The sequence below is a fragment of the Nocardia carnea genome (genome assembly GCF_029868855.1).
GTDB classification, from domain to species: domain Bacteria; phylum Actinomycetota; class Actinomycetes; order Mycobacteriales; family Mycobacteriaceae; genus Nocardia; species Nocardia carnea_A.
Genome location: NZ_JARWOV010000085.1, coordinates 1 through 42,719 on the forward strand (window position 1 = coordinate 1; position 42,719 = coordinate 42,719).

Sequence of the window (42,719 nt, forward strand, 5' to 3'; positions counted from 1 at the left end):
GGGGGGGGGGGGGGGGGGGGTGTTTTTTTGCGTGGTCGGTGGGGGGGGGGGTGGGGGGGGGGGGGGGGGGGGGGGCCCCCCCCCCCCCCCCCCCCCCCCCCCCCCGGCCGCGGTGCTTCGCAAGACGGTGATCGCGGGAGATGACCGGCGGCCCACCGCGCCCCTCATCGGTACGGTGGGCCGAGTTTCGCCGTCATGGCGAACCGGGCTCGGAAGCGGCTTATCGAACGGCGTTCAGATAGTTCTTCCACCCCCCGTACTCGGTGATATCGGTTGCGTCACGTGATGATTCGAAGTCGCAGGCGAAGCCCGTGACCCATTCGCCGGAATCCAGTTCCACCTTGCCCAGCGTCATGGGCGACGGCAGGTTGCCCAGGAACGTGCCGAGGGCGGCGGGGGAGAGGCGATACAGTTCGCCGGGCAGACCGCGGCCGCCGGCACCCACTCGGAGCATCCCCGGTTTCGGTGGGGTGGCGGGCAGCGCGACCATGCGATAAGCCGCCGCCGTCGTCACCTCCCCGACGAATCGGGCGCGGGCTTGTTCCAGCTGGTGGTGCAGGGGCAGGCCGCGCAGATGAGCGCCGACGACGAGGAGATCGGTGCCGGTATCGGTGATCAGGGGTGCGGGTTCGCCGAGGAGCCGGGCGGCCAGGTCGATACCGACCTGATCGGCGAAGGCCGGGGTGACGAACATGACGCCGAATGGATCACCGTCGGCGGTGTCCGCACCCGGGACCGCGACCGCGGCCAGGTCGAGGAGATTGCAGAAGTTGGTGAACGTGCCCATCCGGCTGTTGATCGCGATCGGCTCGGCCGCCACCGCTGCGATGGTCGGGTGCTCGGTGGTGGTGGGGAGCAGCAGGGCCGGGTATTCGGTGAACAGGCGGCGGGCGGTAGCTGCGGCGCGCGTGAGGTGGTCGAGGTCGGTGACGTAGGAATGTGCGGCGGGGCGGGCGCCGCCGGTGATGATGGCGGAGACCACCGGGTCGGCGCCTTCGGGTTCACTGCTGAGGAATTCGCCGACGGCGGCGAAACGCTGGGCGACGATGGCACCGTCGTAGAGGAGGGTGGCGGCGTCGAGCAGTTCGGCGATATCGACCGTGGCGATTTCGCCGCCACCGGACCGCCAACGGTCGACGGTGGCGTCGAAGGCGGCACGGTAGGCGGGAGTGAGGGATTTCAGGTTGTCCTCGGTGGGCACGGCGAGGGTGGTGCTCGACGGTGCGCCGAGAGGCGTGTCGGCGGGCCACGGGCGGGAGCGGGGATCGGCCGGGTCGGGACCGATCATGGTGTTCGCGACCTCGGTGGCGAGGGCGAGGTCGCGGGCGAACACCGTGATGGCGTCGTAGTCGGGGCAGGCCGGGACCAACCCGGTGGTGGGGACCAGCCCGAGGGTCGGTTTGATACCGATGATGCCGTTCAGGGCGGCCGGGACCCGGCCCGACCCGGCGGTATCGGTGCCCAGGGCGGCATCGACCATCCCGAGGGCGACCGCGACCGCCGAACCCGAACTGCTGCCACCGGAGACCCGGTCGGGGAAGCGGCTGTTGCGGACCGCACCGTAGGGGCTGCGGGTGCCGACCAGGCCGGTGGCGAACTGGTCGAGGTTGGTTTTCCCGAGCATGATCGCACCCTGTTCGACCAGTCGCGCGACGGCGGGCGCGGTGTGGTCGGGAATGCGGTCGAAGCCCGGGCACGCGCAGGTGGTGGGGGTTCCGGCGATATCGATATTGTCCTTCACGGCGACGAGAACCCCGGCCAGCGGCAGCTTCTCGCCCTGCGCGACCCGGGCGTCGATCGCAGTGGCCTCGGCGAGAACATCGGCTTCTGCGCGCAGCGAGATCCAGATCTCGGGCCGATCCTGTTCGCGGATGGTGCGATACGCGGCTGCAACTCGGTCTGCCGCGCTGGTTGCCTCGCCGGCCGGGCCGGCGGATTCGGTGCCCGCGTCGGCTAGCGGTAGTTTCTCCATGGTCATGCCGCTCCTTCGATTTCGATGGCGACCAGAGGTGCGCCGGTGGTCACTTGGTCGCCTGCGGTGACGGTGATCGCGCGGACGGTTCCCGCGGCTTCGGCCACCACGGGCAGCTCCATTTTCATGGCCTCGAGGACGAGCAGGGTGGCGCCGGCCTCGACGCGCTCTCCCTCGGACACTTCCACCCGCCACACGTTCGCCATCATGGGCGCGGCGACGATCTCGCAGCCTTCGGGGAGGTCGAGGGTATCGGCGGTATCGGGGCCCGGATCCGGTTCGGTTTGGGCACTGAGTTCACCGCTGGCTTCCCAGCGCTGTCGTTCGGCGGTGAACGCGGCCTGCCGGATTTCCTCGGTGGCGGCGATATCGGCGGCGTGCTCGTCCAGGAATTCCAGATGCTCGGACATCGCGAATTCGCCTACGCTGGTGCGCATCTCGAAACGACCCGCGGACATATCCGCTCGGAGATCGAGCAGTTCCTCGGCCGCGACCGGATACCAGCTGATGCGGTCGAAGAACCGGAACAGCCACGGTTTGCCGGTTTCGAACGGTGCGCGTTGCCGGTAGCCCGACCAGATGGGGACGGTGCGGCCGATGAGCTGGTAGCCGCCGGGGGATTCCATCCCGTAGACGCACAGGTATTTGCCGCCGATACCCACGGCGTCGGAAGGGGTCCAGGTGCGGGCGGGGTTGTATTTGGTGGTCACCAGGCGGTGGCGCGGATCGAGCGGGACGGCCAGTGGTGCGCCCAGGTAGACGTCGCCGAGGCCGAGCACCATGTACTGGGCGTCGAAGACGATATCGCGGACCTCGTCGATACTGTCCAGACCGTTGACGCGGCGGATGAACTCGATATTCGACGGCAACCACGGGGCTTGCGAGCGGACACCGTGACCGTAGCGTTCGATCGCCTGCACGATGGTCGGATCGTCGAAGGACAGCGGGAGTTCGATATGGCGGCTCGGGACGCGGAGGTCGGCGGTATCGGGGATATCGTCCTCGAGCTCGCCGAGCAGCCGTACCACGGTGCGCTGATCGATGACATCGGCGTCGAAATGCAGATGCAGGGAGCGCACGCCGGGGGTGATATCGATCAGGCCGGGAATGGAGGCCTGTTCGAGGCGTTCGCTCAGGGCGTGCACGCGCATCCGCAGGCCGAGGTCCAGCTCCATCGGGCCGTATTCGACCAGCACGTTGTCGTCACCGCCGCGCAGGTATTTGACCTCCGGTGTGCCGGTACCGGCGTCGCGGCGGCCCAGAACACCGTTGTCCTCCTCGCGGGCGCCGAGGAGTTCGGGGGTGGAGACGTTACGGCCGCGCAGCGCCGGTGCGGAGCGGAACTCGGCGGTGCGGTCATCGGCGACCGGGACGAAACGCACCTGGTCGCCGGGGCGCATCTGACCCAGTTTCCAGCGGTGCGCGGAAATCACCGTGAGCGGGCAGGCGAAACCGCCCAGGCTGGGGCCGTCGGGGCCGAGCAGGATCGGAGTGTCGCCGGAGAGGTTGAGCGCGCCGACGCTGTAGGCGCAGTCGTGCAGGTTCGACGGGTGCAAGCCGGCGTCGCCACCATCTGTGCGCGACCAGGTCGGTTTCGGGCCGGCCAGCCGCAGGCCGGTGCGGTTGGCGTGGGCCTGCACCTGCCAGGTGGCGTCGTAGAACTGGGCGATATCGGCCGGGGTGAAATAGTCGGGTGCGGGCTGGGGACCCTCGCCGACCCCGACGTACCAGGTGTGGCCGAATTCGGGGCGGTCCTCGGCCGGGATGGGCGCGGGGTCGAGTAGGCCACCGGCATCGGGTTTGATGCCGAGGATATCGCCGGTGGCGACGGCGCGGCCGGTGATACCGCCGAAACCGCCGAGGGTGAAAGTGGCCGCGCTGCCGTGATAGTCGGGGGCGAGGATACCGCCGCGGACGGCGAGGTAGGTGCGCAGACCGGTGTCGTGTGGGGCGCCGATATCGAGAACGGAACCGGCGGGGACGGTGATCGGCTCCCACATGGGCACGGGTTCGCCGTCCACGGTGACCGGGGCGTCGGCGCCGGTAACGCAGACGATCGTGGTGGCGGTGCAGCGCAGGCGCGGGCCGAGCAACGTCGCCTCGAGGCCGTTCTCGCCCAGGGAGTTACCCACGACGTGATTGGCGAGCTGGAAGGACAGATCGTCGAAGGCACCCGACGGCGGGATACCGACGTTCCAGAGTCCCAGGCGGCCGGGATAGTCCTGGATGGTGGTGGAGACGCCGGCGCGCAGGATTTCCAGGCGGGGACGGATCGTGGCCAGGCTGCCCAGCGTCGCGGTGGTGTGCCGGGCGTCGAGCATGGGCGAACTGGTGGCGGCGGCACGCAACTGGGGCAGGTTGGTGGTGATACCGAACATGCGGGTCTCGTCGAGCGCCGCGCGGAGCCGGTGCAGGGCCTCGGTGCGGCTCTCGCCGGAAGTGATGATCTTGGCGATCAGCGGGTCGTAGTAGGGGCTGATCTCGGTACCGGTTTCGACCCAGGTCTCCACCCGGGCGTTCGCGCCGGGAATCTCGACCCCGGTGAGCGTGCCGGCGCCGGGGCGGTAGTCGTTACCGGGATCCTCCGCGTAGACACGGGCCTCCACGGCGAAGCCGGTGAGGGGCGGGCCGGCGTCGGGAACGTCGTCGAGGAACGCGGAATCCCCGCCCGCCAGCCGCAGCATCCACTCGACCAGGTCCACGCCCGTAACAGCCTCGGTGACCGGATGCTCGACCTGAAGACGAGTGTTCACCTCGAGGAACGACGCCTCGCCGCGGTCCACGTCGTAGATGAACTCGACCGTCCCCGCAGACCGATAACCCACCTCACCGAGCAGTTTCCGGCTCGATTCGAGCAGCCGTTCGCTCACGATATAGGGGAGCCCGGGCGCGGGCGCCTCCTCGATGACCTTCTGATTGCGCCGCTGCAGACTGCAGTCGCGAGTGCCCAGAGAGACCGCACGCCCGCGGCCGTCACCGAATATCTGCACCTCCACATGACGGGCCCGGGCGACGAAACGCTCCAGGTACACCGCCGAGGAGCCGAAGTTGTTCTGCGCCAGCCTGATCACGCGCTGATAGGTCTCGGTGAGTTCGGCAGGACCCGCGCAGGCCGCCATTCCGATACCACCACCGCCACCGGCGGCCTTCAGCATCACCGGATAGCCGATCCGCTCGGCCTCCGCCAGCGCCTCGTCGAGGCCGGCGAGCAGCCCGCTCCCGGCCACCAGCGGTACGCCCGCGGCTGCGGCGGCCTGCCGGGCACTGTGCTTATCGCCGAAAAGCCGTAGATGTTCGGCGGCCGGCCCGACGAACGCGATCCCGGCGGCCTCCACCTCCGCCGCGAAATCGGCATTCTCGGAAAGGAACCCGTAACCGGGGTGGATCGCCGTCGCGCCACTGGACAGCGCCGCCTCGATCACGGCTTCGGCGCGCAGATAGGACTCCGCGGCCGGTGCGGGCCCGAGCCGGACCGCTCGATCGGCCATCCGCACATGCCGGGAACCCTCGTCGGCATCGGAGAACACCGCGACCGTATCGATCCCCAGCCGCCGCGCGGTGCGCAGGATCCGGCAGGCGATCTCACCGCGGTTGGCGATCAGCAGACATTCGGGCAGCGGCGTATGCAGCGGTGTATACAGCTGCGGGGCGGTCTCGGTCACGGTCGATCCTCTCGGCGTGGACAGTGCCGGCTACCGGAGTAGCCGGGAAAATCAGGTCTTGGTCGCGCGGGCCAGGCGGGTCAGCTGGAGTACCTGACCGGCTCGATCGGCCACCACGCGGCGGGATTGGTCGATATGGGCCAGAAGCTGCTCACGGGCGTTGTCGAGGTCGCGATCGAGGACGGCCTCACCGATGGCGATATGTTCCTCGATGGTCGCGAGCATGCGGTCGGGAGTCAGATAGTCGAACATCCGGACCGGGCGGATCCGGGCGTTCACGGTGCGCAGGGCCTCGGTGAGGGCGTGATTGCCCGACGATTCCAGCAGTACGGTGTGGAATTGTTCGTCGGCGTCGACGAAACCGGCGTCCGGTTCCGGTGGCGCGGTGCGGAACGCGCGCCACCGGTCGATCTCCGGACCGAGTACGGCACGGTTGTGGCCCAGGTCCGGATCGTCGAGCACACGGGCTATGCCCTGGACTTCCAGAGTGATCCGCAACTCGTAGTAGTCACCCAGGGTGTCCAGGCGCGGCCGGTACGGGAACAGGCCGGCGTCGCGGCGTTCGACGAGACCGTCGGCCTGCAACCGGGCCAGCGCCTCCCGCACAGGGGTCCGGGAGACGCCGTACCGTTCGGCCAGCCGTTCTTCGCCGAGCCGTTCGTCGGGTGCCAGCGCCCCGCCCATGAGTTCGTCGCGCAGCGCCTTGTACACAGTGTCGCTACGGGATTCGCGTTTGCTTCGTGGTTCGGTCACGTCGCGCAGCCTAAAGAGTCATGGCGGCGCGAACGGTGTCGACGGCACCGGCTCCGCCTGCCCCGGACGAGGTGACCCGGCCGCTCTCCAGCACGTAATACCGGCTCGCGGCACGCAGCGCGAAACCGATGTGCTGTTCCACCAGCAGCACCCCGAGCCCGCCGCGGTTCACCAGTTCGGTGATGGTGTTCTCGATCTCGGCGACCACCGACGGCTGGATGCCCTCGGTGGGTTCGTCGAGAATGAGCATGCGCGGTTCGGTGATGAGCGCGCGGGCGATGGCCAGCTGCTGGCGCTGCCCGCCGGACAACAGCCCGGCACGGCGGTCGAGCAGATCCTTCAGCGCGGGAAACAGATCCAGCTGCTCGTCGATCAATGCCGCACCGCGTTTACGGCCGTCGGCCACCACCCGCAGGTTCTCGGCGGTGGTGAGATGACCGAAGCACTGCTGGCCCTGGGGCACATAGGCGATCCCGCGGCGGACCCGCGCGCTCGGGCGCAACGAGGTGATATCGGCACCGTCGAAACGGATCCGTCCGCGAGCGGTTTTCACCAGCCCCACCGCTGCACGCAGCAAGGTGGTTTTACCGGCTCCGTTGTGTCCCATGATCGCGGCGACCCCGTCGGCCGGGACCTCGATCCCGACCCCGTGCACCACCTCCGTGCGGCCGTAACCGGCGTGGACGTCGATGAGTTCCAGCATCGCGGTCAGCCTTCCTGTCGATCGGGCTCGGACGTCGGCCCCGGCTGTTCACGTTGCGCTGCCCGGTCCAGGGCCTGCCCACTCGTGCCGGGTGCGGCCGGTGTGCCGTTACGCTCCGCTACTGCCTCGCTACCGGACGCGTCCCGCCCGCTGTGCTCGGCTCCGGCAGCGGTACCCAGGTACGCCTCCTGCACGGCGGGATCGGCCTGTACCTCGGCCACCGATCCCTCGGCGAGGATCGCGCCACGGGCCAGCACGGTGACCGAGGTGGCGAAGCTGCGCATGAAATCCATATCGTGTTCGACCACCACGACCGTGCGTTCCCCGCCGATGCGGCGCAGCAGATTCCCGGTTTCCTCCCGCTCCTCCTGGCTCATTCCCGCGACGGGTTCGTCCAGCAGCAGTACCGAGGCGTCCTGGACCAGGAGCATGCCGATTTCGAGCCACTGTTTCTGGCCGTGGGCCAGCGTTCCGGCGAGTTGGTTGCGTAGCTTGGTGAGCCCGATGGTCTCCAGTGCCCGCTCGATCGATTCGGAGACCTGGGCCGGGCGGCGGCGCAGCATGGTCCAGATCGACCGGCCCGCTCCGGCGGCGATATCCAAGTTCTGCAGGACCGACAGTTCCTCGAATACGCTCGCGGTCTGGAAGGTGCGGCCCACGCCCAGCCGGGCGATCTGGTGCACCTTCTTGCCCAGCAGTTCGACCCCGGATTTCTGCACCGATCCGGTGGCCGGCACCAGACCGGTGATCGCGTCGATCATGGTGGTCTTGCCGGCGCCGTTGGGGCCGATGAGGAACCGCAGATCGCCTTGGAAGAGCGTCAGGTCGACATTCGATACGGCCTTGAATCCGTCGAATTCGACACTCAGTCCCCGGACTTCGAGGTAATCGCTGTGCATTCCGGCGTTGCCACCGGCCACCGGTGCGGTGGTCGTTTCCTGCGCGGTCATGACACTCCTACCGGGGTAGCGGCGGTGGGTTGTGCTGCCGGTCCGGGTGGTGCCGTGTCCTCGTCCGCGGCCCGTTTCCGCCGCCGCAGCAGGGTGACCAGTCCGGCCAGACCCGCCGGGAAGAACCCGACCACGACGATGAAGAGGATGCCCTGCGCGTACACCCAGCCGGAGGGGAAGTTCTCCGAAAGGCTGGTCTGCGCCCAGGCCACGGCGATCGCGCCCAGCACTGGGCCCAGCAGGGTGGTGCGGCCACCGATCGCGACACCGGTGAGGAACGCGATGGACGGCACGATCCCGATATCGGCGGGGGAGATGATCCCGACGATCGGTACGAACAGCGCCCCGGCGATACCCGCGAACAGGGCGGCCACCGCGTACGCGACAACTTTGACGTTGGCCGGGTCGTAGCCGAGGAAACGTACCCGCTCCTCCTGATCGCGCACCGCGACCAGCAGTTCGCCGTACCGGCTGTACATGAGCTGCCGGGTCAGCGCCACGATCACCAGCAGGGTCGCGGCCGCGATGAAGAACAGCAGCCGCCGGTTGATCGGATCGTTGAGCGCCAGCCCGAAGAAACTGCGGAACCGGTTGAGCCCGTTGCTGCCGCCGGTGGACTGCTGACCCACCAGCAGGATCGCGAAGGCCGCGGCCAGCGCCTGCGACAGGATCGCGAAATAGGCGCCCTTGACCTTGCGTTTGAACACCCCGAGCCCCAGCAGGACCGCCACCAGCGGCGGAACGATCAGGATGCCCAGGATCGTGACCACCGGCGACGAGAACGGAATCCAGTACGCCGGCAGCTCCCGGATCCCGGCGATCTGCATGAAATCGGGTACCTCGTCGCCGCGCAGCGCAGCGTCGGAGATCTTGAGGTGCATGGCCATGATGTAGGCGCCGAGCCCGAAGAACACACCCTGGCCGAGGGTGAGCATGCCGCCCCGGCCCCAGGCCAAACCGATTCCGACCGCGACGATGCCGAAGCACAGGAACTTACCGAGCAGATTGAGCCGGAAATCGGAGAGCACCGCGGGCGCCACCCCGAACAGCAGGACGGCGGCCAGCGCGAACCCCGAACAGACCTTCCAGCGGGTGGTCAGGAATTCCCTCATACCAGACTCCTCGACCGGATCATGAACAGTCCCTGCGGCCGGACCTGCAGGAAGATCACGATGACGACGAATACGATCACCTTCGCCACCGAGGCGGTGGTGCTGTATTCGATGAACGAGTTCAACAGCCCCAGCGCCACCGCGGCGATCACCGCGCCGCGGATCTGGCCGAGACCGCCGATGACGACCACCAGGAAGGCGTCCACCAGATAGGCGGCGCCGGTATTGGAACTGGTGGAACCGATCAACGTCAGCGCCACGCCCGCCACACCGGCGAGTCCGGAGCCGATGAAGAACGTCGTGATATCGGTACCGCGGCTGGAGATCCCGCTCGTTTCGGCGAGATCCCGATGCTGCACCACGGCCCGGATGCGCCGGCCCATCGCGGTGTACTTCATGGTCACCGCGATGGCGGTCACGCACAGCACCGCGAGCAGCATGATGAAGATCCGGGTCTTGGGGACCACGGCCCCCAGGATCTCCACCCCGCCACCGAGCCACTCCGGAGTCACCACGCGGACCGCGGGGGCACCGAAGATATCCCGCGCCGCCTGCTGCAGGATCAAACCCACACCGAAGGTCACCAGCAGGGTGTCCAGCGGCCGGTCGTACATCCGTTTGATCAGCGTCACCTCGAGGACGACACCCATGAGGCCGCCGACCAGGAACCCGATGAGCAGCGACACGATCAGCGAGACCTCGGCGTTTGACACCAGGTACGTCTGCACCGTGTAGGCGGTATAGGACCCCGCCATGATGAACGCGCCGTGGGCCATGTTGATCACGCCCATCTGCCCGAAGGTCAGCGATAACCCGAGGGCCGCCAGCAGCAGGATGGAACCCAGGCTCAGGCCGGTGAACAGCTGCCCGACAAGTGCTTCCATTCCGATCAGCCCCCGAGACCCTCGGCCCAGGAGTAGCCGGCCAGGTACGGGTCGGGTTCGATGGCCTCGCCGGAATCCCACACGCTGTAGATCAGGCCGTCGGGCCGGATCTCACCGATCCGTGCGGTTTTGGTGATGTGGTTGTTCTCGCCGTTGATGGTCACCAGGCCCTCGGGACCCTCGAACGTGACCCCGCCGGCCGCCTTCTGTACATCCGGGACAGTGAAGGACTGGGCTTTCTCGACGGTGTTCTTCCACAGGTGGACCGAGACGTAGGCGGCTTCCATGGGATCCGAGGTCGGTTTGTTCGCGCCGAACTTCGCCTTGTACGCCTTGACGAACTCGCTGTTCTGCGGGTTGTCGACGGTCTGGTAGTAGTTCCAGGCGGTCAGCTGTCCGGCGATGTTCTGGACGCCGATACCGCCCACCTCTTCCTCGGCGATCGACACCGAGACCACCGGCATATCCTGCGCCGTCAGGCCGACGTTCTTGTACTCGCGGAAGAACGCGACATTGGAGTCGCCGTTGAGGGTGTTGAACACCGCGTCCGCATCCGCGGCACGGACCTTGTTGACGATGGTGGAGAAATCGGTGGACCCCAGCGGCGTGTAGTCCTCGCCCTTGATCTCGATGCCGTTGGCCTCCGCGTACGCCTTGATGATGCGGTTCGCGGTCTGTGGGAACACATAGTCGCTACCCACCAGGTACAGCGATTTCACGCCGCGGCCCTTCAGATAGTCGAGCGCCGGCACGATCTGCTGGTTGGTGGTGGCGCCGGTGTAGAAGATGTTCTCCGACGATTCCAGGCCCTCGTACTGCACCGGGTAGTACAGCAGCGCGTTGCGGTCCTCGAAAACCGGCAGCATCGCCTTCCGGCTCGACGAGGTCCAGCCACCGAAAACCGCGGCGACACAATCACTGCTGATCAGTTTCTCGGCCTTCTCCGCGAACACCGTCGGCTCCGAAGCGCCGTCCTCACCGACCAGTTCGATCTGCTTGCCGAGCACCCCACCGGCGGCGTTGATCTCGTCGACCGCGAGCCGGATGGAATCGCGGACGGTGACTTCCGAGATGGCCATGGTGCCCGACAGTGAGTTCAGCGAACCCACCTTGATCGTGGGACCCGATGTGTCGACACAGGATTGGGCATTGGAACCGGCCTGCTCGGAGGCCGAGCTGCCACAGGCGGTAGCGGCCAGCGCGGTGACACAGAGGGCGACCGGCAGCGCGAACAGTCTGCGTTTCCGGCTTCCTCCCCTCCGGCGGATCGCCGCAGCGCTGGTGGGTTCTTCGGTTCTGGCTGCATTCATGACCGTTCGGCCTCCACTCCGGAAAAGTCAGGCCCGCTGACTCGCTATCGGCTCGCTGTATACAGCGGCGTATACGAGGAATTACGCTAAGGACGTTATGTTTCCGTGACGTATCCCAGCGTGAAACCCGGGTATCGATCGCCCGACCGCTCCCGGCCCCGCTGCTGAGAGCAGATCCGCTCACAGCAGCGTGCGGTACCGGTTCCCGCGCAGGTCCGGCACCGTGAAGGCATGGCTCACGACGATAAATCCCCGCTGTTCGGCTGGCGCTCCCGGGAACAACTGCTGTCCCGACGCATCCTCGTTCTCGACGGCCCCCTCGACGACGACAACGGCACCCTGCTGGCCACCCAGCTGCTCACCCTCGCGGCCGAGGACGCCGACGCGGGTATCTCCCTCTGGATCCACTCACCGGGCGGATCGGTCCCGGCCATGCTCGCCATCCGCGACGTCATGCGCCTGGTGCCGTGCTCCGTCTCCACCCTCGCACTGGGCTTGGCCTGTAGCGCGGGGCAGTTCCTTCTCTCCTCCGGAACCCCCGGAAAACGGTTCGCGCTCCCGCACGCCCGCATCCTGATGCACCAGGGGTCGGCCGGAATCGGCGGCACCGCGGTCGACGTCGAGGTCCAGGCCGACGATCTGCGCTACACCGTGGAAACCGTGCTCGGCCTGATCGCCGAGGACACCGGTCAACCCTACGACCAGGTCTACGAAGATTCCCTGCACGACCGCTGGTTCAGCGCCACCCAGGCCAAGGAATACGGGTTCATCGACCATATCGTCGGCGAATTCGGGCAGGTCGTCCCGCAACGCCAGCGCGTGGGGATCTCCGCATGAGCGGGTCGGGCCCGGAGGCGGCAGCAGAGCGGAACCACTCAGGGCCCTCGCACAACCACGTGCGGCGGTTCCGCCTGGCAGCGGCTTGTGCGACCACGGAGGGTGGTTCCTGGCCGCGCGCGGTGGACACGGATGAACAGGTTCCGGCCGAGGACGGCAGCCCGCATAGCCCACGAGCGCGGGTTCGGTTCACCACCGGGCGAGCGGCGTGAGTGAGCCGTGCCCGTCGGCGACAGTCTGCGCAACTCACGAAATGGTTGCCCAGCGAGGAACCCATGAGCAGACCAGCGAGGAACCCATGAGCAGGCTGCGCCCGCAGATCTATCGACCCGGATACGAAGGGGACAACCGATGAGTACCTACACGATTCCGAATGTGATCGCCCAGCATCCGCGCGGCGAGCGCATCACCGATATCTATTCACATCTGCTGGCCGAACGGATCGTCTATCTCGGCACACCCATCGACTCCGGGGTCGCCAACGCGCTCATCGCGCAACTACTGCACCTGGAGTCGGAAAGCCCCGGCCAGCAGATCGAGTTCTACATCAACTGCGAAGGCGGCGATCTGTCGTCGATGCTGGCCGTATACGACACCATCCAGCACATCGGCGCTCCCGTGCACACCACGTGCGTCGGGCAGGCCATCGCGGTCGGCGCGGTCCTGCTGGCCGGCGGTGCCCCGGGGCATCGCGCGATGCTCCCGCACGCCCGGGTGGTCCTGCACCAACCGGCCGCTCGCGGACAGGGCGCCATCCCGGACCTGATCCTGCAGGCCGACGAACTGGTGCGGATGCGCGCCGAAATCGAATCGATCCTGTCCCGGCACACCGGGCAGACGGCCGAACAGCTCCGCCGCGATACCGACCGCGACCGGGTCTTCACCGCCTCGGCCGCCGTCGACTACGGCCTCGCCGACACCGTTCTGGCACCACGGGCGTGACCTCCGGCACCGGTCGGAAAGCTTCCGTGTCGAACCGACATCCGGCCATGACACTGCTCTGACGAAGCGGGAGGTGGTGTGTCAGACAGGTGTCAGGCCGGTGTCAGCCGGTCCGGCGAAGGTACTCACATGAGCAACGCAGCAACTACCACCACCCCGGCGATTTCGGCTTGGAGCGGCATGGTGCCGGTCGACGACACCGCATTGTCGGTGAACGACACCGGCGGCTCCGGCCGGCCGGTCGTCTACCTCAACGGCGCCTACGCCGACCGGTCGCACTGGAAGAAAGTGATCGCCGACCTCGGCCCCGGCTACCGGCACATCACCTTCGACGAGCGGGCCCGCGGCAAATCGAAGCAATCCGCGGACTACTCGTTCGAGGCGTGCCTGCGAGACATCGATGCCGTGCTTGCGGCCAGGGGCGTGGCCGGGCCGATCATCCTGGTGGGCTGGTCCTACGGCGGGGTGCTGGGCTGGCACTGGGCCGACCGCAACCCCGACCGCGTCCTGGGAGTGGTGACCGTGGACGCCTTTCCGTACGGCCTGACCGGCGAGGAGGGCGCCGAGCGAATCCGCAAGCTGTTTCACAAGATGCGGTTCCTGCTGCCGCTGGCGCGGCCGTTCGGTATGGCCGCGCGGATGAGCGCCGCCCAGCATGCGGAGTCCAATATCGAACTCAACGAGATCGCCGCGGCCAGCGTGCCGGTCCTCGAGCGCGCAACCCGCCCGGTGCAGTTCGTGGTGGCCACCGGAGACAGCCTCGGTAGTGAGAAAGGAGAAATGGAAAAGTGCCGGGCCGTGCTCGACCCGGTGATCGCCCACAACCCGAATATCACGATCAGCGCGAAGGTCGCCAGTAATCATTCCACGATCCTGCGCAAGGATTCCCGCGCCGTCGCCGAGGCGGTCCGCCGGACGGTAGCCCGCTAGACCCCACGTTTCTCCTTGCAACAGTGGCGCCGCGGTAGAGGGTGCGCAGGGTGGCGAGCAGACACCACAACGCGAGGGTCGGCACGCATCCACCGGCCGGTGCCGAGCCGGCCCGATTTTTCGTCACCGGCACCGAACGACCGGCTCGTTCTCCTTACCGAGAGTTTCGCGTCCAGCCGGCCGGTGGCGCTGTCGTGATGGTGCTCGCGACGACTGTGCCGCTGTTCACTGGGCTCCGCTGGACGAGATCAGGCGGCGCGCAGCATGGGCACCTGCGCCGCACCCGGGCGCGCGGCGGCGGGGCGACGACGGAGGCGGAGTTCGTGGGCGACCTGTTCGGTGAGCTCGCCGAGGGAGGTGCCGAGAGCGCCGGCCAATGCGGCGATCATCTCGCTCGACGGTTCCTTGCGGCCGCGTTCCACCTCGGAGAGGTACTGCGGCGAGATACCGGCCCGCTGCGCGGTTTCCGCGAGGGTTTCGCGCTGATCGTTACGCAGGGCGCGTAACCGGCCGCCGAGCACCTCACGCCACAGCGGTTCGGGTTCGTCCGCCGGCTGCCGGCGCGGCGGCTCGTCCCGGCCACCGGGGATCGCGATCAATCTGCGCGGCTCGGTCATGGACCGAGCCTAGATTCGCGGCCGGGCCGGTCGACACCGATTACGCTCTGGGCGTAACCGTGGCGCGTGCACACATTCGAAACGACGGTGCCGTGGGAAGCACTGTGCGGCAACCCTCCCCGGGCGTATCCGGGCGATCTGCTGCCGTTTCCCGATGAGGTACCAGGAGAAAGCTCGGGCCCGCATTCTCACCGGAATGCGGGCCCGTGCGCGATCAGCTGCTGCCGAATGCTCCGCGCAGGATATGGCGGAACCAGTCCGCCGGATCGTCCCAGCCGTGGTGGTGGCCGCGGTCCCAGTGGCGGTCGCGATGGTGGTCCCGATCCCAGTGGCGGTCGCGGTCCCGGTCCCAGTCACGGTCGCGATCCCAGTGACGATCGCGGTCGACCTCGGTGAATCCGGGAGCCGGGGCCGCGGGGTCGGCCGCGGCGGGGGCAGCGAGCACCCCGAGGGGGAGTAGGGCAATGGCGCCCGCGATGACGACCCGTCGGGCCGCGAACGCTCGTTTCGTGCGGAACACTTCGTATCCTCTCGAACTCCGGCCGTGGCGCGGCAAGGGAATCCGCGCCGAATCGGCGACAGGGCCTTACCTTCGCGCAAACGGAGTCGGAATGTCACCGATTTTCGCGGAAATCATCCCTTGGAACTACGGGGTATCCCTGGGTTCACCCCGGAGCCGGGGAAATAGCGGAGGCGTGCGCCGCCGTGCCGGTCATATCGTGCCCGATATCACCGCGTTCTGCCTCACAATCAGCGGTTTTCGGGGTGCAGGAACTTCCCGGGACATGGCATCGTTGTCATAGAGATCAGGCGGATCGACCGAGATCCGGCTGGCTCGCAACAGAAAGTATGAAGTAAGTATCATGGCTCAAGGCAGCGTGAAGTGGTTCAACAGCGAGAAGGGCTTCGGCTTCATCGCGCAAGACGGGGGCGGACCTGACGTCTTCGTGCATTACTCGGCAGTCGCCGGTTCCGGCTTCCGGACCCTCGAAGAGGGACAGCGGGTGGAGTTCGAGATCGGGCAGGGCCAGAAGGGTCCGCAGGCTCAGGATGTTCGCGCCATCTGAGTGATGTGACGAAATGACAAGGGCCCCGCACCGCTAGGTGCGGGGCCCCTCGTCGTTTTCGGGCCGTTCTCCTCGGTTCGCCTCGCCGGGCCCGTCTCGGGACTCCCGGCCATCGCTTCGCGCCCGGCCCGCCGGAGACGGACGAACCCGGCCCACTCTGCTTCGCGTCGGCGCCGGATCTTCCCGCGCCGCACCGTCGGGATTCGACACCGGTCGGCGGACTCGGGCCGGTGAACCGGACATCTTCGGTTTCTTTTATTCACCTGTCGTTCTGTGGTGGCGGGTGACTTCGCTATATCAATTGCCGGTCTGTATATGCCACAGGAACGGAGGGGCTTGATCACGCCTTGCCCGGTAAAAGGCTGCGCTGGGCTCGCACGAAGTTTCCGCCCTCAGTCCGTTTCGGTCGAAGAGTGGGCATCGCGGCAGGTAGTGGTCGCGTGGATCGGTTGTCGACTCTGATCTCGAATCTATATGCCCATGGCGTGACCCACTCATTTCCGGAGTTTCGTAATGCGCCCGATCAGGCCGTCGATGTAACGCGTGGCTGTCGGTTCACCGCCGGTTTCCCCGATGAAAGGTCTCCGACTGTGCGGGAGACCGGGGCGCTTCCGCCTCCGGGCACACTCCCCGCGGCGGACGCGGACCCGCCGAGCGTGATTCCGCCCACCCGGCCGAGCGGGTCGGCGCTGGTTGCGCCGGGTCCTTGCCAAGGCGACTCCGAGGGGGCAGAACACCGCCCGATCCGCTGGAACTAAGCTTGGCCGCGTCAACTGGCCGTCCCCCCTGATCCAGGAGAACCCCACCGTGAGCCAAGCAGGCCGTCCTGTAGTTCTGATCGCCGACAAGCTCGCCCAGTCGACCGTCGATGCGCTCGGTGACGGTGTCGAGGTCCGCTGGGTCGACGGCCCGGATCGGCCCGCCCTGCTGGCGGCGGTGCCGGAGGCCGACGCGCTGCTCGTGCGTTCCGCCACCACCGTCGACGCCGAAGTCCTCGAGGCCGGCAAGAACCTGAAGATCGTCGCTCGGGCCGGTGTCGGCCTGGACAATGTCGACGTCCCCGCCGCCACCGAACGCGGTGTCATGGTCGTCAACGCGCCGACCTCCAATATCCACACCGCCGCCGAGCACGCCGTCACGTTGATGCTGAGCGCGGCCCGCCAGATCCCCGCCGCCGATGCCACCCTGCGCGAGCGCACCTGGAAGCGCAGCAGCTTCAACGGTGTGGAGATCTTCGGCAAAACGGTCGGTGTGATCGGCCTCGGCCGGATCGGGCAGCTGTTCGCCGCACGACTCGCGGCCTTCGAAACCAAGGTCGTCGCCTACGACCCCTACGTCTCCCCGGCGCGCGCCGCCCAGCTCGGAATCGAGCTGCTCACCCTGGACGAGGTGCTGGAGCGGGCCGACCTCATCTCCATCCACCTGCCGAAGACACCGGAAACCAAGGGCCTCCTCGGTAAGGACGCGATCGCCAAGACCAAGCCGGGTGTGATCATCGTCAACGCCGCGCGCGGTGGCCTGGTGGACGAGGCCGCGCTGGCAGAGGCCATCAAGTCCGGCCATGTACGCGCCGCGGGTATCGACGTCTACGAAACCGAGCCCTGCACCGACAGCCCGCTGTTCGAACTGCCGCAGGTCGTGGTGACCCCGCATCTGGGCGCCTCCACCAGCGAAGCGCAGGATCGGGCCGGCACCGATGTGGCCAAGTCCGTGCTGCTGGCCCTGGCGGGTGAATTCGTTCCCGGCGCGGTGAACGTCACCGGCGGTGTGGTCGGCGACGAAGTGGCGCCCTGGCTGGACCTGGTCCGCAAACAGGGTGCGCTGCTGGGTGCGCTGGCCGACGAACTGCCGGTGAGCCTCGAGGTGCAGGTCCGCGGCGAGCTGGCCTCGTCCGAGGTCGAGGTGCTGCAACTGGCCGCGCTGCGCGGTGTGTTCTCCGCCCATGTCGACGACCAGGTCACCTTCGTCAACGCGCCCGCGCTCGCGCAGGACCGCGGGATCAGCGCCGAGGTCACCACGGTCACCGAAAGCCCCAGCCACCGCAGCCTGGTGGATCTGCGCGCGGTCTTCGGCGACGGTCGCACCATCAATGTCGCCGGCGCGCTCACCGAACCGGCCCAGGTCGAGAAGATCGTCAACATCAACGGCCGCAACTACGATATGCGCGCCGAAGGTATCAACCTGGCCGTCCTCAACTACGAGGACAAGCCGGGCGCGCTGGGCAAGGTCGGCACCGCTCTGGGCGCCGCCGAGATCGATATCCTCGCCGCCCAGCTCACCCAGGACGCCAACAAAGAAGGCGCCACTGTGATGTTGCGGGTGAACAAGGAGGTGCCCGAATCGGTGCGCGCCGATATCGCGGCCGCCGTGGGCGCCGGCAAGGTCGCGCTGGTCGACCTGTTCTGATGTAGCGGTGCGCCGCCGGCGGACGCGATAGGCGGCGCGCAACCCCGTACGAATCCGCCCGGGTTTTCCGCACCCGGGCGGACCGGCGCAGAATCACTGTCCCAGCGGCGGCCGCACCCGGCCCGCCGGCCGCGACCGCTCGCGGCATGTCGTATCCAGAAAGCGTGGTTGTCATGAAGCTCGCCGTGATCCCCGGTGACGGTATCGGCCCGGAGGTCGTCGCCGAGGCGCTCAAAGTACTCGATGTGGTGCTGCCCGGTGTGGAACGCACCGAATACGATCTCGGCGCCAAGCGCTACCACGCCACCGGCGAGATCCTGCCGGAATCGGTGCTGCCGGAGCTGAAGCAGCACGATGCGATCCTGCTCGGCGCGATCGGCGACCCCTCGGTGCCCAGCGGCATCCTCGAACGCGGTCTGCTGCTGCGTACCCGGTTCGCGCTCGACCACCATGTCAACCTGCGGCCCTCCAAGCTGTACCCGGGCGTCGGCAGCCCACTCGCCGGCAGCCCGGATATCGATTTCGTGGTCGTCCGCGAGGGCACCGAAGGTCCGTACACGGGGACCGGCGGCGCCATCCGCGTCGACACCCCGCACGAGGTCGCCACCGAGGTCAGCACCAACACCCGGTTCGGCGTCGAACGCGTGGTCCGCTACGCCTTCGCCAAGGCACAGACCCGGCGCAAGCACCTCACGCTCGTGCACAAGACCAACGTCCTGGCCTTCGCCGGTTCGCTGTGGCAGCGCACGGTGGACGCGGTGGGCGCCGAGTTCCCCGATGTCGAGGTCGCCTACCAGCACATCGACGCCGCCACCATCCATATGGTCAACGATCCGGCCCGCTTCGACGTGATCGTCACCGACAACCTGTTCGGCGATATCATCACCGATCTCGCCGCCGCGGTGAGCGGCGGTATCGGCCTGGCCGCCAGCGGCAATATCGACGCCACCGGCACCAACCCGAGCATGTTCGAACCGGTCCACGGCAGCGCCCCCGATATCGCCGGCCAGTCCAAGGCCGACCCGACCGCCGCCATCCTCTCGGTCTCCCTGCTGCTCGAGCACAAGGGCGAAACCGCGGCTGCCGCCCGCATCCAGGACGCGGTCGCCGAGGACCTGTCGGGCCGCACCGGCAGCTCCTCCACCACCGAAGTCGGCGATCGGATTGCCACCGCGGTCTGACCTGGAAGTTCCCAACTTTCCGCCAACGAAATCGGGGTACATCTCCGATACCATCGGGGGATACCTGGGCGTATCCCCGATGGACGGCCCGATCGCGCTTGGAGGGCAGCATGACCGCGTGGCATGCCACCTGTGATGCAGGCTTCGGCCCGTACACAGTGCTGGATCTATATGACTTGCCGGAAGACGGCAAGGGATTCGAACTCGAAGACGGGTGGTTGGTCGAGGTGGCAGCGGGCGCACGGCACAACTGGATCGCGCGCAGGCTGTCTCGGATAATCGAGGGTGCGCTCGGTGAAGCTCCTGTGATCGTTTGCGATGGGGGCGAGTGGGAGATCAGCACACCGGCCGGCGTACGGAAGCCGGATATCGCCGTGGTTCCCTACGATATCGCGCGGTCTGTGATCTCGGACGGCTCGCCGAAACTCATACCTGGTATCGATCTCCTGCTGGTGGTCGAGGTGGTGTCGCCCGGGAGCGGTAGTGAGCGCACCGACAGGGTCCGGAAGGTGAGTGAGTATGCGGCGCTGGGCATACCGCAGTACTGGCTGATCGAGCACCAGCCAAAAGTTCGTGTTCACCGCGGAACCCTTGAAGGAAGTACCTACCGGTGGGGCCCCGTCGTTACCGAAGGTAGTGAATTCGCTGCCGATGTCGAGGTGGATTCGACGATCCGCGTGAGTTTCGACCCTGCGGTTCTCAGCGATATTTGAGTGGTTCGTCAGCCGTACCGGGCTCGTCACCTGCGGCCCAGCGGTTCGCGGTATCTCCACCGTGGACGTCCGGCGAAGTGGCGGCACTCCCGCCGAATCAGGATTCGGATATCGGTGTACGCCGGGCCAGGAGTCGGTTTCTGTGATGGATTCGGGCTATGAGCACGGTGTGCAGCGGCTATCGCCGATGCGGTTGCCAGCTTATCGAGCCGACCGCGGTGGCCGGCACTTACCCGGGGGATTCTCCGAATTAAACGGCACCAGTGGAATGGCTACCGCGGCCAGCGCAGCTGCCGCCAAATAGGCCGCCGGGAATCCGGTTGCGGTGATGAGGCCGCCGAAGACCGGCGGTACCGCGGCGATCATCAGGTTCTGTCCGGTGTTCTGGATGCCGAGGCCGCGGCCGCTCCAGTAGGGGCCGGCGAGTTCGGCGATGGCCGTGAAGGCCAGGCCGTTGTCGGATACCGAGACCACCGAGGCGATCACCATCAGCGGGATGGCGGCCCACCACCATTCGGTCCAGGCGGTCAAGGCCAGCAGCGCCATGGTGGTGACCGCGGCGACGGCGATCAGGCGCAGTGGACGCATCCGGCTACCGACGCGGTCGGACCAGGCGCCCGCACCGATCCGGCCCAGCGCGCCGAGCACTTGCGTGCCGGTGACCAGGGCGCCGGCAGCGGCCAGCGACCACCCGATATCGCGATGCAACCACAGCAGTGCGAAGGTCCAGACGGTGCCCTGCGGAATGACCAGCAGGACGGACACTCCGTGGATACGCCAGAGGGTGCCGCCGGCGCGGTACGGGTTGGCGCCGGTGGATTCGGCTCGCGGCGGGCGGGGCGGATCGACGATGCCCAGTAGACAGCCCACCGCCGCCAGACCCGCCAGAACAGCCGGCACGAGCAGCGCAGGAGCGATCCCGGCACTGTCCGCGACCAGCGGAATGGACAATGCGCCGATACCCACCCCGATGGGCTGGCCGGTCTGCCGGATACCCATCGCCAGGCCGCGCCGTTCGGGCGGGAACCAGCCGACGATCACCCGGCCGCTGGCACCGTTCGTGCTGGCGGCGCCCATACCGCCGAGGAACAACAGAACTCCGAGCAGGGGATAGCTCGTCGTGAAGGCGGCCGCGGTGCCGGCGGCGCACATGATCAGCGGTCCGGCGACCAGTGCGATGCGTTCGCCGAACCGGTCCACCAGATAACCCCAGGCGATGAGGGTGCAGCACAGCCCCACGGTCGGCAGCGCGACCAGCAGCCCGGCCGTCGGCAGCGGCATACCGCCCGCGGTGAGCGCGGGCAACAGGAACGGGACACCGTGGACGAAGATCGCACTCGAGGTCTGGGCGAACACCCCGAGGGCGAGCATGAGCCAGCGGCGCGCGGAGGAGACCGGTGCCGGTCGGTTTCCGGGCACGGCGGCTCGGGTGGCCGCCGGTGAACTGGGTGCCATAGTTCCCCATTTCGGAATACAGCAACATCTCAATATATGGGAAGTGCTTCTCAGATCTTGAACTTTTGGTCACCGTACACCGCCGAGCCGCGGTTTTACCAGGCGGTGTCACACTTTTCACCACCCCCGCATGCCGACCGGTCGGGCGCATTCGGGCTGGTGAACCCGGCTGGATAGACTCCGAGCATGCGTCTAGGTCGAGTTGCCAGCCCCGACGGGGTCGCTTTCGTCGCCATCGACGGCGAGACCGCCAAAGAAATCGCCGAACACCCGTTCGGCACGCCGACGTTCACCGGCCGTAGCTGGCCGCTGGCCGATATCCGCCTGCTCGCCCCCATCCTGGCCAGCAAGGTGATCTGCATCGGCAAGAACTACGCGGCGCACGCCGCCGAATTCGGTAGCCAGGCACCGGAGGAGCCGGTGATCTTCATCAAACCGAACACCTCCATCATCGGGCCGAACGTGCCCATCCAGCTGCCGCCCAACTCCGCCCGGGTCGACTTCGAGGGCGAACTGGCCGTTGTGATCGGGCGGCCCTGCAAGGACGTCACCGCGGCCCGCGCCAAGGACGTCATCCTCGGCTACACCGTCGCCAACGATGTCACCGCCCGCGATCAGCAGGCCCAGGACGGGCAATGGACGCGGGCCAAAGGGTACGACACCTTCTGCCCGCTCGGTCCCTGGATCGAAACCGAACTGGATCCGGCCGACCTCGAGATCACCACCGAACTCGACGGTGAAGTGAAGCAACGCAGCACCACATCACTACTGCTGCACGATATTCCGGAAATCATCGAATGGATCACCCGGGTGATGACCCTGCTGCCCGGTGATGTGATCCTCACCGGCACACCCGAAGGTGTCGGCCCGATGAAAGACGGTCAGAGCGTCTCGGTGACCGTCGCCGGAATCGGAACACTCACCAATCCTGTTGCCGCCAAACGCTGAACGAAAGAGAGACATGACAAACGTACGGGTCCGTTTCTGCCCGTCGCCCACCGGAACACCGCATGTCGGACTCATCCGCACCGCGCTGTTCAACTGGGCCTACGCCAAACATCACGGCGGAACCTTCGTCTTCCGAATCGAAGACACCGATGCCGCACGGGATTCCGAGGAATCGTATCTGGCGCTACTGGACGCATTGCGCTGGCTCGGCCTCGAATGGGACGAAGGCCCGGAAATCGGCGGACCCTATGCGCCGTACCGGCAATCGCAGCGCCGCGATATCCATCTCGACGTGGTGCGGAAACTGCTGGAAGCCGGAGAAGCCTACGAATCCTTTTCCACGCCAGCGGAAGTCGAAGAACGCCACCGTGCGGCCGGACGCGATCCGAAACTGGGCTACGACAATTACGATCGCGATCTGACACCCGAACAGATCGCCGAATACAAGGCCGCCGGCCGCGGTGCCGTGGTCCGGCTGCGTATGCCCGACACCGATCTCACCTGGAACGACCTCGTACGCGGCGAGACCACCTTCAAAGCGGGCACCGTCCCCGATTTCGCGCTCACCCGCGGCACCGGCGACCCGCTCTACACGCTGGTCAACCCGGTCGACGACGCGACCCAGCGGATCACCCACGTCCTGCGCGGCGAGGACCTGCTCTCCTCCACCCCGCGTCAGCTCGCCCTCTACGCCGCCCTGCAGCGTATCGGCGTCACCGATTTCACCCCGGAATTCGGGCATCTGCCCTTCGTGATGGGGCAGGGGAACAAGAAACTCTCCAAACGCGACCCCGAATCCAACCTGTTCCTGCACCGCGACCGCGGCTTCATCCCCGAGGGATTACTGAATTACCTCGCCCTGCTCGGCTGGAGCATCGCCGACGACCACGACGTGTTCACACTGGACGAGATGATCGCCGCCTTCGACATCTCCAAAGTCAACTCGAACCCGGCCCGCTTCGACCAGAAAAAAGCGGACGCGATCAACGCCGAACACATCCGGATGCTCGCCCCGGACGATTTCGCTGGCCGGTTGCGCGAATACTTCCTCCGGCACGGATATATCGGTGAAGAAATCGACGAGAAAGTATTCGCCGAAGCCGCCGAACTCGTTCAGACCCGAATAGTCGTACTCGCCGACGCCTGGGATCTGCTCCGATTCCTCTTCGCTCCCGCCACCGACTTCGCAATCGACCCGGCAGCCGGAAAGAAAAACCTCGGAGAAGACAGCCACCCGGTTCTGGACGCGGCTGTCGACGCACTCGAACCACTCACCACATGGACCGCCGCCGAAATAGAAGAAGCGCTGAAAACGGCGCTCATCGAGCGGCTCGAACTGAAACCCAGAAAAGCGTTCGCGCCGGTACGGGTCGCGGTCACCGGATCACATTTCAGCCCGCCGCTGTACGAATCCATGGAACTGCTCGGGCGGGAAGAATCCATGCGCCGCCTGCGGGCCGGACGCGAATGGGTCGCGCCCAGCGAATAACCCCTCCCGGCGGGCCCCGTGATCGTCGTGCGGGGCCCAGAGGCGCTGCCCACCGGTCTCCGGCCGGCGAGCGCGGGGAAGGTCGGGCGGCCCGGTGCTCGACGGGACCCGCACCTGAGCCGCGTTGCCGGTGACACTGTCGAGCTGCGCCACCACGGCACCTGAGCCACCACGCCGTCGCCGGATGCAGCGTCGGCCGTGGGATAGGTGGGCGAGGACCGGTGCCGCTGTTCGATCGGGATCGTGCCCCTAGGCCGGGGTGCCGGTGCCGTGCAAACCGCAACCCACACGCGAACGGGTTCGGATCCCGCGCCGACCGGCACCGCCGCATTCGCCACGGATTCCCCGCCCGGACAGCTGACGCCGGGATCGGCGGCAGTCCCGGCCGCCGGGCCGAGCGGCCGGCCGAAACCCATCCGGACGAACCCAACAACCGCGTGCTGACCAGGCGATTTGTAGTTTCCCCCGAACAGTTTGGTACTCTCTTTCTCGGCCGGAACGACGGTGCCGCCGCAGCCAGCGACGAACCGAAAGCCCAGGTCATTGGGGTATGGTGTAATTGGCAACACAGCTGATTCTGGTTCAGCCATTCTAGGTTCGAGTCCTGGTACCCCAGCGGAGATCGCTCTCTACTACATCCTCCAGATGCGGTGCGGAACGAATATCCAGGCGATTTGGTCGCCGCAGCCCGGTCGGTTACGCTGATCGAGCTTCGGATCGAAAGATCCACGATCCGCTCCAGCCAGGAGTCGATCAAAGTCCTGGCCCCGTCGTCTAGCGGCCTAGGACGCCGCCCTCTCAAGGCGGTAGCGCGGGTTCAAATCCCGTCGGGGCTACTCAGCTGGCAGGCTCATGCTCATGGAGAGCATGAGCCTTTGCTGATTCGCGATGTTTTGCGGGGGTCCAACCCCCGGGGGGCCACCCCGGCGGGCCGGCCCATGCCCTTGTCCCCCTTGTGCTTTTGCTCTTCGGCTTTTTTTGGGGGGGCCCCCCCCCCCCCACCCCGGCCAGGCGGGCCCGGCGCCCCCTGGACCCCCTCCGTGGAGGGATTCCCACCGGGGTTTTGCCGGGGCTGCGCCCCTGGACCCCTTTGCGGTTCGTGGGATTCGGGTAGGCGTTCGTGGCCGGTGGGCGGCGGATGTGCCGGTTCGGGTGCGAGATCTGGACTGGCTATCGGTGATCGGTTTTCCTGTGGGGCGTGGCGGGGGGCTGCGCCCCTGGACCCCTCTGTGGTTGGTGTTATTCGGCATTGGTGTGGTGGATCGGCCCGGAGATGGTGGTGATGGTTGTGCTGCGGTGACTGCCGCACAACGCCCGCCTGCTGCTGGATCTCGGGGGTGTCCCCACCCAGCAATGGGGCGGTGGCGACCAGCGGCCCGGTGGGACCTGGGGCGCGGTCTGCTGTGCGTTCGGTGTCTTCGGAGGCGGTCATCTGTCGGCCGGCGCTCCCCGTTGAGGCACTTGTGGAATCCGGGCTCGATGTTCGGCGGCACCCGGCGGGGGCTCGCGGTCATTCGGCCGGGCGAATACCGGCTGGGGCTCGGCGGCCGTATCTGGTGTCGACGCGACGCGCGTGGGTGATGAACAACACATTCGGGCTCTACATTTCATGTGGCGGCCGGTGCGGGCGTGGCGCGATCGGGCTTCGGGCGGGGTGCACGCGGCGGCAATGCGGGGCCGGGCGCGTAGGTCATCTGTCGGCTGCGGCTCGCAGTTTGTCGAAGGCGCGATTCGACGAGTGCCCGTCGAGGAACGCCTTGATCTCGGCTGAGCATGCCTCGATGGAGGCGGTCCCGGTATCGACTTCCAGATCGTAGATTTCGTGGGCGTGGACCGCATCGAGCTGGCTGGCGGCTGTGCCTGTGGGCCGGTCGGCGCGGCGGCGTTCGCGGTTTCGGAGTTCGCCGGGTGGGCAGTGGACACCGACGAAAACGACGTCGATACCGGTCATCACGGCCAGGCAGTCGGGTAGTCGCCAGGGTTCGCTCAGGACATGGTCCATGACGATGTCGTTGCCTGCCCAGGCCATTCCCGCGACAGCGCGGTGGAAACCGGCGCGGGTCCGGCGGAGGCCGCTGCGAGGTCGCGCGGATCGAGTTCGTGGGTTCGGGATTCCGAACGCATGGCGCCGAACATATCGACGCCCATGTGGAAAAAGGGGCGGTCGAGGTCGATCAGGAGCCTGCGCGCAATGCTGGACTTTCCCGAGCTCGAGACTCCGTTGAGGAGGACGACCCGGCCGGGAGCGGCTACGCGGGCACCACGGGTGCCGCACTTGTTCTCCATGCATCGATGGTGACTCGGCGGTGGGTGGTTGTCCGGCACACCGTGCGTCGGACGGCGGCCGGGCGGCTGCCCGGGTGATCGGAATCACCCGGGGAGTTCGAGATCAGTCGTCGAGGGCGCCGGCGGTGGAGCCGCCGAGGGGCATTTCGGGGAGGCCGAGTTTGCGGTGGTCCCAGCTGCGGATACGTTCGGGGACCACGCGGACGGCTACGCGCTTGTTCAGCATGCCTTCGACGTACTGGCGCATATCTTCGGTGTAGGGGCCGGTATAACGCTCCCAGACGCTGACGCCGACGGCGAACAGCTTCTCGGGATCGTCGATCACTTCGGCGTGGCCCTCGATGGAGACGCCGCGCAGGGTGTCGTAGGTCTGGCCGGCCTCGACCATGCAGGTGATCGTGGGATTCCGGCGGAGATTGACGGCTTTCTGGGATTTGCCTTTGGTTTCGAACCACAGTTCGGGAACGGCATCGGGGCGGTCGGGATCGGCGATCAGCGCGTACCACATGGCGGTGAGGTGCGGTTTTCCGTCGGCACCCAGGGTGGCCAGGGTGGCCACGCGGCTGCGCGTGAGGAAATCGGTGATCTCGGCGTCGGTCATCACGATCTGTGACCGTTGGTTCACTCCCATGAGGTCACCATAAGTGACGGCGGGTGCCCACCGCTCAGAGTCGGCGGTGCAGGGCATCCGCCGCCGCGACGAGGTCCGCGGCCCAGCGGGCACCGGGGCGGCGGCCCATCCGGTCGATCGGGCCGGAAACGGATATCGCGGCGACCACGGCGCCCTGCTGATCCCGTACGGGTGCCGAGATACTCGCGACCCCGGCCGCCCGTTCGCCGGCGCTCTGCGCCCAACCCCGTTTGCGGACATCGGCGAGAGTGCGTTCGGTGTAGAGAGCCTCGGCGAGCACGCTGCGCTGCAGGTCGGGATCGGCCCAGGCGACCAGGACTTTCGCGGCCGAACCGGCGGTGAGCGGCAGCCGGGAGCCGATGGGCACGGTATCGCGTAATCCGGCGGGCGGCTCCAGGGCGGCGACGCAGACCCGCTGGTTGCCGTCGCGGCAGTACAGTTGCACGCTTTCGCCGGTGATCTCGCGCAGCCGGGGCAGGATCGAGCTCGCGGCCTCGAGCAGCGGATCGGCGGCGCCGGCGGCGAGTTCGCCGAGGGCGGGGCCCGGGCGCCAGGCGCCGTCGCCGTTACGGGCCAGCAGTCGATGGGTTTCCAGGCCTACCGCGAGGCGGTGGGCGGTGGCGCGCGGTAGGCCGGTGCGTTCGCACAGCTCGTTGAGACCGCAGGGCTGCTCGGCGACCGCATACAGCACTGCCACCGCTTTGTCCAGAACGCCGATACCGCTATGCTGTCTCATACAACGATATTAGCGTCCTGCATTCTGAGATGCCATCACGAACAGCCCAGGTGGGTCGTGGGATGGGGTCGCGATATTCCAGCTAGCGCGTATCCGCCACGGGTTACCCGGGCGGGTGCCCGGCCCGAAAGGTGATCGCAACAATGCCACGTACGCTGGCCGAGAAAGTATGGGAACAGCATGTCGTCGCCCGCGGTGAAGGAGAGGGCGAGGCTCGCGAACCCGATCTGATCTACATCGATCTGCATCTGGTGCACGAGGTCACCAGTCCGCAGGCGTTCGACGGTCTGCGGGCGGCGGGGCGGCCGGTGCGCCGGCCGGATCTCACCATTGCCACCGAGGATCACAACGTTCCCACCGCCGATATCGACAAACCGATTGCCGATCCGATTTCGCGTCTCCAGGTGGAGACGCTGCGGCGTAACTGCGCGGAATTCGGTATCCGGCTGCACCCGATGGGGGATCGCGAACAGGGCATCGTGCATGTGGTCGGTCCCCAGCTCGGCCTGACCCAGCCCGGAACGACCGTGGTGTGCGGGGACAGCCATACCTCCACCCACGGCGCGTTCGGCGCACTGGCCATGGGAATCGGGACCAGTGAGGTCGAGCACGTACTGGCCACGCAGACGCTGTCGCTGCGGCCGTTCAAGACGATGGCGATCACCGTCGACGGGGAACTGCCGGCGGGAGTCACCAGTAAAGACCTCATTCTGGCGGTGATCGCCGAAATCGGTACCGGCGGCGGCCAGGGATATGTGCTCGAGTACCGCGGTGAGGCCATTCGGAAAATGTCGATGGAAGCGCGGATGACTATCTGCAATATGTCCATCGAGGCCGGGGCACGGGCCGGGATGATCGCCCCGGACGAAACGACCTACGAGTTCCTGAAAGGCCGGCCGCATGCACCGCAGGGTGCGGACTGGGATGCCGCGGTACAGGCGTGGGAAGCGCTGAAGACCGATGAAGACGCCGTTTTCGACCGGGAAGTGCATATCGACGCGAGTGCGCTGACACCGTTCGTCACCTGGGGTACCAACCCGGGACAGGGTCTGCCGCTCGGCGCAAATGTGCCGGATCCGGCGCAGATCGCCGACGAAAGCGCACGTGAGTCGGCGGAGAAAGCGCTGCGATACATGGATTTGACCCCGGGTATGCCGTTGCGCGAGGTTGCGGTGGACACCGTGTTCGTCGGGTCGTGCACCAACGGCCGGATCGAGGATCTGCGGGCCGTGGCCGGGGTCCTGAAGGGCCGCAAGGTCGCCGACGGGGTGCGGATGCTGGTGGTACCGGGCTCGATGCGGGTGCGGGAACAGGCCGAGAAGGAGGGTCTCGGCGATATCTTCACCGCGGCCGGGGCCGAATGGCGGCAGGCCGGATGCTCGATGTGCCTGGGGATGAACCCCGATCAGCTAGAACCCGGCCAGCGTTGCGCCTCCACCTCCAACCGGAATTTCGAGGGCCGGCAGGGCAAAGGTGGCCGCACGCATCTGGTGTCGCCACTGGTCGCCGCGGCTACCGCGGTCCGCGGCCGGCTGTCGGCGCCCGCCGATCTGAACTGAGCCGCCGCGCCGCATTCCGAAACCTACGATCAGCCCGAAACAGGAGAAATACGATGGAAGCCTTCACCGTGCACAAGGGGATCGGCGTTCCGCTGCGCCGGTCCAATGTGGACACCGATCAGATCATCCCGGCCGTCTATCTGAAGCGCGTGACTCGAACAGGATTCGAAGACGGTCTGTTCGCCGCATGGCGGGGCGACGAGAACTTCATTCTGAACACCGAACCGTACAAGCACGGCTCCGTACTCGTCGCCGGACCGGATTTCGGCACCGGATCATCGCGTGAGCACGCGGTCTGGGCGCTGATGGACTATGGCTTTCGGGTAGTTATCTCTTCACGTTTCGCCGACATCTTCCGCGGTAATGCGGGCAAGGGTGGTCTACTGGCTGCGCGAATGTCACAGAATGATGTCGAAATGCTCTGGAAGTTGCTCGAGGAACAGCCCGGACTGGAATTGGTTGTCGACCTCCAGGCGCGCACGGTGACCGCTGGAACCGTCGTGTTGCCGTTCGATATTGACGACTACACGAGGTGGCGCCTGTTGGAAGGATTGGATGACATAGGCCTGACACTGCGGCGTAGCGATGTGATCGCCGAGTTCGAAAAGGCAAGGCCGGCTTGGAAACCAAAGACCCTTCCCGAACCTATTTCGCAGGCGTAATGTTCTCGGCCTCTTAGTGACGTCTCCGATGACGCGGTAGCTGTGCGTGTGCTAGGCCACATGAATTTTGGCGTGGCACATAGACTCTTGCCCATTGTGGGTTTACCGTGGTACCTAGTCGGTCCGACGACGGGCCATTAGTCTGCGGAGGATTCAATGAACAAGGCGGAACTGATCGACGTTCTGACCGAAAAGTTGGGTACTGACAGGCGCACGGCCACCGCGGCAGTCGAGCATGTGGTCGACACCATCGTGCGTGCGGTACACAAAGGACAGAGCGTCACCATCACCGGATTCGGTGTGTTCGAACAGCGGAAGCGGGCGGCGCGCGTCGCGCGTAATCCGCGTACCGGGGAAACCGTCAAGGTGAAGCCCACTTCGGTGCCGGCCTTCCGGCCCGGTGCGCAGTTCAAGGCGGTAATCGCGGGTAAACAGAAGCTCGCGGCCACCGGCCCGGCGGTCAAACGCGGTGTCAATGCTCCTGTGGCGGCCAAGAAATCCACGGCCAAGAAGACCACGGCGAAGAAAACCACCGCCAAGAAGTCGGCCACCAAGGCGCCCGCCAAAACCACGGCACGTAAGACCGCCACCAAGGCGCCGGCCAAGAGCACCGCCGCGAAGAAGGCGGCCACCAAGACGGCGGCCCGTAAGACGACCGCCAAGAAGAGCCCCGCCAAAGCCGCGGCGAAGAAGACCACGGCCAAGGCCACCGCCAAGAAGACCCCGGCGACGAAGAAGGCGACCACCGCGAAGCGGACCCCGGCGAAGAAAGCCGCCAAGAAGGCGCGCTGATTCGCCCACCCGCGGATGCCGCGGAAATCCCCGACGGCTTTCCGACCCGCGAACGGGTGCTCGTCTGCGAGTAATGCGTGCCGCATCTCGGCCCGCCTGCTCGCGACCTCCACAACCGAAACGCCGGACGGACCAGCCCCCGGGCGATCCCCGGGGGCGTGACCGTTTCCACGGCCGGTGAGGGTTCGGCTCTATCCGGTCGCCGGCGCGGTATCGACCGACAGCGATCGGTCCAGATGATCGGCGGCGACCAATCGGTCGCCCGCGAAAGACAACACCCAGACCGACCCCTTCCGGGTCCGGGCGGGTGACAGTCGCATTCCGTCCCGCTCCGCCCACCACCGGACAAGATCCGGAATGGTGTCGCCTTGACTGCACAGTACGGGCACCGCCCGGGCGGACAGGACCAGCGACCGGATATGTTCCCGCGCCTTCTCGGGATCCGCGGCATATCCGATATCACCGAGCAGCGGGTCCACCGCCACCTCGGCTCCCAAATCCTCGGCCAGCGGGGCCACCGTCTGCACACAGCGCAGCGGTTCGGCGGAATGGATTTCCCCGGCACCGAATGCCAGCAGGTTCGGCACCAGCGCGAGTGCCTGCTGCTGCCCGGCCAGTTCGAGCGGGCGCTGCTCGTCCGGCCCGCGGAACCGGTCGCGGCGACCGGCCTTGGCGTGCCGGACGACGAGGGCGGTCCGGGTATCGGCCGGTAACCGGGTGAACGCCCGGACGATCTGGCGATCCATCGGATACGACAGCGCCGACATCACCGTCTCCAGCGGGCACCAGGTGAGTTCGTCGACTTCGTTGTTCGCCGTGAACGCTCCGCCGGTCACCTCGGCCGCCCAATAGTCGACCCGTTTCAGCCTGCGATGCCCCGGGATCGGATAGGTGACCTTGCCCAGATAGCGGCCCAGCCGGGGCCGCAGCCCCGTCTCCTCCTCGGTTTCGCGGACCGCGGCCAGGACCGGAGTCTCGCCGGGATCGAGTTTTCCCTTCGGCAACGACCAGTCGTCGTATTTGGGCCGGCGGATCACGGCGATCTCCATGCGCCCGGCCGAATCGGGCGCATGGCGCCACAGCACGGTGCCGGCGGCATGAATATTGGCTGTGGTCCGGGGATCCGGGTAGGACGGTGGTGTATGCGTGGTGCCCACTGCGTTCACTGCTGATCCGGGCGGCGCAGGCGCATCAGCGCCACTTGATGGTCGCGGACTTCGATCCCGTCACCATCCGGGCCGGTGCCGGCCCGGTCGGGGCTGGATTGCCAATTGCCGTCGGCATCCAGTACCCAGCAGCGGGTCATCGGGTGCAATGCCGATTCGAAGATTCCGTCGAGCCGTTCCCGGAGTTTCGGGTCCTTCACCTGCGCCATGACCTCCACCCGGCGGTCCAGATTGCGGTGCATCATATCGGCGCTGCCGATCCAGAACTCGTCCTGTGCCGCGAAGTTGAGAATCCGCGAATGCTCGAGCACCCGGCCCAGGATCGACCGCACCTCGATGTTCTCGCTCATACCCGCAACCCCCGGCCGCAGTCCGCAGATACTGCGGACCACGATCTGCACCGGAACTCCCGCCTGCGAGGCGCGGTAGAGCGCGTCGATGACCTGTTCGTCGACAAGGGCATTGGCCTTCAGCCGGATCCGGGCCGGTGCCCCCTCCCGGGCCAATTCGGTCTCGCGTTCGATCCGGGAGATGATCCCGGACCGGATACCGCTCGGGGCAACCAAGATATTGCGGTAGTCGGCTTTTCTGGAATAGCCGGTGAGCGAATTGAACAGATCGGTGAGATCGGCGCCGATCTCCGGCGCCGCGGTGAGCAGACCGACATCCTCGTACAGGCGGGCGGTCTTCGGATTGTAGTTACCGGTGCCGATATGGCAGTAACGGCGAATGGTCGAGCCCTCCCGGCGCACCACCAGGCAGGTCTTGCAGTGCGTTTTCAACCCGACCAGGCCGTAGACCACATGCACCCCGGCCTGTTCCAGCGTGCGCGCCCATTTGATGTTGGCCTGCTCGTCGAACCGTGCTTTGATCTCCACGAGCGCCACCACCTGCTTACCGGCTTCGGCGGCGTCGATGAGCGCGTTGACGATGGGTGAATCGCCGGAGGTGCGGTACAGGGTCTGTTTGATCGCCAGGACCTGCGGGTCGGCGGCGGCCTGTTCGATGAAACGCTGCACGCTGGTGGAGAACGAATCGTAGGGGTGGTGCACCAGCACATCGCCTTCACGCAGGGCGGCGAAAACATTGCGCGGGGTCTCACGTTCTCCGAACGCCGGCGGGGTCGCGGGAACGTAGGGGGCGTCCTTGAGATTCGGGCGGTCCACCCCGTATACCTGCCACAGGCAGGACAGATCCAGCAGTCCCGGAACCTGGATCACATCGCCCGGGTCGACCTCCAGTTCCCGCAGCAGCAGGTCGAGCATGTGCTCGGTCATATCGTCGGAAACCTCGAGCCGTACCGGTGAACCGAAGCGGCGCCGCGCCAATTCGCGTTCCAGCGCCTGCAGCAGGTCCTCGTCGCGGTCCTCGTCCACCTCGAAATCGGCGTTGCGGGTGATCCGGAACGAATGGTGCTCGACCACCGTCATCCCCGGGAACAATTGATCCAGATGCGCCGCGATCAACGCCTCCATCGGCAGGAACGCCGCGATCGAGGCGCCGTTCCCGGAACCGGGCCGGCGGACCCGCACGAACCGGTCCACATTGTCGGGCACCTTCACGCGGGCGAAATGTTCGCCACCGGTGGTCTGGTCCTGGACGGTGACCGCGAGATTGAGGCTGAGCCCGCTGATGTAGGGGAACGGATGCGCGGGATCGACGGCCAGGGGCGTGAGCACCGGAAACACCTGGTCCTGGAAATGCGCGGACAGCCGTTCCCGCTCGGGCTCCTGCAGATCGGCCCAGTCGATGATCTCGATACCTTCCGCGGTGAGCGCGGGCAGCACCTCGGTGAGGAACACCTCGGCGTGGCGGACGGCGAGATCCTGGGTGCGGGCCGCGATCAGCTCGAGCTGTTCGCTGGGCGAGCGGCCGTCGGCCGAGCGCACCGAAAGCCCGGTTTCGGCGCGGCGTTTGAGACCGGCGACACGGACCATATAGAACTCGTCGAGATTCGAAGCGAAGATCGCCAGGAATTTCGCGCGTTCCAGCAGCGGCAGCGAACTGTCCTCGGCCAGCGCCAGGACCCGGGCGTTGAAGTCGAGCCAGCTCAATTCCCGGTTGAGATAGCGATCGGCCGGCAAACGAGGAGATTTCCCGTCCGCCGGGATCTGGGTGGCGGCCGGAGGCGGGGTGGGTAGCACCTGATGCTGCTTGACGGTTTCCGTATCGCTCACGCCTACGATCATCCCCTACGAACCGGGTGGTGTGCAGACACCGGCGGTGACTGTTATCTCTAGTTCACGGGGTGGCGACCGGTCCGCACACCTGGGTGACCGGTTCGCGAACACGAGCCGGCAGACCCAGTTCACGCAGGAGGGCAGCGGTCTCGATACCCGTGCCCAGCGCCTGCACGGCGGCCAGATCCGCGGCGGTGTCGACATCCTGGCGCAGACCCGGCCAATCACCGGCCAGTTCGCGCGCGCCGTCGGTGCGGTGGTGGTGAGCCGAATCACGGCCGAAGCGCGGACGCAGCGGCAGGCCGGACGGCGCGAACAAGGCCGCGGTACCCGTGCCCGCGTGGTCGGTCACCAGGGCGCGCAGCTCGCCGGCGGCGGCTGCCAGTACGGCCGACAACTCCTCCGGGCACAATGCGGGCAAATCCGCCTGCAGCGCCAGCAGGTCCACGGCCCCGTGCCGGCTTCGGACGGCCGCCGCCGCATCGGCGAGCGCGATATTGAGCCCGTCGGGGTCGGTGCGGGCCCGGGCCGGTTCGGGGTGCACCTCGGCGCCGAGCGCACGGGTTGCCTCGGCTACCACCGGGTCCGGCGTGACGATCGTGATCGCCGCGATCGCGGGAACCTCCGCGACCGCACGCACGGTATCGGTGAGCATGGCCAGTACCAGCCGGGACCGGTGCGCCGGCGCCAGTACACCGGCGAGCCGGCTCTTGGCGCTGTCCAGGGATTTCACCGCGATCACGGCGTGCACGGAGTGCGGGCACATGGCCCCATCCTGTCATGGCATTCTGAGCTGATGACGAGGGCGGCGGTAATGGGTGCGGGATCGTGGGGTACGACACTGGCGAAAGTACTGGCCGACGCCGGGACCGAGGTCACGGTCTGGGCCCGGCGGCCCGAGGTCGCCGAGGCACTGGCCACCGATCACCGCAACCCCTACTACATGCCGGGAGTGCAGCTACCGCCGATCGCCGCCACCAACGATCACCGGCGCGCCCTGGACGACGCCGAGATCGTGGTGCTCGCCGTGCCGTCGCAATCTCTGCGCGCGAACCTGAAGACCTGGGCGCCGGATATCGGCGCCGATGCCACCCTGCTGAGCGTGGCCAAGGGCATCGAGACCGGCACCCTGCTGCGGATGAGCGAGGTGATCGCGGAGGTCAGCGGGGCAGACCCGGCGCGGATCGCGGTGCTGTCGGGACCGAACCTCGCCGGCGAACTGGCTGCCGGGCAGCCGGCCGCGACGGTGATCGGCTGTATCGACGCGCAGCGGGCGGCCGCGGTCCAGCGGGCCTGTGTCACCAGCTACTTCCGGCCCTACACCAATACCGATGTGATCGGCTGCGAAATCGGCGGTGCCTGTAAGAATGTGATCGCGCTGGCCTGCGGGATCGCCTCCGGCATGGGCTTCGGCGACAACTCCATCGCCGCGCTGATGACCCGCGGCCTGGCCGAGATCATCAGGCTCGGCGTGGCACTCGGCGCCGAACCGGCGACGCTGGCCGGGCTGGCCGGGGTCGGGGATCTGATCGCCACCTGCACCTCGCCGCTTTCGCGCAACCGATCCTTCGGCGTGGCGCTCGGCTCCGGCGGCTCCATGCAGGTCGCCCAGGAGGCCACTCACGGTCAGATCGCCGAAGGCGTGAAATCGTGTAGCTCGATCCGCGCGCTCGCCGATGCGCACGGGGTGGAGATGCCGCTCACCGAAGCCGTCCACCAGGTGTGTCACGAGGGATTGGCCGTGCAGTCGGCACTGGAGAAACTACTGGGGCGCCGGATCAAACCCGAATGAGCCGCAGCGGCCGGTGCGCGGGGATTATCCGGTGTCGCGACAGGGTACCGTTCGGGCATGACCCGGATCAGAGTTGCCGTCGTCTTCGGCGGGCGCAGTAACGAGCACACGGTGTCGTGCGTATCGGCCGGTGCCGTACTGCGCAACCTCGATCCGGAGCGTTACGAGGCGGTCCCGATCGGGATCACCCAGGCCGGGACCTGGCTGCTCGCCGATATCGATATCGCGGCACTCGCCCGCCACGACCGGACGCTGCCGTCGGTCACCGGCGGCGGTACCGAACTGGTGCTGGCCGCCGATCCCAGCCGCGCCGGAACACTGGTACCGCTCGGTGATCCGCAGACCGTTCTCGGCGCCGTCGATGTGGTGTTCCCGGTACTGCACGGTCCGTTCGGGGAGGACGGCACCGTTCAAGGAATGCTGGAGTTGGCGGGCATCCCGTATGTGGGCCCCGGTGTGCTGGCCAGCGCGGCCGGGATGGACAAGGAGTTCACCAAGAAACTGCTGGCCGCCGACGGTTTGCCGGTGGGTGTGCAGATAGTGCTGCGGCCCGGCACCGCGACCGTCACGCCGGATGAGCGGCAGCGGCTCGGGCTGCCGGTATTCGTCAAACCCGCCCGCGGCGGTTCGTCCATCGGAATCACCAAGGTCACCGACTGGGCCGATCTCGACGCCGCGGTCGCCACCGCACGTGAACACGATCCGAAGGTGATCGTGGAGGCCGGGATCGTCGGCCGCGAGGTCGAATGCGGGGTGCTGGAATTCCCGGACGGCCGGGTGGAAGCCAGTGTGCTCGCCGAGATCAGGATGCCCGAGGACCTCGCCGACGCCGACGCCGGTGAGGAGCCCGCCGGGCCGGCCTTCTACGATTTCGACACCAAATACCTCGATGACGTCTGCGAATTCGATGTTCCGGCGAAACTGGACGACGATATCGCCGAGGAAGTCCGGGCGATGGCGGTACGCGCGTTCCGCGCATTGGACTGCCAGGGGTTGGCGCGGGTCGACTTCTTCGTCACCGAGGACGGGCCGGTGATCAACGAGATCAACACCATGCCCGGATTCACGCCGATCTCCATGTATCCGCGGATGTGGCAGGAAACCGGTATCGGTTACGCGGAACTGCTCACCAACCTGGTCGACACCGCGCTCGCCCGCGGAACCGGGCTGCGCTGAAATCGACCGGCTGCGCTGAGCCGGCCGAGCTGCTGCAAGTCCGCCGGGCTGCGCCGAGTCGGCCGGGCCCGCAGGAGAGCTAGTTGGGCAGTTCGCCGGGATCGAGCGGCCGGGCCGGCAGTTCCGCGGTGATGGTGTCCGATATCGCCTGCAGCGGCGTCGGGCCGGAGCCGTCGGGAACGGTGAGCGCGAGATAAGTTTCGCGGTCCACCGCGAACCAGGTGGCGGTGGCCGCGGTATCGTCGCGGACCTCGAACCATTGGACGCCGTTGACGACCTGCAGCGGGGAAGCCCGGTTGAATTCCAGCGGGCGGTCCAGGCCGCAACGCAGCACCACCGCTTCGCCGCCGTCCGGCCGCTGCCAGGCCGCCGTCGCGGGCGGCGCGGGTTCGACCAGCGTCGAGCGGGTGAACTCGCCGAAGTCGGCGGGTAACGCGGGCAGCAGGGCAGAGCAGGCCGGGCCGTCGGCGGCGGGCGCCGGAACCGGGCCGAGAGCCAGCGGTTCACGGCCGGTTGGGCCGCGCAGCACGATCACGGCCGCGACGAGGACGCCGACCAGCAGCGCGATGGGTAACGCGACAGCGGTCGCGATGAGCGCGGGCGGGTAAGGCGCACGTTCCGGAGTCGCGTTGTCCGTGGTCTCGGAATTGCGTGCCTCGGTATCCGGGGTCTTCGTATCCTTCTCGGGCGATGTCCCCGGCATCCTCGGCGGTCCTTCCTGCGGCGTACGGGTATGGGTGTGCTGCGCCGGACGCTGTGGGGCATCTGGCCGATCGAGTACGGCGTGGCGTGCCGCCGGTCGACCGCCCCGGCCCGGTATCCGATCGCTCCGCCCTGCGTGACCAGCGATCCGGCCGCAGCGCGGCAATGACTGCTGCCACCACACCCGGCTCCGGGCACAGGGTACCGTCAGTGCGGAAAGCGCCGGACGACCGGCCGGCGGCCCACGGCCCGGCCCCGGTCCGCTGCACCGAATCCGTCCGGTCGAGCATCCCGGCCGACGGAATCGACGAATCCCCCGCCCGCTCGGCAGCGGCGGCGAATGAGAGAGGTCCTGGCGATCAGCACTCCACCGACTGTGCGCGACCTGGGCGAATTCGCCCTGATCGACCGGATCAACGCCGGCCGGGCGCAGGGGCCCGCCGTCCGGCTGGGTCCCGGTGACGACGCCGCGGTATTGGCGGCGCCGCGCGGAAATTACGTGGTGAGCACGGATATGTTGATCGAGGACCGGCATTTCCGGCTGGACTGGTCGAACCCGGGCGAGATCGGACGTAAGGCGATCGCGCAGAACGCGGCCGATATCTATGCCATGGGCGCCGAACCCGTGGGTTATGTGATCGGCCTGGGACTGCCCGGGGACACCCCGGTGGATTTCGTCACCGAGCTCGCGGACGGGTTCTGGGCCGAAGCGGAGCGGGCGGGTGGTTCCGTCGCGGGCGGGGATATCGTGCACAGCGCGCAGCTGGTGATCTCGGTCACGGCCTTCGGTGATCCGCTGGCCGATCGGCCGGTGACCCGGTCCGGCGCACGGGTCGGGGGCACGGTGGCGATCGCCGGCCGCCCGGGATGGTCCGCGGCCGGTTACGCACTGTTGTCCCGCGCGCACCCGGAGGCGATGCGTCGACTCGACGATTCGGCTGTCACGGCAGTGACGGCCGCGGTCGCCGCGCACCGGGCGCCCCGTCCGGCCTACAACCTGGTTCGCGTCGCCATGCGTACCGGTACTCCGCCGGAGGCGCTCACCGATATCTCCGACGGATTGCTCGCCGATCTCGGGCATCTGGCGGCCGCGTCGGGGGTCGCGGTGGCGGTGGACTCCGCCGGCCTGCCCGATCCGGACCTGGAGCGGTGTGCCGACGAACTCGAAGCCGATGCGCGGCAATGGATTCTGACCGGCGGCGAGGATCATGTATTCGCCGGGGCCTGGGCGCCCGGGGTGACACCGCCGCCCGGATGGACCACCATCGGACGTATCGAGGCCGGTCGAGGCGTCACCGTGGACGGTGCGCGATACCGCGGTCCGGCGGGCTGGGAAGCCTTCTCCGGCTCGGACTCGGCGAAATCGGACCACTCACGATAGGTTGTGCGGTCATGGGCACGAAACCACTCACGGAAATCATCGATCCGGGCTGGGCGAAAGCGTTGGATCCGGTGGCCGACCGGATCGCGGCAATGGGTGAGTTCCTGCGGGCAGAGAACGCCGCCGGGCGCGGATATCTACCTGCCGGGGAAAATGTGCTGCGTGCCTTCCAGCATCCGTTCGAGGACGTGCGGGTGCTGATCGTCGGCCAGGACCCCTATCCGACGCCGGGCCATCCCATGGGGTTGAGCTTCTCGGTGGCGCCGGACGTTTCGCCGGTTCCGCGCAGCCTGGCCAATATCTTCGCCGAGTACAGCAAGGATCTCGGCCACCCCACCCCCACGAGCGGGGATCTGAGCCCGTGGTCGGATCAAGGCGTACTGCTGCTGAACCGCGTGCTCACCGTCTCGCCGGGCAAACCCGCTTCACATCGCGGAAAGGGCTGGGAACAGGTCACCGAACAGGCCATCCGCGCCCTGGTGGGCCGCAACGAGCCACTGGTGGCGGTGCTGTGGGGCCGTGACGCGGCCTCGCTGAAACCGGCACTGACCCAGGCCGAGGTGCCCTGTATCGAGTCCGCGCATCCGTCACCGCTGTCGGCGTCGCGAGGATTCTTCGGTTCGCGTCCGTTCTCCCGGGTCAACGAACTCCTGGACGAACTCGGCGCCGAACCAGTGGACTGGCGCCTGCCCTGAGCAAGCGTCGAAAGAAAAACAAGTGAGGAGCACACCATGAATCTGCGCGGCATCACCGCCACGCTCGCGCTGGGCGCCGCCCTGTCCGGCGCCGCCGGGGCGACGGCCGGAGCGGCCCCGCTGACCCTGCAGCCGGCCCAGCCGGTCACCGAACCCGCGCCGGTCGCCGAGGATTTCACCTCGTCCGGTTCGTCCACGATCTCCGCGTCGGTGAACGCCAAGGGCGCGTGCCTGTTCCAGCGGACCCTCAGCGCCATGGACCTGGACTGCTGATTTTGTCCGTTCGTACGGCGTAACGTCCGCATATTTGCGATGCTGCAAATCGTGAGTAATGCGAACAATCTGCTCGATCCCGTCCGGCTGCGACTCCGCGGCGCGGGCGGGATCGAGCTCGTTGCGGACCGATACGGCCCCGCGGACGGTCCCACAGTGCTGTTCCTGCACGGCGGCGGCCAGACCCGGCACTCCTGGAAACAGACGGGCGCGCAACTCGGCGCCGCGGGAATCCGGGCGGTCACATTGGACGCGCGCGGACACGGCGACAGCCAATGGGCCCTGGATCGTGATTACCGCTACGAGGCCATGGTCGGCGATGTACTCGCGGTACTGGAACAGCTCGGCGGCGGACCGGTGGTCCTGGTCGGCGCCAGTATGGGCGGGATCACCGGACTGCTGGCCACCGCCGCGCCGGGCGGGGACGCGATCTCCGCGCTGGTCCTGGTCGATATCGTCACCCGTCCCGAACCCGAGGGAGTCGACCGGGTGGTCACCTTCCTGAACAAGAACCCCGAAGGCTTCGCCACCGTGGAGGAAGCCGCCGACGCGGTCGCCGAATATATGCCGCACCGGCCGCGCCCCAAATCCAGCGCGGGCCTGCTACGCAACCTCCGGCAACGCGACGGACGCTGGTACTGGCACTGGGACCCGGGCATTCTCGGCGACAAAGGTCACGACCCCGACGAGATGGCTCGTAACCTCGAGGGCGTCGCCCGCGCCCTGACGATCCCCGTGCTGCTGATCCGGGGAATGAAATCCGATGTGGTCAGTGCCGAAGGCGCCGCCGAATTCCAGACACTGGTACCGCACGCGGAAATCGCCGAAATCGGCAATGCCGCCCATACCGCCGCCGGCGACGACAACGACGCCTTCACCGAGGCGGTCACCAAGTTCGTGCTCCGCGCCCGGCGCAGCTGATTGCCGAGGTTGCGAGTTCCGGCCCGTCCCACCGACAACCCTGGAGTGCCTTGCCGAACTCGATACCGCGCTCGGTGATCTCGATGCGGCGAGGGGCAGAGTCAGCACATGCTCGGCCGAACTCGGGATCCGGGCGGTGCGGTCGGCGTAGTCGGTGCGTTCGAAGCTCGAAGGTGTCGCCGAGGCTCGGTTTCGCACTCCTGGCCCGGTGTGGGGCCGTGTCGTGTCGTACCTGCCGGGCCGGATCGCGGCTGTCACCGGTGCATGATGTGTCCGGGCGCCGGGCCGCCATCGGTGGTGCGATGAGGCCCGGGACCGGACCGGCTCTACGTGCTCAGGGGTTGCGATCAGGCCAGGCCGGAATAGTCGGGAGTGCGTTTGGCGAGGAACGCGTCGACGCCTTCGCGGCCGGTGGGGCTCCCGGCAGCTTTGCCCATGGCATCCCGTTCGGCGTCCAGTTGTTCGCTCAGGGTCGCGGTGGCGGACCGGCTCAGCAGCGTACGAATGGAGGCATAGCTGGCGCGCGGACCGCGGGCCAGGGTGCGGGCCAGGTCACGGGCGGCGTCCTGGACCGCATCGTCGCTACCGGTGAGACGTGCCAGAATGCCGAGGCGGTGCGCTTCGGCCGCGTCCAGCACAGTGTCGGTGAGCAGGATGTCGCGGGCCTTCGCGACGCCCACCAGCCGCGGTAGCGTCCACGACATACCACCGTCCGGGCTCAATCCCACACCCGGATACGCGGGGCGCAGCCGGGTGCCCGGGCCGCCGACCGCGATATCGGCGGCGCACACCAGGCTCATACCGGCGCCGGCCGCCCACCCGTGCACCGCCGCGACCACCGGGACCGGCGCGGCATCCAATGCACGGACGAAGACGTGCAGCGTATCGGCGAGCCGGTACAGGTGCGCGGCACGGTCCTCGGCGGCGGCGAAATCCCGAACGTCACCGCCGGCGCAGAAATTGGGCCCGGAACCGATGAGCAGTACGGCACCCACATCCTTCCCCGCCGCGGCCAGGGCGGCGGTTCCCGCGGCGACTCCCGCGAAATCGAGCGAGGTCCCTCGGGCCGCGGTGGACAGGGTGATCTCCAGTACCCCGTCTTCGATCCGGATGTATTCGGTTTCGGTGCTCATGATCGGCACTTTACTGCCGGACGCACCATCCTGATCTCGGTCGCGGTGGCGAACCGTTCGGCCCGGGCGGTGCCGTCGGGTACGAAACCGTACTTGCGGTAGAAGGCGCGGGCCCGCGGGTTGCCCTCGAAAACCCACAGTGAGCAGGACTTATCCGGTTCGAGAACGGTATTGAGCAGTGCCTGCGCGAGCCCGGTGCCATACCAGGGGGCACGAACGTACATCGCGCTCAGCTCCCGGTCCGCGACCGCCGGAAGTTCATCCGGCAGGCCGTACTGGGTGAAGCCGATGATCTCGCGACCGCGTTCCGCGACCCAGGTCGGCTTTCCGGCGTGACCGCGGGCGGTGCGCTCCCAGCTCGCGGCTCGACGATCCGTATCGAAGGCAGCCAGCACATGGTCGGGTACGAGTCCCCGATAGGCCTCCCGCCAGCAGGCGATATGGCAGACCGCCAACGCCCGCGCATGTTCCGGAACAAGGGGAACTATTCGCCACGGCCGCCCGGATTCCATCCGCTCCGCACTGTTCGGATCGATAGGTGACCCTCCGATCGGGATACCCCACGCCCCCGGCGCGCGTTGCGCCCTCCCACCTATATACCTCCCCACACCCCCTCCCCCGCCGCCCCCCCCCCCCGGGGGCTGCCTGGGTCGTGGGGTATCCCGATCGGAGGGTCACCTATCGATCCGAACAGTGCGGAGCG

Annotated in this window: 39 protein-coding genes and 2 tRNA genes; 20 read left to right on the forward strand and 21 right to left on the reverse strand. The window is 67.4% G+C overall.

The window, feature by feature from the left end; translation table 11 throughout:
• Positions 1–220: 220 nt before the first annotated feature.
• From atzF to urtA, 8 genes are read right to left on the reverse strand one after another with little or no spacing between them, the layout of a single operon-like run.
• Positions 221–1,972 (reverse strand): allophanate hydrolase, encoded by a 1,752-nt coding sequence (gene atzF / locus QH195_RS07760; protein ID WP_280434905.1) that lies wholly within the window; start codon positions 1,970–1,972, stop codon positions 221–223.
• 2 nt (positions 1,973–1,974) lie between these two features.
• Entirely contained in the window at positions 1,975–5,634 is a 3,660-nt protein-coding gene (uca, locus tag QH195_RS07765; RefSeq protein ID WP_280434881.1) for an urea carboxylase, read from the reverse strand.
• A gap of 51 nt (positions 5,635–5,685) precedes the next feature.
• Positions 5,686–6,387, reverse strand: coding sequence for a GntR family transcriptional regulator (locus QH195_RS07770; RefSeq protein ID WP_280434882.1), 702 nt, complete (start codon positions 6,385–6,387; stop codon positions 5,686–5,688).
• A gap of 10 nt (positions 6,388–6,397) precedes the next feature.
• Positions 6,398–7,090: an urea ABC transporter ATP-binding subunit UrtE gene (gene urtE, locus QH195_RS07775; protein ID WP_280434883.1), complete on the reverse strand. Its 693-nt coding sequence runs from the start codon at positions 7,088–7,090 to the stop codon at positions 6,398–6,400.
• 5 nt (positions 7,091–7,095) lie between these two features.
• A complete protein-coding gene (gene urtD, locus QH195_RS07780; protein ID WP_280434884.1) occupies positions 7,096–8,040 on the reverse strand; it encodes an urea ABC transporter ATP-binding protein UrtD in 945 nt (314 codons plus the stop codon).
• Complete coding sequence (gene urtC / locus QH195_RS07785) at positions 8,037–9,152, reverse strand: urea ABC transporter permease subunit UrtC (protein WP_280434885.1); 1,116 nt, start codon at positions 9,150–9,152, stop codon at positions 8,037–8,039. The genes urtD and urtC overlap by 4 nt, the downstream gene beginning before the upstream one ends.
• Positions 9,149–10,036, reverse strand: coding sequence for an urea ABC transporter permease subunit UrtB (gene urtB / locus QH195_RS07790; RefSeq protein WP_280434886.1), 888 nt, complete (start codon positions 10,034–10,036; stop codon positions 9,149–9,151). The genes urtC and urtB overlap by 4 nt, the downstream gene beginning before the upstream one ends.
• Before the next feature lie 5 nt (positions 10,037–10,041).
• Positions 10,042–11,346: an urea ABC transporter substrate-binding protein gene (urtA, locus tag QH195_RS07795; protein WP_280434887.1), complete on the reverse strand. Its 1,305-nt coding sequence runs from the start codon at positions 11,344–11,346 to the stop codon at positions 10,042–10,044.
• A 231-nt stretch (positions 11,347–11,577) separates the two neighbouring features.
• On the opposite strand from urtA, the gene QH195_RS07800 reads away from it, so the two are divergent.
• The 3 genes from QH195_RS07800 to QH195_RS07810 all read left to right on the forward strand — a co-directional run bounded on the left by QH195_RS07800 (position 11,578) and on the right by QH195_RS07810 (position 14,055).
• Positions 11,578–12,183, forward strand: a complete 606-nt coding sequence (locus QH195_RS07800) for a ClpP family protease (protein WP_280424835.1) — start codon at positions 11,578–11,580, stop codon at positions 12,181–12,183.
• A gap of 351 nt (positions 12,184–12,534) precedes the next feature.
• The gene (locus QH195_RS07805) at positions 12,535–13,125 is read left to right on the forward strand and encodes a ClpP family protease (protein WP_280424834.1); all 591 of its coding nucleotides are present in this window, start codon (positions 12,535–12,537) and stop codon (positions 13,123–13,125) included.
• A gap of 129 nt (positions 13,126–13,254) precedes the next feature.
• Positions 13,255–14,055, forward strand: a complete 801-nt coding sequence (locus QH195_RS07810; protein ID WP_280434888.1) for an alpha/beta fold hydrolase — start codon at positions 13,255–13,257, stop codon at positions 14,053–14,055.
• A 248-nt stretch (positions 14,056–14,303) separates the two neighbouring features.
• On the opposite strand, the gene QH195_RS07815 is transcribed toward QH195_RS07810, so the two are convergent.
• Both QH195_RS07815 and QH195_RS07820 read right to left on the reverse strand, forming a co-directional pair.
• Positions 14,304–14,672, reverse strand: coding sequence for a helix-turn-helix domain-containing protein (locus tag QH195_RS07815; protein WP_280424832.1), 369 nt, complete (start codon positions 14,670–14,672; stop codon positions 14,304–14,306).
• A 214-nt stretch (positions 14,673–14,886) separates the two neighbouring features.
• Positions 14,887–15,192, reverse strand: coding sequence for a hypothetical protein (locus QH195_RS07820; RefSeq protein WP_280434889.1), 306 nt, complete (start codon positions 15,190–15,192; stop codon positions 14,887–14,889).
• Between the two features lie 343 nt (positions 15,193–15,535).
• Here QH195_RS07820 and QH195_RS07825 point away from each other — a divergent pair, with 343 nt between their 5' ends.
• From QH195_RS07825 to QH195_RS07840, 4 genes are all read left to right on the forward strand, one after another.
• The gene (locus tag QH195_RS07825; protein ID WP_063059615.1) at positions 15,536–15,739 is read left to right on the forward strand and encodes a cold-shock protein; all 204 of its coding nucleotides are present in this window, start codon (positions 15,536–15,538) and stop codon (positions 15,737–15,739) included.
• Between the two features lie 807 nt (positions 15,740–16,546).
• Positions 16,547–18,145, forward strand: coding sequence for a phosphoglycerate dehydrogenase (gene serA / locus QH195_RS07830; protein ID WP_280423234.1), 1,599 nt, complete (start codon positions 16,547–16,549; stop codon positions 18,143–18,145).
• A 173-nt stretch (positions 18,146–18,318) separates the two neighbouring features.
• The gene (locus tag QH195_RS07835) at positions 18,319–19,326 is read left to right on the forward strand and encodes a 3-isopropylmalate dehydrogenase (protein ID WP_280434906.1); all 1,008 of its coding nucleotides are present in this window, start codon (positions 18,319–18,321) and stop codon (positions 19,324–19,326) included.
• A 110-nt stretch (positions 19,327–19,436) separates the two neighbouring features.
• Positions 19,437–20,039: a Uma2 family endonuclease gene (locus QH195_RS07840; RefSeq protein WP_280423324.1), complete on the forward strand. Its 603-nt coding sequence runs from the start codon at positions 19,437–19,439 to the stop codon at positions 20,037–20,039.
• 201 nt (positions 20,040–20,240) lie between these two features.
• Here the strand turns inward: QH195_RS07840 and QH195_RS07845 are convergent, their stop codons facing one another.
• Complete coding sequence (locus QH195_RS07845) at positions 20,241–21,494, reverse strand: MFS transporter (RefSeq protein ID WP_280434890.1); 1,254 nt, start codon at positions 21,492–21,494, stop codon at positions 20,241–20,243.
• A gap of 186 nt (positions 21,495–21,680) precedes the next feature.
• Here QH195_RS07845 and QH195_RS07850 point away from each other — a divergent pair, with 186 nt between their 5' ends.
• The 4 genes from QH195_RS07850 to QH195_RS07865 all read left to right on the forward strand — a co-directional run bounded on the left by QH195_RS07850 (position 21,681) and on the right by QH195_RS07865 (position 24,767).
• Entirely contained in the window at positions 21,681–22,442 is a 762-nt protein-coding gene (locus QH195_RS07850) for a fumarylacetoacetate hydrolase family protein (protein ID WP_280434891.1), read from the forward strand.
• A gap of 13 nt (positions 22,443–22,455) precedes the next feature.
• Positions 22,456–23,931: a glutamate--tRNA ligase gene (gene gltX, locus QH195_RS07855; protein WP_280434892.1), complete on the forward strand. Its 1,476-nt coding sequence runs from the start codon at positions 22,456–22,458 to the stop codon at positions 23,929–23,931.
• Positions 23,932–24,475: 544 nt separating this feature from the next.
• A tRNA-Gln gene (locus QH195_RS07860) sits at positions 24,476–24,547 on the forward strand.
• Between the two features lie 147 nt (positions 24,548–24,694).
• Positions 24,695–24,767: transfer RNA gene (locus QH195_RS07865), tRNA-Glu, on the forward strand.
• Positions 24,768–25,621: 854 nt separating this feature from the next.
• Here QH195_RS07865 and QH195_RS07870 read toward each other — a convergent pair.
• The 4 genes from QH195_RS07870 to QH195_RS07885 all read right to left on the reverse strand — a co-directional run bounded on the left by QH195_RS07870 (position 25,622) and on the right by QH195_RS07885 (position 27,584).
• On the reverse strand, positions 25,622–25,960 hold the full coding sequence (locus QH195_RS07870; RefSeq protein ID WP_280434893.1) for a phosphotransferase-like protein: 339 nt from the start codon (positions 25,958–25,960) through the stop codon (positions 25,622–25,624).
• A complete protein-coding gene (locus tag QH195_RS07875; RefSeq protein ID WP_280434894.1) occupies positions 25,918–26,217 on the reverse strand; it encodes a phosphotransferase-like protein in 300 nt (99 codons plus the stop codon). Before QH195_RS07875 ends, QH195_RS07870 begins: the two co-directional genes overlap by 43 nt.
• A gap of 103 nt (positions 26,218–26,320) precedes the next feature.
• Positions 26,321–26,848, reverse strand: a complete 528-nt coding sequence (locus tag QH195_RS07880) for a pyridoxamine 5'-phosphate oxidase family protein (RefSeq protein WP_280434895.1) — start codon at positions 26,846–26,848, stop codon at positions 26,321–26,323.
• A 34-nt stretch (positions 26,849–26,882) separates the two neighbouring features.
• Positions 26,883–27,584, reverse strand: coding sequence for an IclR family transcriptional regulator (locus QH195_RS07885; protein WP_280423951.1), 702 nt, complete (start codon positions 27,582–27,584; stop codon positions 26,883–26,885).
• A 143-nt stretch (positions 27,585–27,727) separates the two neighbouring features.
• On the opposite strand from QH195_RS07885, the gene leuC reads away from it, so the two are divergent.
• The 3 genes from leuC to QH195_RS07900 all read left to right on the forward strand — a co-directional run bounded on the left by leuC (position 27,728) and on the right by QH195_RS07900 (position 30,597).
• Complete coding sequence (gene leuC / locus QH195_RS07890; protein WP_280423952.1) at positions 27,728–29,143, forward strand: 3-isopropylmalate dehydratase large subunit; 1,416 nt, start codon at positions 27,728–27,730, stop codon at positions 29,141–29,143.
• 53 nt (positions 29,144–29,196) lie between these two features.
• Positions 29,197–29,805, forward strand: coding sequence for a 3-isopropylmalate dehydratase small subunit (gene leuD, locus QH195_RS07895; protein WP_280423953.1), 609 nt, complete (start codon positions 29,197–29,199; stop codon positions 29,803–29,805).
• Between the two features lie 156 nt (positions 29,806–29,961).
• A complete protein-coding gene (locus QH195_RS07900) occupies positions 29,962–30,597 on the forward strand; it encodes an HU family DNA-binding protein (RefSeq protein WP_280423954.1) in 636 nt (211 codons plus the stop codon).
• Positions 30,598–30,788: 191 nt separating this feature from the next.
• On the opposite strand, the gene QH195_RS07905 is transcribed toward QH195_RS07900, so the two are convergent.
• The 3 genes from QH195_RS07905 to cofC are packed head-to-tail and all read right to left on the reverse strand — an operon-like array spanning position 30,789 to position 34,709.
• Positions 30,789–31,763 (reverse strand): NUDIX hydrolase, encoded by a 975-nt coding sequence (locus QH195_RS07905; RefSeq protein ID WP_280434896.1) that lies wholly within the window; start codon positions 31,761–31,763, stop codon positions 30,789–30,791.
• A complete protein-coding gene (locus QH195_RS07910; protein WP_280434897.1) occupies positions 31,760–33,952 on the reverse strand; it encodes an RNA degradosome polyphosphate kinase in 2,193 nt (730 codons plus the stop codon). Before QH195_RS07910 ends, QH195_RS07905 begins: the two co-directional genes overlap by 4 nt.
• Before the next feature lie 52 nt (positions 33,953–34,004).
• Positions 34,005–34,709 (reverse strand): 2-phospho-L-lactate guanylyltransferase, encoded by a 705-nt coding sequence (gene cofC / locus QH195_RS07915; protein WP_280434898.1) that lies wholly within the window; start codon positions 34,707–34,709, stop codon positions 34,005–34,007.
• A 30-nt stretch (positions 34,710–34,739) separates the two neighbouring features.
• Between cofC and QH195_RS07920 the strand changes: the two genes are divergently transcribed.
• Together QH195_RS07920 and QH195_RS07925 are read left to right on the forward strand one after the other, a co-directional pair.
• Positions 34,740–35,735: an NAD(P)H-dependent glycerol-3-phosphate dehydrogenase gene (locus tag QH195_RS07920; protein ID WP_280434899.1), complete on the forward strand. Its 996-nt coding sequence runs from the start codon at positions 34,740–34,742 to the stop codon at positions 35,733–35,735.
• Between the two features lie 57 nt (positions 35,736–35,792).
• Positions 35,793–36,911: a D-alanine--D-alanine ligase family protein gene (locus QH195_RS07925; protein WP_280434900.1), complete on the forward strand. Its 1,119-nt coding sequence runs from the start codon at positions 35,793–35,795 to the stop codon at positions 36,909–36,911.
• Between the two features lie 79 nt (positions 36,912–36,990).
• On the opposite strand, the gene QH195_RS07930 is transcribed toward QH195_RS07925, so the two are convergent.
• Entirely contained in the window at positions 36,991–37,614 is a 624-nt protein-coding gene (locus QH195_RS07930; protein ID WP_280434901.1) for a DUF3515 domain-containing protein, read from the reverse strand.
• Between the two features lie 339 nt (positions 37,615–37,953).
• Between QH195_RS07930 and QH195_RS07935 the strand changes: the two genes are divergently transcribed.
• From QH195_RS07935 to QH195_RS07950, 4 genes are read left to right on the forward strand one after another with little or no spacing between them, the layout of a single operon-like run.
• The gene (locus QH195_RS07935) at positions 37,954–38,994 is read left to right on the forward strand and encodes a thiamine-phosphate kinase (protein WP_280434902.1); all 1,041 of its coding nucleotides are present in this window, start codon (positions 37,954–37,956) and stop codon (positions 38,992–38,994) included.
• A gap of 11 nt (positions 38,995–39,005) precedes the next feature.
• On the forward strand, positions 39,006–39,689 hold the full coding sequence (locus tag QH195_RS07940) for a uracil-DNA glycosylase (RefSeq protein WP_280423962.1): 684 nt from the start codon (positions 39,006–39,008) through the stop codon (positions 39,687–39,689).
• 36 nt (positions 39,690–39,725) lie between these two features.
• Positions 39,726–39,962, forward strand: coding sequence for a hypothetical protein (locus QH195_RS07945; protein ID WP_033241348.1), 237 nt, complete (start codon positions 39,726–39,728; stop codon positions 39,960–39,962).
• Between the two features lie 51 nt (positions 39,963–40,013).
• Entirely contained in the window at positions 40,014–40,883 is an 870-nt protein-coding gene (locus tag QH195_RS07950) for an alpha/beta fold hydrolase (protein ID WP_280434903.1), read from the forward strand.
• Between the two features lie 347 nt (positions 40,884–41,230).
• Here QH195_RS07950 and QH195_RS07955 read toward each other — a convergent pair whose 3' ends face one another.
• On the reverse strand, positions 41,231–42,016 hold the full coding sequence (locus QH195_RS07955; protein WP_280423964.1) for an enoyl-CoA hydratase/isomerase family protein: 786 nt from the start codon (positions 42,014–42,016) through the stop codon (positions 41,231–41,233).
• On the reverse strand, positions 42,013–42,528 hold the full coding sequence (locus QH195_RS07960) for a GNAT family N-acetyltransferase (RefSeq protein WP_280434904.1): 516 nt from the start codon (positions 42,526–42,528) through the stop codon (positions 42,013–42,015). The genes QH195_RS07955 and QH195_RS07960 overlap by 4 nt, the downstream gene beginning before the upstream one ends.
• Between the last annotated feature and the right edge of the window lie 191 nt (positions 42,529–42,719).

Excerpts from the sequence above, each read along its gene's own strand:
- atzF (WP_280434905.1), bottom strand. The coding sequence starts at position 1,972 with ATGGAGAAACTACCGCTAGCCGACGCGGGCACCGAATCCGCCGGCCCG.
- QH195_RS07835 (WP_280434906.1), top strand. The coding sequence starts at position 18,319 with ATGAAGCTCGCCGTGATCCCCGGTGACGGTATCGGCCCGGAGGTCGTC.
- QH195_RS07935 (WP_280434902.1), top strand. The coding sequence starts at position 37,954 with ATGAGAGAGGTCCTGGCGATCAGCACTCCACCGACTGTGCGCGACCTG.
- QH195_RS07925 (WP_280434900.1), top strand. The coding sequence starts at position 35,793 with ATGACCCGGATCAGAGTTGCCGTCGTCTTCGGCGGGCGCAGTAACGAG.
- QH195_RS07845 (WP_280434890.1), bottom strand. The coding sequence starts at position 21,494 with ATGGCACCCAGTTCACCGGCGGCCACCCGAGCCGCCGTGCCCGGAAAC.
- QH195_RS07870 (WP_280434893.1), bottom strand. The coding sequence starts at position 25,960 with ATGGCCTGGGCAGGCAACGACATCGTCATGGACCATGTCCTGAGCGAA.
- urtD (WP_280434884.1), bottom strand. The coding sequence starts at position 8,040 with ATGACCGCGCAGGAAACGACCACCGCACCGGTGGCCGGTGGCAACGCC.
- QH195_RS07930 (WP_280434901.1), bottom strand. The coding sequence starts at position 37,614 with ATGCCGGGGACATCGCCCGAGAAGGATACGAAGACCCCGGATACCGAG.
- QH195_RS07850 (WP_280434891.1), top strand. The coding sequence starts at position 21,681 with ATGCGTCTAGGTCGAGTTGCCAGCCCCGACGGGGTCGCTTTCGTCGCC.
- QH195_RS07920 (WP_280434899.1), top strand. The coding sequence starts at position 34,740 with ATGACGAGGGCGGCGGTAATGGGTGCGGGATCGTGGGGTACGACACTG.
- leuD (WP_280423953.1), top strand. The coding sequence starts at position 29,197 with ATGGAAGCCTTCACCGTGCACAAGGGGATCGGCGTTCCGCTGCGCCGG.
- QH195_RS07800 (WP_280424835.1), top strand. The coding sequence starts at position 11,578 with ATGGCTCACGACGATAAATCCCCGCTGTTCGGCTGGCGCTCCCGGGAA.
- leuC (WP_280423952.1), top strand. The coding sequence starts at position 27,728 with ATGCCACGTACGCTGGCCGAGAAAGTATGGGAACAGCATGTCGTCGCC.
- urtE (WP_280434883.1), bottom strand. The coding sequence starts at position 7,090 with ATGCTGGAACTCATCGACGTCCACGCCGGTTACGGCCGCACGGAGGTG.
- QH195_RS07815 (WP_280424832.1), bottom strand. The coding sequence starts at position 14,672 with ATGACCGAGCCGCGCAGATTGATCGCGATCCCCGGTGGCCGGGACGAG.
- QH195_RS07805 (WP_280424834.1), top strand. The coding sequence starts at position 12,535 with ATGAGTACCTACACGATTCCGAATGTGATCGCCCAGCATCCGCGCGGC.
- QH195_RS07955 (WP_280423964.1), bottom strand. The coding sequence starts at position 42,016 with ATGAGCACCGAAACCGAATACATCCGGATCGAAGACGGGGTACTGGAG.
- QH195_RS07910 (WP_280434897.1), bottom strand. The coding sequence starts at position 33,952 with ATGATCGTAGGCGTGAGCGATACGGAAACCGTCAAGCAGCATCAGGTG.
- QH195_RS07875 (WP_280434894.1), bottom strand. The coding sequence starts at position 26,217 with ATGGAGAACAAGTGCGGCACCCGTGGTGCCCGCGTAGCCGCTCCCGGC.
- gltX (WP_280434892.1), top strand. The coding sequence starts at position 22,456 with ATGACAAACGTACGGGTCCGTTTCTGCCCGTCGCCCACCGGAACACCG.
- urtB (WP_280434886.1), bottom strand. The coding sequence starts at position 10,036 with ATGGAAGCACTTGTCGGGCAGCTGTTCACCGGCCTGAGCCTGGGTTCC.
- urtA (WP_280434887.1), bottom strand. The coding sequence starts at position 11,346 with ATGAATGCAGCCAGAACCGAAGAACCCACCAGCGCTGCGGCGATCCGC.
- QH195_RS07840 (WP_280423324.1), top strand. The coding sequence starts at position 19,437 with ATGACCGCGTGGCATGCCACCTGTGATGCAGGCTTCGGCCCGTACACA.
- cofC (WP_280434898.1), bottom strand. The coding sequence starts at position 34,709 with ATGTGCCCGCACTCCGTGCACGCCGTGATCGCGGTGAAATCCCTGGAC.
- QH195_RS07810 (WP_280434888.1), top strand. The coding sequence starts at position 13,255 with ATGAGCAACGCAGCAACTACCACCACCCCGGCGATTTCGGCTTGGAGC.
- QH195_RS07960 (WP_280434904.1), bottom strand. The coding sequence starts at position 42,528 with ATGGAATCCGGGCGGCCGTGGCGAATAGTTCCCCTTGTTCCGGAACAT.
- QH195_RS07940 (WP_280423962.1), top strand. The coding sequence starts at position 39,006 with ATGGGCACGAAACCACTCACGGAAATCATCGATCCGGGCTGGGCGAAA.
- QH195_RS07900 (WP_280423954.1), top strand. The coding sequence starts at position 29,962 with ATGAACAAGGCGGAACTGATCGACGTTCTGACCGAAAAGTTGGGTACT.
- QH195_RS07825 (WP_063059615.1), top strand. The coding sequence starts at position 15,536 with ATGGCTCAAGGCAGCGTGAAGTGGTTCAACAGCGAGAAGGGCTTCGGC.
- urtC (WP_280434885.1), bottom strand. The coding sequence starts at position 9,152 with ATGAGGGAATTCCTGACCACCCGCTGGAAGGTCTGTTCGGGGTTCGCG.
- QH195_RS07885 (WP_280423951.1), bottom strand. The coding sequence starts at position 27,584 with ATGAGACAGCATAGCGGTATCGGCGTTCTGGACAAAGCGGTGGCAGTG.
- QH195_RS07945 (WP_033241348.1), top strand. The coding sequence starts at position 39,726 with ATGAATCTGCGCGGCATCACCGCCACGCTCGCGCTGGGCGCCGCCCTG.
- QH195_RS07880 (WP_280434895.1), bottom strand. The coding sequence starts at position 26,848 with ATGGGAGTGAACCAACGGTCACAGATCGTGATGACCGACGCCGAGATC.